Source organism: Weissella sp. MSCH1 (assembly GCF_045799135.1).
In the GTDB taxonomy this organism is placed as follows: domain Bacteria; phylum Bacillota; class Bacilli; order Lactobacillales; family Lactobacillaceae; genus Weissella.
Window position 1 is genome coordinate 57,672 of sequence record NZ_JBJMBA010000042.1, and the last position, 54,159, is coordinate 111,830.

Sequence of the window (54,159 nt, forward strand, 5' to 3'; positions counted from 1 at the left end):
ACTTACGAGCATTCGTACCAACAATAGCTACATAATTCATTGCTCTTCCTCAAAAACTCTCAACTAGTTCTTTGTTTCACATAATTTATCTATGAGTTAATTAAACGACACAACTAACAGTTTGGTCAAAACTTCACAAACTTGTTTTTAGTTAACAAACGCCTTTAAATAAGCTTTTCGGCTTGTATATATCGCAAACGAAAATAATTATAACTTTCGCTTATAATTCTATTTTCATGCTCATTTGTGAACTTTGTCCGTTTTTAAGGTGAAGAATTTAGCAGTCGTCCGGATTACTTCGCCATAGCAAAAAAGCGCAAATCCGTTGCCTGTGTCAGCAATAGATTTGCGCTTTAAAAAATTAGTCGTGCTTATTAAATTAACGCCACCACTCGTCGAATACTGTGACTGGTGATTGACGCTTGTGTTCCGTCGTGGTGAAGAGCTTTTCAATTTGGATGGCATCCTTTTCAGCAACATCCTTACCCTCAAGGTAATCATCGATGGCATCGTAGGTAACACCCAAAGCAACTTCATCAGGCAAAGCTGGACGGTCTTCTTCAAGATCAGCCGTTGGCGTCTTTTGGTACAAATGTTCCGGGGCACCCAAGTAGGCCAAAATTTGGCGACCTTGGCGCTTATTCAAACGGTACAACGGTGTAATATCCGCTGCGCCATCCCCAAACTTTGTGTAGAACCCAGCCAACGCTTCAGCCGCGTGGTCCGTACCGACAACGACACCATGCATCGCACCGGCCACACCATATTGGGCAATCATGCGTTCACGGGCCTTGATGTTCCCTTTGTTGAAGTCGCTGATTGCAATACCTGCTTCAGCCAATTGGTTCGTCATCCCCACAACGGCATCTTCAATGTTGACCCGTACGGTTTGGTCAGCTTGTTGCCAGGCGATTGAATCCAAGGCATCTTGCTCGTCAGCTTGGGCATTATATGGCAAACGCATCGCCACAAACTTGTAGCTGTCATCTCCGGTTTCAGCCCGTAGCTCTTCAGCAGCAGTTTGTGACATCTTACCGGCCAGCGTTGAATCTTGCCCACCTGAAATCCCCAAAACCAGTGTCTTCATGCCCGTCTTCTTAAGGTAGTCCTTCAACAATTCAACTGAACGACGGAATTCCGTTTCCGGATCAATCGTGGCTTGAACGCCTAATGTATCAATAATGTGCTTTTGTAACTCACGCATGCGATTTACTGCTCCTTAATCTTTATCGTACTCTTTTGCAACTTCAGAAACGTACTCACGCATTTCCTTAATCAAGTTCATCTTGTGGTCCCAAGCCGCTTGTGACAAATCAACAGGATACTCCTGTGGGTTCAAATCACGACGGTACTCTGACCACAATGACTCAATGTGTTCAGCCGTATAGTTGCGAATGTCATCTAAGGCTGGTAATTCATACACTAATTCACCATCAACAATGATGTCATGTAAAATTGGCCGCGCCGTATAATCCACAACTGTTTTATTCAAATAAGGATAGCTTGGGTGGAACATGTACAAACCTTCAGGCAAATCACGGGGATTCTCATCCCACAACGCGATGTAATCACCTTGTGACTTACCATCTGAATTCCGTGTAATACGCCAAACTTGCTTCTTACCTGGGTTTGAAATCTTCTCAGCAGTGCCCGAAATCTTGATAGTATCGACCATCTCACCGGCTTCGTTTTCAATCGACACAACCTTATAAACACCACCCAATGCTGGCTGATCATAGGCCGTAATCAGCTTGGTTCCAATGCCCCAAGTATCAATCTTGGCGCCTTGCAGTTTCAAGCTCGTAATCGTCTCTTCATCCAAATCATTTGATGCAACAATCTTAGCATCTGGGAAACCTGCTTCATCCAGCATTTTGCGGACGCCCTTTGAGACATAAGCCAAGTCCCCTGAATCGATACGCACGCCGATGAAGTTAATCTTATCGCCCATTTCCTTGGCCACACGAATAGCTGAGGGCACCCCTGAACGTAACGTGTCATAAGTATCAACCAAAAAGACCACATCCTTGTGGGTTTCAGCGTAAGCCTTAAACGCTTCATAGTCATTTCGGTAAACCTGTACCAAACTGTGCGCGTGCGTTCCTGAAATTGGAATACCAAACAGCTTACCAGCCCGCACATTTGATGTGGCATTAAAGCCACCAATGTAAGCTGCACGTGTCCCCCACAAAGCAGCGTCCATTTCCTGTGCACGGCGCGTACCGAATTCCAATAGTGGTTGATCACCGACTACTGACCGAATGCGTGACGCCTTGGTTGCAATTAACGTTTGGTAATTAACAATGTTAAGTAGCGGTGTCTCAACGAGTTGCGCATCAAACACGCTACCTTCAACTTGAATAATTGGTTCATTATTGAAAACGACTTCACCTTCATGAGGCGCGCGCACTGTGGCCTTAAATTGCCAAGTTGCTAGGTAATCCATGAAGTCTTCATCAAACTCACCCGTTGAACGCAGATAAGCAATATCACTTTCTGAAAAATGCAAGCCTCGCAAATAGTCAACGATTCGCTCCAAACCGGCAAAAACCGCGTAACCATTTTTAAATGGCATATTGCGGAAAAACATCTCATAAACAGCCTTACGCTCGTGAATGCCCTTCTTGAAGTAAGTTTGCATCATTGATAATTGGTATGCATCAGTATGGAGGGCCATACTATCATCTGGAAATTCCAGTGTCATGACGTTCTGTCTCCTAATTTTCATTCATTAACTGCTATTCTACCACAACCAGTTGTTAACATTGGACGCCTAAAAAAACACCTTTCTTTGCGTAAGTGTTAAACTATCAGTTGGAATTATTTTATCATTTATATAAGTAGAAAGCAGGTAAAAGTACTAATGGCAGAACAAAAATTCGCATATAAGGAGTCATTGCGTGTGGGGATGTTACTGGCCGGAACCGCTGGGTACATCGACTCCTACACCTTTGCCTTTCACGACAATCGATTCGCTAGCTTCCAAAGTGGTAACTTGTTGCAATTTGGGATTAACGTTGCATCGGGTCGCTGGCACCAAGCGAGCCTCTTTTTCTGGCCTGTCATCGCCTTCCTATTTGGGGCGATGCTTAACCAATTAATCAAGAAGTATTCCTTCCGCACACAGATGCAATGGGAAGCCCGCTCCGTCCTTATTGAAATGTTTGGTGTGCTCTTGGTGGCCATCTTGGCGATGACCCACGTACCGACAGAACTCGTCCTCAGTATCTTGGCCATCTTTATGGCAATGCAGGCCGATACTTTTGGTAAATTGCGGGGGATGCCCTACGCCACCGTCTTGAGTACTGGTAATTTGAAGACCTTTGGGGCTACGTTAGGCAGTGGTCTGCTCAATCACGATAAGGCCCAATTTGTGAAGACACGGAATGTTGGCTTAGTCATCGCCGCCTTTCTAATCGCCGCCATTGTTGCACATTACCTGGGCTTGATCATTGGAGCTTGGACCATGTTTGGTGCCCCAATCATGCTGCTGTTCGTTTGGTTATTCGTGCGCCAGGATGACTCAGGCACAAAGTAACCCTAAAAGTGTTGACATGATTATGAGAATCGTTTAATATACAAATCAAGCATTTCAAGTTAACAAACAAGTTGAGCAGGAAAGTAAATTACTTAAAGCATCTAAGAGAGACAACGTTCGGTGGAAGTTGTTATGTGGCGAGTAATTGAAAATGGCCTGTGATTGGCGTTGGTGAGCAGCAAGTCTGTAAGCGAACGACGGGTTGGTCTACGTTACAAGACACACGAATCGGCAAAGCATCATATCGCTCACTGCCCGCTCGTTGTTAAGGTTCAGAAGAGTAATTTTCTGGATAAATGTAGAATGGTAACACGAAGACTCGTTTCTATCTGGCTGTCAATTGGACGGCCTGACGGAAACGGGTCTTTTTTGTTTCCTAGCCACCGAACGCTATGTTATAACTTGAAGCAATTAACAAATAATACTAAAAGTTTTTATCGGGAGACATGACTTATGAAGAAGTTCTTTACTTATGGGGTAGCCGTTGCTGCTACTGCCTTGACAGCCTCAGTTATTTTGCCAGCCGCAGCCGTCAGTGCTGATTCAAAAACTGTAACGGTTGGTATCGTTGGTACTTCAGATGCTGACCTCTGGAAGGAAGTCGCAAAGACTGCCAAGAAGAAGTATGGCATCACATTGAAGACCAAGGTCTTTACGGACTACAACCAGCCTAACAAGGCCGTCGCCGATGGCACATTGGACTTAAATGCCTTCCAACACTACTACTTCCTGGAAAACTGGAACAAGTCAAACAAGAACGGCGTTAAGGCGATTGGTAAGACGTTTATCACTCCTATTCGTTTGTACTCTGAGAAGTACAAGTCTGTGAAGAAGTTTAAGAAGGGTGACGCTATTGCCGTTCCGAACGATGCGACAAATGAAGCGCGTGCCTTGGTTTTGCTACAATCAGCTGGTTTGATTACCTTGAAGAAGGATGTTGATATGCCAACGGTTAAGGACATTAAGTCAAACAAGTTGAAGTTGGATATCAAGGAAGTCGCAGCCGATCAAGCACCTTCATCATTGAAGTCTGTTGAAGGCGCTGTTATTAACACGAATTACGCCCAACAAGCTAAGTTGAAGTTGAGCTCAGCAATCTACGTTGAGCCGGTTAACAAGTATTCAAAGAAGTGGATCAACATCATTGCTGCTTCTAAGAAGCATGCTAACAAGAAGATTTACAAGGAAGTTGTAAAGGCTTACCAAACAAAGGCTACGAAGCAATACTTGAAGAAGACTTGGGGTCAAGCTGAATTGCCAGCTTGGGACATTACGTTGAAGTAATCATCACCCACATAGACAATATAACTGCCAGGCTATTTTAGTCTGGCAGTTATACATAACGGAGATATAAGGAGAAGATTCATGGCAGTTATTTCATTAACAGACATTAACGTCACTTTTAAGCAAAAAAATCGCGAAATCGTGGCCGTACAAAACGAATCAATCACAATTGAAAAAGGCGATATTTACGGTATTGTTGGTTACTCTGGAGCTGGTAAGTCAACACTTGTCCGCACCATCAACCTTTTGCAACGACCAACATCTGGTAGCGTCCTTGTTAACGGCACTGAGATGACCGCACTTAAGCCAGCGCAACTACGTGAGGAGCGTAAGAAGATTGGCATGATCTTCCAACACTTTAACTTGATGAGTGAGTTGACCGTCTTTGGGAACGTTGCACAACCATTGAAGCACGCCAAGATGAGCAAGGCTGACAAGGCAAAGAAGGTTAATGACCTTCTTGAATTGGTTGGCTTGTCAGACCGCGCTGGTAACTACCCTGCCCAATTGTCTGGTGGACAAAAGCAACGTGTTGCCATCGCCCGCGCCTTGGCAAACGACCCTGAAATTTTAATTTCTGACGAAGCGACATCTGCTTTGGACCCTAAGACAACGAACCAAATCCTAGCGCTATTGAAGAAACTAAACCAAGAACTTGGTTTAACAATCGTTTTGATTACGCACGAGATGCAAGCCGTTAAGGAAGCGGCCAACAAGGTGGCAGTCATGGAAAATGGTGTCATCATCGAACGTGGCTCATTGTTGGAAATCTTCACGAACCCACAAAAGCAATTGACTAAGGACTTCATCAACACGGCCACGAACCGTGATGAAGCCCTTGAAAAGGTGACTGAGCTACTCGAAGAACAACCTTTGGCTGATGATGAAGAATTGTTGCAAATTAACTATGTTGGTGCCGATACAGCCCAACCACTGTTGTCAACGATTTACGCCGATTACGGTGTCACAACCAACCTGTTGTACTCAAACATGGAAATTCTAACCAAGACACCGGTTGGTTTGGCAATTGCTATCTTCAAGGGAACTGAGTCACAACGTGCAACGGCAAAGGCAAGCTTTGCTGATCACGGTGTTCAAATTCAAGAATTACACGTAGGAGGACAACACTAATGGCTGATTGGATACAACAAAACTTACCTAACGTTTACTCACTTGGTTGGGGTGGTGATTTCGGTTGGGGAATCGCTATCTGGCAAACCATTTTCATGACGGTCGGATCTGCCATCATTGGTGGTTTGATCGGTCTACTCTTCGGAACTGGTTTGGTGCTAACGGCGGATGATGGTATTACGCCAAACCGACCACTCTTTCAAATTTTGGATAAGGTTGTCTCAGTTGGACGTGCCATTCCATTTATCATCATGGTGGTCGCCTTCTCACCTTTGACCCAGTTGATTGTCGGAACAACAATCGGAACAACAGCAGCCTTGGTGCCATTGTCATTGGGTGTTTTCCCCTTCTACGCACGTCAAGTCCAAGTCGCCTTGCTTGGTGTTGATGCTGGTAAAGTTGAAGCTGCGCGCTCATTTGGGGCGACAAACTGGGACATCATTACCGATGTCTACCTACGTGAAGGCCGTTCTGAATTGATCCGTGTATCAACGGTCACATTGATTAGTCTGGTCGGTTTGACAGCCATGGCCGGTGCCATCGGTGCTGGTGGTTTGGGAACAACCGCAATCGTGACTGGATACCAACGTTTCCAAAACGACGTGATGTGGCTAGCAACGATCTTGATTCTACTTTTGATCGTCTTGATTCAATTCATTGGTGATTTCTTCGCCAAGCGTGCACACCACGGTTAATTAACCAACAACAAAAAGACCTTCGCAGTTAAAAATTGCTGCGAAGGTCTTTTTTATTGTTATTCGGTTAGTCTGATAGCGGCTTAACAGGCTGATTCACTTTATTAGTGCCTAACAACGCACCAGCGACCTTTAAATCACCAAGTGCGTCAATGGCCGTATTAGGCACGATAACCGTGTTAGCGGGGCTCTTAGCCACATCACGGAAAGCATCAATATTTTGGGCAGCCAAATAATTGCCATCAACCTGACTCAAAATCTCATTGGCCTTCTGAATACGATAGGCCTCAGCATCCGCAGCCAAGCGAACCGCCTTCGCGTCGGCTTCAGCGGTTGCAACTAGCGCATCATTCTTAGCTTTCGTCGTAAGTTCAATTGAACGTGCTTCACCTTGTGCTCGTGCAATGGCAGCCTCACGTTCACGGGTTGCGTTAATTTGCTTATTCATCGACTCTTGGATTTCTGGTGTTGGTTGAATTGTATCAATGTTAATACGATCCACGTTTACGCCATAGGCATCCGTAATCGACCCCAATTCGCGACTCAACGCGGCGTTAATCCGTTCCGTCCCGTTTAACACATCATTCAAATCCATCGTACCAATAATTCCACGTAGATGTGCACGTGATTGCTGAATCATTGACTTCACGGAGTCCGCATTCTCAAATGTAAACTTGTATGGATTTGTGACGTGGTAATTCAACGATAGTGAAATAATGACTTCAGCATTATCCTGCGAAATAACACTTTGTTCACTTAGTCGAATTGGTACCTGGGCAAGATCAACACGATCAACATGCGTAATAACGGGCACAACGAGATGCAACCCTGGTTCAATTTTTTTTTGATATTTACCAAGCACAGAAACCATACCAACCATATTTTGGGGAATAATCCGGACTCCGGTAAATAAAATCACCCCAATAATTAATACAACGATAATTGCTAAAATACTAAATACTATCATCACCCATGTCTCCTTTTTGTACGATTAATTGGTTACCAACAATGCCTGCCACATAGACCACATCACCAATAGATAATGGTCCATCACTCTGAAGTTGATAATATATACCATTCACTCGCAACATACCGACATCATAATTATCATGGTCTAACACAAACGTTTGATGAAGCAACCGCTGATCGAAATTATAACTCACTATCAGTCCCCCGCGATGGTACTTTTTCCAGAATCAACGTCTCGCCAACAACCCGAACGACGCGAACTGTATCCCCCATCTGAACCCCATCCAAGCAACGGTATTGATAACTTTGCCCATTGATTGTAATTTTGTTATTTGTAAAACTACCTGGCGTTAAATGAATCGTCATTTGAAAAATAATATCATCTAATTGTAATGCCATAATATGGTACCCCCATCTCATTTATTACACTCAGTATAGACTTTTTATAACGAAAAATAAATAAGGATGCCTTGGTACTGAATAGTGTCTCATTATCAAGCAACAGAGATCACAAAAAGCCCTGTTCAATTTAAGAACAGGGCTTTTTCGAAAATTTCTTTAGACACAAAAAAACCTCACACATTACCGGTGCGACATCACTGCCATTCAACCTAGACTTGGCTACTGCCATCATCGTAACGGTTTATACCATGTAACATGAGAGATTTCATTGTTTTGTATTAATTAACCAATGAAATTAGTCAACCAATTCCAAGATAACCATTGGTGCAGCGTCTCCACGACGTTGTACCGTCTTCAAGATGCGAGTGTAACCACCTGCACGGCCCTCAAAGCGAGGTGCAACATCGTTGAACAAGTGTTGCAAAGCCGTTTCTACCTTGACCTTGTTATCTTCAGTCGTTTGTACGTCAGCAACGACGTTACGTACGAAAGCAGCGGCCTTACGGCGTGAAGCCAAGTCACCACGCTTACCCAACGTAATCATCTTTTCTGCAGTACGGCGAACTTCCTTAGCTCGAGCTTCTGTCGTTTGAATGCGACCGTTGATCAACAAAGCAGTCGTCAAATCACGCAACATAGCCTTACGTTGTGAGCTAGTACGTCCCAACTTGCGGTATCCCATGAGTATGTCCTCCTTTACTTGGAATTCTATCGTTTAATCTAATCTTCCTTGCGGAACCCTAAACCGAGCACTGCCAGCTTTTCCTGGATTTCGTCAAGTGATTTCCGACCGAGGTTTCGTACAGACATCATTTGAGTTTCTGTACGCTCCGTCAACTCTTGTACAGAGTTGATCCCGGCCCTTTTGAGACAATTATAAGAACGAACTGACAAGTCCAACTCTTCAATAGGAGTGTCGGCATGCTTGCTAGTTGGTGCTTCTTCCTTGTCTACCATCACTTGTGTGTTAACCGCACGTTCTGACAACTCAACGAATGAGTTCAAGTGGTCTGACATGATGCGAGCTGCCAATGAAATAGCTTCAGTAGCAGTCAATGATCCATCAGTCCAGATGTCCAAAGTCAACTTGTCAAAGTCATCACGGTTACCCACACGCGTGTTCTCAACTTGATAGTTTACGCGTTCGATTGGGGTAAAGATTGAATCAATTGCTAGAACGCCAATTGGCATTTCATCATGCAATTCCTTATTCTGGTCCGCAGACACATAACCACGTCCGCGTTCAGCAGACAAAGTCATGTGCAACGTAGCCCCAGCCGCAACAGTGGCAATGTGAAGGTCCTTGTTCAAAATCTCCACATCACTGTCACCAGCGATGTCGCCGGCCGTCACAGTAGCGGGACCGGTTACGTTAACTTCGAGCGTCTTCTCTTCATCACTGTCGATGCGCATTGAAACCTTCTTGAGGTTCAAAATGATTTGCGTAACGTCTTCAACGACACCTTCGACCGTTGAAAACTCGTGCAAAACGCCATCAATTTGTACTGAATTGATTGCCGCACCAGGCAATGAAGACAACAATACACGGCGTAGGGAGTTACCCAAAGTAGTTCCGTAACCACGTTCAAGCGGCTCAACCACAAACTTACCGTAATTGCTATCCTCTTCAACCAGCGTAATCTTTGGGTTTTCGAATTCAAGCATACTGTTTGTTACCCCTTTCAAAGCATTGTGTGAACTAGTTGCAACTGGCAATTAGACACGACGACGCTTTGGTGGACGTGAACCGTTGTGTGGTACTGGAGTAACGTCCTTAATAGACGTAACTTCCAAACCAGCAGCGGCCAACGCACGGATAGCGGCTTCGCGACCTGAACCAGGTCCCTTAACAGTGACCTCAACAGTCTTCATGCCGTTTTCCATAGCACCCTTGGCAGCAGCCTCAGCAGCCATTTGCGCAGCAAATGGCGTTGACTTACGGCTACCCTTAAATCCAAGAGAACCAGCTGATGACCAAGCAACGGCGTTACCTTGAACGTCGGTGATCATCACGATCGTGTTGTTGAACGTTGCGTGGATGTGTGCAACACCTGACTCAATATTCTTCTTTACACGACGCTTACGATTAGTACGACCTGCCATAATCAAGTAATCTCCTTTCCTTAAAAATTAATTACTTCTTCTTACCTGCAATTGCAACAGCTGGGCCCTTACGCGTACGGGCATTGTTCTTCGTGTTTTGACCACGAACAGGCAAGCCCTTACGGTGACGGATACCACGGTATGATGCAATTTCTTGCAATGCCTTAATGTTCAATGAGACTTCACGACGCAAGTCACCTTCCACCTTAATACCGTCTACGACGGCACGGATGGCGTCCTCTTGGTCGGGAGTCAAATCACGAACACGAACGTCTTCAGAAACCTTAGCTTCTTCCAACACCTTCTTGGCAGTTGCGTTACCGATTCCATATACATATGTCAATGCGATCACGACACGCTTGTCGCGAGGCAAATCAACACCAGCAATACGAGCCATTACGATTACCTCCTATACAAAGATTTAATAAGTTTTACGACCAAAATGCAAATTATGCACCTTGACGTTGCTTGTGCTTAGGGTTTGCAGAGCAAATCACCATCACACGACCGTTACGCTTGATAACCTTGCAGTTATCGCACATAGGCTTAACAGATGGACGAACCTTCATGGTATTTACCTCCCTTGGATATTTTTATGGTTGACTACTTAAAGCGGTACGTAATACGTCCCTTAGTCAAATCATATGGCGACATTTCAACCGTCACACGATCACCAGGCAAAATGCGAATAAAGTTCTTACGAATCTTCCCTGACACGTGAGCTAGAATGGCGGCGCCGTTTTCCAATTCAACGGTAAACATGGCATTTGGCAAAGTTTCCTTTACCACACCAGAAATTTCAATAACATCGTTGGCCACGTTGCTGCCTCCTTAGTTGTGACAATGGAGAACGTAACAAGTTATTATAACATGCTTACTTGTAATTAAACAATAAAAGCTTCGTTAAATAATTAAGCGTTCTTCAAATTATCAAGTAACGTCTTTACATCAGCGAACACTACATCAAGCTCGCGAGCACCATCGATCTTGTTCAAGATACCCTTTTCGGCATAGAACTCAGCGATTGGCTCAGTAAGCTTTCCGTTAACGTCCAAGCGATTCTTAATCACTTCAGGCGTATCGTCTGCACGGCCACGGGCCATCATACGATCAACCAAAACATCAGTATCAGCAGTGAAGTAAAGAACACCGTCCAATGAACGACCGTCCTTTGCCAACATCTCATCCAATGCCTTTGCTTGGTCCAAGTTACGAGGGAATCCATCAAGGATGAATCCAACCTTCGTATCCTCTTCTGCCAAACGTTCAGCAACGATACCATTCGTAACTTCGTCAGGGACCAAGTTACCGGCATCCATGAATGACTTTGCCTTCAACCCAAGTTCAGTTTCGTTAGCCATAGCCGCACGGAACATGTCACCCGTACTGATGTGCGGCAAGTTGTACTCTTCCACAATCTTGGCAGCTTGGGTACCCTTACCAACACCTGGCAAGCCCAATAGCATGATATTTAAACTCATTTTGCTTCGACTCCTTCTTGAATAAATCCAACATATTGCCGCTTCATCATCAATCCTTCAAGTTGGCGAATCAGATCAATTGCCACACCAATGACAATCAATACTGATGTTCCTGACATTCCAAGGTTACTATCCAACCCGAAGATGTGTGTTGCTAGGATAGGTGCCAAAGCAACAAATCCTAGGAACAAAGCGCCGACTACTGACAAACGCATCAGCAGACCTGATAACCACTTTTCAGTGGCGCGACCAGGCCAGACGCCCACGATGTAACTACCTTGCTTTTGTAGGTTCTCCGCAACCTTTTCAGGATTAACCTGAACAAAGGCATAGAAGAACGTAAACAAGATAATCAACAACGTGTATACAATACCACCCTGCATTGTCTGCATTGATAGGTATTGCATCAAAGTGTTGTACCAACCTGCATCCGCAAACTTAGTTGCAAAAGCTTGCAAAATCGTTTGTGGCGTTACCAGCAATGATGAAGCGAAGATAACAGGGATAACACCCGCAACATTAATCTTCAACGGCAAGTAAGATGAGTTACCTGAACCCGTTGAACGACGTGTATATTGCATTGGAATCTTGCGAATTGCTTGGTTAAACCACGTAACAAACGCGATAACCAAGATAAAGATCAACAAGATACCAGCCAAGAATGCCCACCCACGCGCTGGGTCGTCACCTTGGAGAACGTGTTCCTTGAACAGTTGGTATACACCTGCTGGCACACGCGCAATGATACCAGCAAAAATCAACATTGAGACACCTTGACCGAGTCCGCGCTCAGTAATCATCTCACCCAACCAAACGGCAAACATTGTTCCCGCAGTTAAGATGAAACCGATCAACAAGTACGTTTCCAAATTTGGCGTCTCTACCAATTTAACTTGACTCAGTTGATTGAATCCAGCGGTGATTCCAATAGATTGGACAAACGCTAGAACAATGGTCAAATAGCGGGTCACTTGGTTCAACTTACGTCGACCAACTTCACCTTGTTTCGACCATTCAACAAATCGTGGCACAATATCCATTTGTAGGAGCTGTACCACGATTTGTGCAGTAACGTATGGTGAAACCCCCATTGCGAACAATGAGTAGTTTGTAAGACCACCACCGCTAAACATATTCAAAATGCTGCCGAGCCCAGAATTTGCTACCTCAGTAAGTGCGGCCGTGTTAATACCCGGCACAGTAATGTAAGCACCCAATCGGTAAACAATCAGAATCCACAAAGTAAAGAACAACTTCTTGCGAATGTCCTTTTCCTTCAGTGAATTGAGCACGGTTTTCAGCATTAGATCACCTCAGTCTTACCACCGGCAGCTTCAATAGCCGTAACAGCAGCGGCTGAGAACTTGTTAGCCTTAACAGTCAATGACTTTTCCAATTGACCGTTTGCCAAGATCTTAATGCCACTCAATTCGTTCTTAACGATACCAGCTTCGACCAACAATACTGGTGAAACTTCAGTTCCGTTATCGAATTGGTTCAATACGTCAAGGTTTACAACAGCGTATTCCTTGCGGTTGATGTTCGTGAAACCACGCTTTGGCTTACGACGGAACAAAGGCATTTGTCCACCTTCAAAGCCCAAACGTACCTTACCACGAGCCTTTTGACCCTTTTGACCACGTCCAGCAGTCTTACCGTTACCTGATGACTCACCACGTCCAACACGGTTGCGGACGTTGCGTGAACCTTCAGCAACTTGGAGTTCATTAAGCTTCATTAGGTTGTACCTCCTTCAAAGCAATCTATTTATATGCTTACTTAACTACTTCAACAGTAACCAAGTGAGCAATCTTAAACACTGCACCACGCGTTGCTGCGTTGTCAGGCAACACGACTGATGATGACACCTTGTTCAAACCAAGGGCCTTAACAATCGCACGTTGCTTTGGCAAACGGTGGGCAGCACTCTTAACAAGAGTAATCTTAACTTGTTCAGCCATTTTCTGCCTCCTTAATCTGCCAAGTGCTCAAGTGAGACCTGACGCAATTCAGCAACTTCTTCAGCGTTCTTCAATGAGTTGATTGCATCGAAAGTTGCGCGCACAACGTTAATTGGAGTTGATGATCCCAATGACTTTGCAGTCACGTCGGCAACACCAGCCAATTCCAAAACGGCACGAGCAGCACCACCGGCTGCCACTCCAGATCCTTCAACGGCTGGCTTAAGCAAGATGCGACCACCGCCAAAGACACCATTTGCAGAGTGAGGAAGGGTCGTACCAACAGTTGGAACTGCAACAATGTTGCGCTTTGCAGCTTCAACGGCCTTGCGAATAGCTTCAGGCACTTCTTGTGCCTTACCAGTACCAAAACCAACGTGTCCGTTACGGTCACCAACAACTACCAAAGCAGCGAAACGCAAGCGGCGTCCACCCTTAACAACCTTGGTAACACGGTTGATGGCAACAACGTTTTCTTCAAGCTCGCCGAGCTTGTTTGCATCGATAAAAGCCATGTTAAATTTCCTCCTTCCCTTAGAACTTCAAACCAGCTTCACGCGCAGCTTCAGCCAAAGCTTGCACACGACCGTGGTACAAGTAACCACCACGGTCAAATACAACAACTTCGATGTTAGCAGCCTTGGCGCGTTCTGCGATCAAAGCTCCAACCTTTGCTGCTTGTTCAGTCTTTGGAGCAGTCTCAACTGACTTGTCCAAAGTTGAGGCACTAGCAAGCGTCACACCCGCTACGTCATCAATTAATTGCGCGTAGATGTTCTTATTAGAACGGTAAACGTTCAAGCGTGGGCGCTCAGCAGTACCAGAAATCTTTCCACGAACGCGCGTGTGTCGGCGTTGACGCACCTTGTTCTTGTCTGACTTCGTAATCATGTTCGTAACCTCTTTTATATATATTCGAAAGATATACTAACAAGTAAATCCCGAGACGTTGCGCCCGGGCCTTAAGCTATAAGCTTAAGATTACTTACCAGTCTTACCTTCCTTACGTGCAACGTATTCGTTCTCGTAACGGATACCCTTACCCTTATATGGCTCAGGTGCGCGTACGGCACGGATTTCAGCGGCCAAGTCACCAACAAATTGCTTGTTGATTCCTTCAACCGTGATCGTAGTTGAATCAGGAACTTCAACGGTCAAACCTTCACGGGCCTCAAACTCAACAGGGTGTGAGTAACCAACGTTCAAGACAAGCTTGTCGCCTTGCTTAGCAGCACGGTATCCGACACCGACCAACTTCAAAGTCTTCTTGAAGCCATCAGTTACACCTTCAACCATGTTTGCAACGTTAGCGCGAGTAGTTCCGTGAAGTGCCTTGATACGTCCTTCATCTGAAGGACGAGTGAACGTTACTTCCGTACCGTCCACAGTGAACTCGATTTGTGAAGCGACTTCGCGTGAAAGTTCACCCTTAGGTCCCTTAACAGTAACGACGTTACCTTCGCGTGACAATTCAACGCCAGCAGGCAAAGTCAAAACCTTGTTACCAATACGACTCATCGGTAGACACCTCCTTATTAGATTTTATTTATTACCAGACGTAAGCCAATACCTCGCCACCAATCTTCTTGGCGCGAGCTTCCTTATCGGTGATGACACCTTCAGAAGTTGAGATGATAGCGATACCCAAGCCGTTCAAAACCTTAGGTACAGCATCTGCCTTGACGTATGAACGCAATCCTGGCTTTGAAATACGCTTCAAACCAGTGATAACGCGAGTCTTGTCAGTACCGTACTTAAGGAAGACACGGATGACACCTTGCTTGTCATCTTCAATGTATTCAACGTCGCGAACAAAGCCTTCGTTCTTCAAGATCTCGGCGATGTCCTTCTTGATCTTTGATGCAGGAACTTCAACTGAATCGTGGCGAACCATGTTCGCGTTACGAATGCGAGTCAAAAAATCTGCAATTGGGTCAGTCATTGACATTGATGTTTGCCTCCTATTATTAATTACTGTAAATCAGTGAATGATTACTTTGCGAAAGGCATACCCAATTGAGTAAGCAATTCACGACCTTCTTCGTCAGTGTTGGCAGTCGTAACAACGACAATATCCAAACCACGGACACGGTTAACTTGATCGTAATCAATTTCTGGGAAAATAAGTTGTTCACGAATTCCCAACGTGTAGTTTCCACGACCATCAAAGGCCTTTGGTGAAACTCCACGGAAGTCACGAACACGTGGCAATGAAACGTTGATCAACTTATCCAAGAAGTCGTACATACGCTCACCACGCAAAGTAACCTTAGTACCGATTGCCATACCCTCACGCAAACGGAAGCCAGCGATTGACTTCTTAGCGCGAGTGATAACTGGCTTTTGACCAGCAATCAATTCCAATTCAGCAACAGCTTCATCCAAGTTCTTTGAGTTTGATACAGCGTCACCAACACCCATGTTAAGCACGATCTTTTCGATCTTAGGTGCTTGCATGATTGATGAGTACTCAAACTTTTCGATCAATGAAGGCGTTACTTCATTGACGTACTTTTCCTTCAAGCGATTTGCCATGATAATGATTTCCTCCTTTCACCTAGAAATTATGCCAAAGTCGTTCCAGACTTCTTAGCAAAACGTACCTTCTTACCATCTTCAACCTTGTAACCAACCTTAGTTGGTTCGTTAGTAGAAGGGTCAAGCAATTGTACGTTTGAAACGTGGATTGGAGCTTCAAGCTCAACAATTCCACCTTGTGGGTATTGGTTGTTTGGCTTTTGGTGCTTCTTTACAATGTTCACACCTTCGACAACAACACGGTCCTTGGCGGCCAAAGTCTTTACGACTACACCTTCCTTGCCCTTGTCCTTGCCGGCGATAACCTTAACCTTGTCACCAGTCTTCACAAACATGCGAGGCTTCCTCCTTGATTTAATGATGGTAATTACAATACTTCAGGTGCCAATGACACAATACGCATGTAATCATTGTCACGCAATTCACGCGCAACAGGTCCGAAGATACGAGTACCTACAGGGCTCTTGTCATCCTTTACGATGACTGCAGCGTTCTCATCGAACTTGATGTATGAACCATCAGCACGGTGAACTCCTGAAACAGTACGAACGATAACAGCCTTAACGACGTCACCCTTCTTTACAGTACCACCAGGAATAGCTTGCTTAACAGTTGCGACGATCATGTCACCGATACCGGCGAACTTACGACCTGATCCACCCAAAACCTTGATAGTCAAGATCTCACGTGCACCAGAATTGTCAGCAACCTTCAAACGACTCTCTTGTTGAATCACGATTTTGTCCTCCTTCCGTTATTGGTAAGATTCGAGATTAAACGATTAGATAATAACGGCCTTCTCGACGATTTCTACCAAACGGAAGCGCTTTGTAGCTGACGTTGGACGCGTCTCCATGATGCGTACAATGTCACCTTGCTTAGCTTCGTTGTTTTCATCGTGAGCCTTAAACTTCTTCGTGTACTTAACACGCTTACCATAAACTGGGTGGTTCTTATAAGTTTCGATGGCAACAGTGATTGTCTTGTCCATCTTATCTGAAACCACGCGGCCTTGGTAAACCTTACGTGCGTTACGAGCTTCAGTCATATCGGTCTCCTCTCTTAGTCTACTTGTTCAATTCTTGTTGACGAATGACCGTCTTGATACGTGCGATTTGCTTACGTACTTCTGACAATCGAGCCGTGTTCTCAAGTTGACCAGTAGCTAATTGGAAACGCAAGTTGAACAATTCTTCCTTGTAGCTCTTTTCCTTGGCAACCAACTCAGCTTGGCTGAGACCCTTGATTTCGTTTTGTAGATCCTTGATCTTCATTATTCACCCTCCACTTGGCGAGTCAAGATCTTAGTCTTGACTGGCAACTTGTTAGATGCAAGACGCAAGGCTTCGCGGGCAACCTCTTCAGGAACACCGGCAACTTCAAACATTACCTTGCCGCGCTTGACAGGTGCAACCCATCCGTCTGGAGTACCCTTACCGTTACCCATACGAACACCAACACCCTTAGAAGTGTATGACAAGTGTGGGAAAATCTTGATCCAAACTTGACCACCACGCTTCATGTGACGCGTCATAGCAATACGAGCAGCCTCGATTTGACGGTTTGAGATCCAGTGTGATTCAGTGGCTTGCAAACCAAACTCACCAAATGTAACTGTCTTACCACCCTTGGCCTCACCGCGCATCTTTCCACGGTGTGGACGGCGGTACTTTACACGCTTTGGTACTAGCATGTTACTCGCCTCCTTGCTTCTTTACAGACTTCTTCTCTGGCAAAATGTCACCACGGTAAATCCAAGTCTTAACACCCAATTGACCGTAAGTAGTTGTTGCCTCATCCCATGAGTAGTCGATGTCAGCACGCAATGTGTGCAAAGGCACCGTACCCTCAGTGTATTGCTCTACTCGAGCAATGTCAGCTCCGTTGATACGTCCAGAAACTTGCGTCTTGATACCCTTGGCACCAGCACGCATAGCACGTTGGATAGCACCACGCATTGCACGACGGAATGCCACACGGCGCTCCAAGTCAGATGCAATTTGTGAACCTACCAAGTGGGCGTCCAAATCAGGCTTCTTAATCTCAATGATGTTGATGTGGACACGCTCGCCCTTAGCAACCAACTTTGAAAGTTCGTTACGCAATGCATCAACTTCAGAACCACCCTTACCAATAACCATACCTGGCTTAGCAGTGTGGATTGAGATGTTCACGCGGTTAGCAGTACGCTCAATTTCGATACGTGAAACTGATGCGTCAGCCAACTTAGTCTCGATGTACTTACGCAACTTCAAATCTTCGTGCAAAGCCGTTGCGTAGTCCTTCTTGTTTGCGTACCACTTAGCATCCCAGTCGCGGATGATGCCGACACGCATACCAGTTGGGTTAATCTTTTGACCCATGACTCAATCCTCCTTACTTTTCTTTTACCACAATCGTGATGTGGCTTGTACGCTTGTTGATTGGTGAAGCTGAACCCTTGGCACGTGGACGGAAACGCTTTAGCGTTGGTCCTTCGTTAGCAAAGGCTTCTGCAACTACCAAATCTTCGCGATCTAGTGAGAAGTTGTTCTCAGCGTTAGCAACTGCTGAGTTCAACACCTTGTATACATCTTCTGAGCTGTGGTTTGGCAAGAATTGCAAAATTGCAAATGCCTCAGCCACAGACTTACCACGAACTTGGTCAAGCACTAGGCGGACCTTACGTGGAGCGACACGAACGATCTTCGCTGTGGCGCGTGCTGACGTGATTTGTTCAGCCATTGTATTGTCCTCCTATATTACTTGCGCTTAGTCTTCTTATCGTCTGCTGCGTGTCCGCGGAACGTACGCGTAGGGACGAACTCACCAAGCTTGTGACCGACCATGTCTTCTTGTACCAAAACCGGCACGTGCTTACGTCCATCGTAAACAGCAAAAGTCAATCCAATAAAGCTAGGGAAAATCGTTGAACGACGTGACCATGTCTTGATGACAGCTTGCTTTTCTGAAGCGTTGGCTTCTTCAACCTTCTTCAACAAGTGAGCGTCAGCAAATGGTCCCTTCTTCAGGCTACGACCCATTTTAAGGTCCTCCTCTCGTTTGCTAAAAACTTATTAATTACGGAGTGTAAGTGATTACTTGCCCTTACGACCGCGAACAATGAACTTCGTTGAACGAGCCTTCTTGTTACGCGTCTTCTTACCGGCAGTCTTCTTACCCCATGGTGACATTGGTGATGGACGTCCAACTGGCGCCTTTCCTTCACCACCACCGTGTGGGTGATCGTTAGGGTTCATAACTGATCCACGAACGTGTGGACGTTGACCCTTCCAACGACGACGACCAGCCTTACCCCAGTTGATCAATGAGTGTTGTTCGTTACCAACAACTCCAACTGTGGCACGGTTAACGGCCAAGATCATACGTACTTCACCTGATTGCAAGCGAACAAGTACGTACTTTCCTTCCTTACCCAACAATTGTGCTGATGCACCGGCAGAACGGGCCAATTGACCACCCTTACCAGGCTTCAACTCGATGTTGTGGATTTGTGTTCCGTCAGGGATGTTTGCCAATGGCAAAGCGTTTCCGACCTTGATGTCGGCTTCAGGCCCTGATTGAACAGTCATTCCAACTTCCAAGCCCTTAGGCGCCAAGATATATGCCTTAGTACCGTCAGTGTATTGCAACAAAGCGATGTTAGCAGTACGGTTTGGATCGTATTCGATCGCTACAACCTTAGCTGGAACATCATCCTTTGTACGCTTGAAGTCGATAATACGGTATTGGCGCTTGTGTCCACCACCACGGTGGCGCACAGTCATGTGACCGTATGAGTTACGAGCACCAGTGTTTGACTTTGATTCCAACAAGCTCTTTTCAGGCGTCGTCTTAGTGATTTCAGCAAAATCTGAAGACGTCATGTTACGACGACCGTTAGAGGTTGGCTTGTACTTCTTGATAGCCACGCTAATTTCCTCCTAATTAGTTTTCGTTGAACAATTGAATGTCCTTAGAAGCGGCAGTCAACTTAACAGTTGCCTTCTTACGCTTCTTAGTGTAACCAGCGAAACGTCCTTGACGCTTCAACTTACCACGTACGTTCGCCGTGTTGATCTTTTCAACCTTAACATCGAAAATCTCTTCAATAGCGCGCTTAATTTGTGGCTTAGTGGCGCGAACATCAACTTCAAACGTGTAACGCTTTTCATCCAAAACGCTCATCGTTTGTTCAGTGATGACCGGGCGCAAAATGATATCGCGTGCGTCCATTATGCCAAAACCTCCTCAACTTGTGCCAAAGCTGATTGAACTACAACCAACTTATCGTTGTTGATTACGTCAAGCACGTTAACACCCTTTGCAGTCATAACAGTAACGTTTTCCAAGTTACGTGCTGCCAATGCTGCGTTAGCGTTATCATCGTCCAAGACAACCAACGTCTTTTCGTTTACGTTCAAGTTGTTCAAAACTGCCTTGAATTCCTTAGTCTTAGGAGCGTCGAATGACAATGCATCGACAACAACCAAAGCTGAGTCCAAAACCTTTTGTGACAACACTGACTTCAATGCCAAACGGTAAACCTTCTTTGGCAACTTGTAGGCGTATGAACGTGGAGTAGGTCCGAAGACAATACCACCACCACGCCATTGTGGAGAACGGATTGAACCTTGACGGGCACGTCCAGTTCCCTTTTGACGCCAAGGCTTCTTACCACCACCTGAAACCGCTGAACGGTTCTTAACGGCGTGAGTACCTTGACGCATTGATGCGCGTTGCATCAAAACAGCGTCGGTAACAACGTTGTTGTTTGGCTCGATTCCGAAGATTGAGTCGTTCAACTCGATCTCACCGGCGTTTGAGCCGTCTTGCTTAAACAAAGCAACCTTAGTCATGTTAGTTTCCTCCCTTCGTCCTTATTACTTAGCCTTAACAGAGTACTTAACAGTAACAAGTGACTTGTTGGCACCAGGAACATTACCCTTAACCAAGATCACGTTGTTTTCTACATCAACGCGAACTACTTGCAAGTTTTGTACAGTGCGCTTGTGGTTACCCATGCGTCCAGGCAACTTCTTACCCTTGAAGACGCGGTTGATGATGGCACCCAATGAACCAGGACGACGGTGGTAACGAGAACCGTGCGCCATAGGACCACGTGATTGGCCATCCTTCTTGATGTTACCTTGGTAACCATGACCCTTTGTGATTCCAGTTACGTCAACAGCTTCGCCAGCAGCGAAGATATCAACCTTAACTTCATCCCCAACATTGAATTCTCCCTCAGCGTCGCGGATTTCACGAATGTAGCGCTTAGGGGCCGTGTTTGCCTTGGCAACGTGACCTTGCTCAGGCTTGTTGCTCAAAACGGCACGCTTGTCTTGGTAACCCAATTGAACTGCGTTGTAACCGTCGTTTTCCAAAGTCTTAACTTGGAGAACTACGTTTGGCGTAGCTTCAATTACCGTTACGGGGATAAGCTCACCGTTCTCAGTGAATACCTGAGTCATGCCGACTTTGCGGCCTAAGATACCCTTAGTAGTCATGACTATCTCCTTTGAATAGTAAATCTAAATTTTTGATCAGTTAAATGCTTAATCAGGCAAGTTGTTGTTTGTTGTTGCGTTGTAAAAATTACAACTTGATTTCGATGTCAACACCGCTTGGCAATTCAAGCTTTGACAAAGCATCAACCGTCTTAGCAGTTGGGTTCACGATATCGATCAAACGCTTGTGAGTGCGCATTTCGAATTGCTCACGTGAATCCTTGTGCTTGTGTGGTGAACGCAAAACCGTGTACAACGTACGCTCAGTAGGCAATGGAATAGGACCTGAAATTTCAGCACCTGTACGCTTTGCCGTCTCAACAATCTTTTCTGCTGAAGCATCCAAGATCTTGTGCTCGTACGCCTTCAAACGGATACGAATCTTCTTACTTGCCATGATATAAATTCTCCCTTCGTCCATATTGGAATATGAAACTAACTCCGTGGAAACTACCGACGCACCCCAAAGAGCTCCATGGCAATGGGCCCCGTGGCAATGCTGCCGGGTGTGTCGCAACCTCCCACATCATCGCTTGTCGATGGCACGTTAATATACCCGGGTGAATAACCCACCCGTATTTAACGTACTAGAATATAATACAGCATACTAAATGCATTAGCAAGCTTTTTCGCCAACTTTGTTGTGACAAATGTATCACCTTTTTTCACGCCGGCTTCATAATTAATTCCGAAAACTATAATAACTAATTTCCTAACTAATTACCACCCTTTAGGCTCACGAATTTCTTTTCAATTCTTGTGCGTTGAAATTATCGTGTTTATTCATGATGATTCCTATATAATAGTACTTAGTTTACACATACAGTTATGTTGATTAAGGGTATTCGCCATTTTGGCTACCCTATTTCAACTATACATATAGTAGTAATTAAGGAGTTTCCCGATCTTATGACGCATTCACAAACAACATTACATCCAATATGGGATGAGTTCCCTGCTATTCGTAAGGAGCTGCAAGGGGTATTAGATCGTATCGAAGCTAACTTAGACGCCAATGACGCCGACGTCGAAGCCGCCCTTATAGATATGTTCTCGCACGGTGGCAAATTGCTACGCCCTGCATTCACAATTTTGATTGGTCGTTTCTTTCCAGCGGAGCGTGAACCATTATTAAACTTGGCTGCAACGGTAGAAATGTTGCATACAGCCTCACTTGTCCATGACGACATCATCGACGACTCGCCCAAGCGACGTCACGCCGAATCTGTTCAGTCACGATTCGGTAAGGATGTTGCTGCGTATACGGGAGATTACCTCTTCGCCGTAACATTCCGTACGTTGGCTGATAACACAAACGACATTAACGTTGTTCGGATGGCCACACGTTACCTAGAACGTATCCTATCTGGTGAGCTAACCCAACGGACAAATCACTATAAGCGTGATATGACCATCGCAAATTATGAAGATCAAATCGCTGGTAAGACAGCTGCCCTCTTTGTATTAGCAGCCAACTTAGGAATTGCTGCCAGTCGTGCCCCAAAAGATTTTGCGGACCTCGCAACTGACTTTGCCTACAACGTTGGTATGGCCTTCCAAATTCTTGATGACTTACTCGATTACAGTGCTGATAGCACAACTTTAGGTAAGCCAACCTTGAATGACGTCCGTGAAGGAGTCTACTCAGCGCCTTTAATCATTGCCATGCAAGATAACGAGGAGATTCAAGCGCTACTCGCCAAAGGTGCTACGATTACCGATGATGAAGCCGTTCACCTAGGCGAGTTGGTCCGAGCCTCTGGCGCACTAGCCGTTGCCGAAGACATGGCGGTCGCCTATACTAACACAGCCCTAGAACGACTGGCTGACATGCCTGAACACGAATCAAAGCGTATCTTACTCAGTATCAGTCAAACGTTGCTCACCCGTAACGATTAATTCTGCATTATTATATAGAAGAAAAGCACGTAACAGCTGAAAAAAGTTGTTACGTGCTTTTTTTATTAGTCTTCTTCTAAATAATCGAATTCAAGGGCTGGATTAGCATTTAATGACCAATCACCACGCTTACCATGCCGATATGCAATATCCCCAGCTGCACCAATCATCGCTGCGTTATCGCCAGCCAACTTAATTGGCACAGGAATAAACGTTGTCTCTGGAAATTCAGCCATCATTGCCGTTAGTCCATCACGCAGACCACGATTGGCAGCAACTCCGCCAGCTACAATAAATGATTTCACAGGATAGTTTTGCAGTGCCCGTCGTGTCTTAGTGACTAAGACCTCAACCACAGCTGCTTGGAAGGAAGCCGCTAAGTTAATATGGTCAACCGTTTCGCCACGTTGATCCGCATTATGCATTAAGTTAATCACCGCGCTCTTCAAGCCTGAAAATGAAAAATCATAGCGATCATCGTTCATGAGTGCGCGTGGCAAATCATATGTGGGTTCACCTTGGTGCGCCATTTCATCAATTGTCTTACCTGATGGATATTGGAGCCCCATCGTTCGACCAACCTTATCGTAACTTTCACCAGCAGCATCATCACGCGTATCACCGATCACAAGGTAATCGTATTCCTCACGCATCAAAACTAATTCCGTGTGCCCACCTGAAACCATCAAAGCCAAGGCCGGGTATTGGATGGGCGCCACGAAGTTCGCCGCACTGATGTGACCTGCCAAGTGAATAACTGGCACTAACGGCAATTGATGCGCCCAGGCAATTGTCTTAGCTGCCGTCACCCCAATCAACAGGGCCCCAACCAAGCCAGGTCCTTGAGTAACTGCGATTGCCGTCAAATCTTGGTATGTTAATCCGGCATCCTGTAAAGCGGCATCAGCTAATACCGTTACCTGTTCAATGTGGTGCCGACTAGCAACTTCCGGCACAATGCCACCAAAACGTTGATGACTTTTAATCTGAGTAGCTGTCTCCAAGCTCACGATTTCAATGCCATCTTTAACAATGGCCACACTGGTTTCGTCGGCACTCGATTCAAATGCCATTATGTATCGCGCCATCTTGTCCTCCTATTCCGTTGCTAATGGTAACGTGACATCCATTAGATATGCATCTTCTTTCGGATCACGATAATAATCCTCGCGAATGTTATAAATAATAAAACCTAGTCGCTCATATAATTTGATTGCTCGTTTATTACCTTGGCGCACTTCAAGTAAAATACGTGTACCTGCATCGAAGCCGATTAACCATTGACGCAACAGGCGCTCACCTAGGTGTTGCCCCTGAACGCCCGGCATGATGGCAACGTTAGTGATTTCAAGTTCTTCACCTAAATGTGTCCCACCAACAAACCCAATCGGTTCGCCATCAGCTTCAATAATCATGTAACGGGCAAATTTGTTTTTCAAATCATTTGCAAAGGTTTGTTTTGACCAAGGTGATCCTTTATACGCTGCTTTGGCAATTGCATAAAGTTCCTCAGTTGTAGTTTCATTTCTGAACGTAAAATCCATCTGTTTTTCTCCCGAGAATCTGCGCCATGTCCAGCGCATCTTCCCCGTTGTCTTCATAATAATGTGCTTTGCGTCGCACTACCTGGAACCCTAAGCGTTCATAGAGCCGTTGAGCACTTGTATTAGACACGCGTACTTCCAGTGACATCCGATTAAAGCGAATTTGCTTAGCAACCGTCATCATATACATCAATAAGAAGGTCCCAATACCGCGTCCCTGCCAGTGCGGTGCAACGGTCACATTGGTAATATGCACCTCGTGGATGCCTGGGCGGAAAGCCGCGCCGATATAGGCTACCATCGCGCCAGTCTCAGGTTCGCGAACGATGACATACAACCGTTCGCGTGAACGATGTAACTCGTTATGGAAAATATCAGCAGACCACGGTTCTTCCCCGTGGTAAGCTTCTCGTTCCAATTCCACCATTTCATCAACATCTTGATACTGTGCCGGCACCAATTCAAAATCGAACCCTTTGACGCTGATCGTCTGCTTAAATTCTCGTAAGCTCTGTGGTAGCGGATGCATTTGCCAGTGTAACCAGTTTTTAAACCTTTTCCACATAAATGCCATCACCTGCGTCAGGGTGTGCCTTTGCCCAATCTGCCTCAGCTTGTGAAAGTCGGTAATAATTTGGCACAAATTGATGAATATCAGTTATCTCCGTTAGTACCGGTGTGTCCGCTGTTAGCATCATCATATTAGCTGCATGTGGCAAATTATCTTCAGCAAATATCACCTCTGGCAGTGCCGCTTGAAAATCATCTGCAAAGCGCGCCCATTCACCAACTAACACAACTGGCCGTTGCTCTTCACGAAGCGTTGCAATCAACTTTGGCACATTGGTATGCCGGTCTGGTGCAACCTGGACCAGGCGATCATTGTCGCGGACATACCCCCCTGCATACAAATTGTCATTCCGGGCATCCATAATCGGTACAATCACCGCATCAGACCGCACCACATTCGTTGCTAAGACTGCCAAGCTTGAGACCCCTTGCAACGCAATCTGCAATGTAAAGGCCAATGTTTTTGCTGTCGTCACCGCAATCCGCAAGCCCGTATACGATCCGGGCCCTTGGCTCACAATTACTCGGTCTAGGTCTGATGGTTGCCAACCAGCTTCACGCACTAGTTCGTCAATAAAAGGCAACAATTGTACTGAGTGATTTTTGGCAACATTTGTCTCCCGTTGCCCAATTAGTTTGTCATCTTCAAACAATGCCACACTAAGTGGTTGATTGCTTGTATCAAAGGCAATAGTCTTCATGATTACCTTTCTCCCATCATTTTTTACACGTAAATGTCTAACTGCTATTTTACCGCATTTTTTCTGGATTAACACAAAAACCCCAGAGTGGTAAACTCCAGGGTTTATTAATTGATTATTAACGGTCTTCGTAACCGTGTGGGTGTTGTTGGTGCCAAGTCCATGCCGTCTTGATAATTTCTTTAACGTCATCGTACTTTGGCGCCCATCCCAACACTTCGCGGGCCTTAGCTGAAGAAGCCACCAATGAGTCTGGGTCTCCGGCACGACGTGGACCAACTTCGGCAGGGATTTCCTTACCCGTTGCTTCGCGTGCTGCTTCAACCATTTGCTTTACTGAGAAGCCGTTGGCTGAACCCAAGTTAAATTGATTTGACTCGTTACCCTTTGCCAAGTAGTCCAAAGCCAAAACGTGCGCGTTGGCCAAATCCATAACGTGTACATAGTCACGCACATTGAAGCCGTCTGGCGTGTTGTAGTCATCCCCAAACATCATAATCTTCTCACGTTGACCCAAAGCCGTTTGCAAGATAATTGGCACCAAGTGCGTCTCGACTGGGTGATCTTCACCAATTGAACCATCAGCCTTAGCACCCGCAACGTTGAAGTAACGCAAGGCAACCCACTTCAAACCGTAAGCTTCATCAGCCCACTTCATGATGTGTTCCATTTGAAGCTTTGACTCACCATATGGGTTGATTGGGTTTTGTGGCGTCGTTTCCTTAATTGGGTTTTCTTCAGGAATACCGTAAGTTGCAGCCGTTGATGAGAAGACAATTTGCTTCACGTCAAACTCCAACATTACTTCCAACAAAGCAATCATTCCAGCCGTGTTGTTATCGAAGTACTTTAGTGGATCAGCCATTGATTCTGGGACAATTGAAGAAGCAGCAAAGTGCACAACTTGTTCAATATTTTCCTTTTCAAAAACCTCACGCAAAGCTGCCTTATCACGAATATCTACTTCGTAAAAAGGAACTCCTGCAGGAACCGCAGCACGGTGACCTGTCAACAAGTTGTCGACAACCACCACGTCACGTCCATCTGACAACAACGTATCAACCATGTGTGAACCGATGTATCCGGCTCCACCAAGTACCAAAATGGCCATGTTTGTATCTCCTAAATGATTTATTACTTCTTAGTTTAGCTTAATTTTCAGCGTCCGTCCATTCGATTGCCGCCTCGGCTGACAAGGTATCACCCGACCAAATGCGGTGAATTGTGGCATCTTCCAATGTTTGAGCCTCTGACTTAATTGTGTCGCCCAACAAAACTTCGTGCTCGTACTTAATATTCAAGCGCTTTGGTTCATGGGTCTTCACGAAATCGTGATCCAACACGTCTTGAATCCAGTCAAAGTACTTTGAATTATTCACGTGTTGGTTTGAATCGATATCCAAATAGCGCACCACATATTCTTGCGTCACATCCACCGGAATATCAGCGATCATATGTTGTGGCTCTGGTTGACGTGGAATCTTCTTCACCCGTTCTGGTTCATACGCATCCACCATCTCTTGTGGAATGCGCGCCATGCGACGACGTTCCATATCAATCATGGCGTACAACGCATCGATTTCAACAAGCACATTCCCGGCTTCATCAAGAATCCGGTACATGCGCTTGGCAAAGAAGGGATTAAACTCCTTAGCCAGCGTTTGCAACGTTAAATTCTCACCGATTTTTGGTCGGCGATTAATTTCAACCATGTGCTGTAAAATAATCCAACCAATCCCTTGTGCGTGGACAAAATCTGGTCCCACCTCAAGATCAACACTTTGTTGGGTCGAGCTCAGGACAGCTAGATTAAAAATCATTGGTAAGCTCAACTTACCTGTTACGTCTGCTTCGTAGTACAGCACTTGGTGTTGCATACTGTAAATTTCTGCCATTGTTCTAATTTTCTCCTTGGTATTCCAAGTACAAGGCTTGTCGGTCCAAGTCACGGGCCTTCGCAATTTGCTTCACAGCCGCCGTGGCTTTCATGCCTGACTCAACCAGAGCACGGACCGCTTGCACTGGTGTCATATCGGCGAGTGGGTCATCATCCGCTTCGGTAACCGGGTTATCATTTCCTGCCACCATCATCACAAATTCCCCTCGCACTTCATTTTCGTTCGCCCAATCTGCCAACTCTTGCGCTGTCCCACGCAAGAACTCCTCGTAGCGCTTCGTTAGCTCACGTGCTAAGACTACCTGACGTTCGGGGCCAAATGCCTTCACAATTGTTTGTAGCGTTTTGGCTAAACGGTGTGGTGCCTCATAAAAAATCATCGTTTCCGTGTGGCTGTTTAGGTTCTGTAATTCCGCAAGTTGTTCTTTTGGCTTGCGAGCTAGGAAGCCATAAAACATGAACGGTTGCGGTGCAAGGCCTGAGGCAATCAACGCCGTAATACCTGCACTCGCCCCTGGCAACGGTACAACCGGAATGTTTTGGGCTACCGCCGCCTTAACTAGTTCGTGCCCCGGATCAGAAATAGATGGCATTCCGGCATCAGAAACTTGCGCAACATCCTCACCAGCAGCTAAGCGAGCCACCAATTCTGGAATACGCGTCTCCTTATTATGCTCATGGAACGACACTTGTTTGGTTTGAATATCAAATTGATTCAACAATTGTTGCGTATGACGGGTATCTTCGGCCGCAATCACCGCGACCGCCTTCAACGTGTCAATTGAACGCACGGTCATGTCACCCAGATTTCCAATGGGCGTTGGTACTAGATACAGCGTACCCGTGGTGTGTGTGGCAAAACTCTTTTGTTGATTCATGATAAACCTGCTAACTTAAATTGACTTTCCAAAACCGTTGATTCAACCGTCGTTTGGAAATTAATGTTCTTTTGTAATCGTTGTGGCGCCGCTAAGACGATATCCAGGACAGCTAACAACGTCGCCGTCGTATAACGTTGTCCGTCACGTTGCCAGGTACCACCAGCTGAAAAGCGCACTGGTACGTCGCCCGTTCGGCTCAGTAAGATGTCACGCCAAGCTTGTGCCATCATCGCAAGTAAGGCGCGCGCCCGATCTGGTTCACCAGCTAATGGCACCAAATTCGTTTGCACCATTGTAAAGGCGGTATCGTCTTTCTTGAGTGTTGCTGTCACCAGGTTGCCAACGGCCTGCTCAGCTTGTTGAAACCAATCATCAACCAACCACTCAGCCGCCACCTCGCTGCTGTCAGTGAGTGTCCGAACTAAATCAGCTTGGGCTGCATTGAAACCAACCGCCATTAATGATGACTGCATCTGTTCGGGCCCTAATGCTGGAAAATCAACCACCTGGGTGCGTGACACCACTGTTGGCAAAATTTGTGCCCGGTTTTCAGCAATCAAAATCGCCGTTTGTTGCCCCACCGGTTCCTCGATAAACTTCAGTAGCCCGTTTGCCGCACTACTCGTCATCGTATCAGCACCAGCAACGATAAAGACTTTTTGGTTACCTTCAACCGCCGTCTTGGTAAACTCATCCCGCAAGAAGCGGACTTGATCGACTTTGATACTATTGCCATCAGGTGCTAATTGAATCACGTCTGGGTGTTCATTAGACGCAATACGTTGGCACTGATCACACATCCCATCCGGTTGGCCATCCGCCGTCACGTTACGACACATCAGGCGCATTGCTAGCCAATCCGCTACTAGCCCTTGGCCACGGCCACGTGGTCCAGTAAACAAAAAGGCGTGGGCAAGTTGGTCACTTGCCACCGCCTGTTTGAATTGCGCAATTACTTGCGGTTGTTGCGCATTTGCCTGTGCAATTAATTCTTTGGCGTCCATCTGCACTCCTTAGAAGCGGTGGAATTGTTCAATATCTTGAACAAACACCGTAGCCCCACCAACTTGAACTTCCATCGGCGTTGTGGCTGTTGACTCCATTGAAACGTCCAAGCTAACCGCTGGCGTCATAAATTGCTTACGCGTGTGTGACGTCTCTTTGATAATCTCTAACACTTCAGCCACACGATCATCTTCAATTCCGACCATAAACGTTGTGTTTCCTGAACGGAGGAAGCCACCTGAAGTTGCCAAACGCGTGGCACGCACATTGGCCTTAACAAATTCTAATCCTAACTTGTTTGCATCTTTATCTTGCACAATCGCGATAACCATCTTCATAAGCCGAACCTCCTAGTCCTTTAAACCGAGTACCGGTGCCAATGCTGCCCATGTGTCAGCAATCACCGCATCTAGATTTTGTTCTGCATCAATTATCAAAAAGCGTTCTGGATCCGCCACTGCTAGCGCATGGTAAGCATCAGAAACCCGTCGGTGGAATGATAAGGCCTCTACGTCCAAACGATTCACTTCGTCTTGACGCGTCGTTTGAATGCGATTGAGACCGACTTCCGGCCGGATATCTAAGTATACCGTTGCCGCTGGCATCATCCCTTCGATTGCAAAGTCGTTAATCGCCGTGACTGCATCGGTACCAATTTCGCGACCGCCACCTTGATAGGCAATTGAACTGTCGACATAGCGATCCGTAATCACAACTTTATCAGCCGCAAGCGCTGGTAAAATTGTCTGAACCAAGTGTTGCCGACGTGACGCTGCGTATAACAACGCCTCCGTCTTCTTATCCATCTCGGTATTTGCCGGGTCTAGCACCAAATCACGGATAGCCTCTGCAATTTTGTTTCCCGTTCCACCAGGTTCACGCGTTAACAACAGCCGCTCTCCCAATACCGGTTGTAGCCGAGCGACGATTGCACGCAGTACAGACGTCTTACCAGCTCCATCGGGTCCCTCAAACGAAATAAATGTTCCAGCCATCGTTGTCACCACTCTCACTTTTTGTTTTGTACTATATTATAGCAAAAAAAAGAGCAGTTTAGGTATTCAACCTAAACCGCTCAACCAATTCAACTAGATTGACCAATCAATATTCTCTGGCTTTACGAACGCCAATTCAAATAAATAATTCGCAATACGCTTCTCAGACCACTTGCTACCGTGGTCTGGCAATAGCCGTGAATTATCAATTAAACGTTCCTTCACCCACTTTGCGTTGGCGTCTGACCATTGCGTATTCTTCGCAATAATCGCACCAAATTCAGCGTTTGAATAAGTCTTATCGCTCATAACTCTTCTCCTCTTCCCAATCCTAACTACAATTCAGGGTGGACAAAGGCTGTTGACCAATGCCCCTTCATATCACGCTGCCGTGCTGCCCGTAGGAGGAAGAAATACTTTTGTCGCGCTTTATCTGTTTCAGCTTTAATCAATCGTGGATCAACATCGCTTTCAAACATGGCAACTTCTGACATTTTCGCCTTTTCATAGTCAAACTTAGCACGATCGATAGCTTGCGATAGCTGTTCATCATATGCTTTCGTATCCACCTTAGGGCGCTTAAACAAGTTAAACATTAAAGCTTCGTCCTTCCTTCCACGGCCTTGATCAAGGTAATCTCATCCGCATAGTCAATGTCACTACCAACTGATAGTCCGGTTGCCAACCGTGACACCGTCAACCCAGCCGGCTTCAACAAACGTGACAAGTACATTGCTGTCGCTTCACCTTCAGCGTTGGCATTCGTTGCCACAATAACTTCTTGAATGTCTTCGTCTTTTTGTAGGCGCGTAACCAATGACTCAATATTAATGTCATCAGGTCCCTTACCAGACAAGGGCGACAAGACACCGTGCAGTACGTGGTACAAACCGCGATACTCACCCGTATTTTCAATGGCCATTAAGTCACGGACTTCTTCAACCACCAACACTTGGCTTTGATCACGCGTTGGATCAGAGCAAATGGCACATGGTTGCGTTTCCGTTAAATTCCCACAGATTGAGCAAAAGCTTAAATCACGCTTTGCTGAAATCAACGATTGGGCAAAGCCTGTCACGTCTTCTTCCTGCATATCAATCGTGTGGAAAGCCAAGCGAGTTGCGGTCTTGATACCAATCCCGGGCAACTTAGTGTAACTATCAATTAGTTTAGCAATTGGTTCTGGATATTGCACGTTACACGCCTTCTTTCTCTATAAGTGCGTTGTCTCTTAGAACATTCCCTTTGGGGCGTATTGCCCCAAACGCTTTTGTTGGTCAGCCTCGATTTGTTGCAAGGCATCGTTAACAGCTACCAAAATCATGTCTGACATACCATCGACATCGTCAGCATCGACAATTTCTGGCTTGATTTGCAAGTCCTTCAATTCGCGGTTACCGTTGAACGTTGCCAACACAACATCTGAAGGTGCGTGACCCGTATAGTCCGTTGCTGCAATTGCTTCTTGCTCATTTTGCATTTGCTCTTGCATCTTCTTCACTTGCTTCATCATTGATTGCATATTTTGTCCACCAAACATATCTGGTCCCTCTTTTCTAACTTAATTAATCATCTATTTCTTCAACAATATCACTGCCAAACAGACGTTCAGCTTCCGCAACCACTGGTGCCGGTCCGGTTTCAGCTTCCGAGGCGACGTCCATCGCCGTTAAGCTAGCTAAATCATCCGCCACAGCGGTGGCTGTTTGTGTCTCAACCTGCTGTTGGGTAGCTGTCGTTTGGGCAGTACCCTTACGTTGTGCCACAAAGGCTGCCCGCATCTTAGGCCACTCTTCGGCATTAACAAAGACCAATTGGCGTTCATGTTGTGCCTGGGTCAAAATTTGAATTTGTGTCACCATCGTGTTCAATAGCTCCGCATTGCGCATCGCATTTGACTTGATGACATCAAAATCAAAACCGACAACCAATCCTTCTGGCGACGCCGCAATTGGGCGAGCCACATTCAACATCGCCTGTTGCGGTACTGGCAACATATTCACCATGTCTGCCCAGACGGCAACAACCCGATCTAAGTCACCGCGCGTCGCGGCACTCAAAACGCTAAACACTGCTGCTTGGTCATCGCTAACACGTGGTGCTACGCGACTTGGTACCGGCGTCGGCTGAACTGCTGGCGTCTCATTAACTTCCGGTGCCGTGCTTGCTGGTTCACCTGTCGGCTCTGAAACTGGTGCCTCACTAACCGGTGCTGTCGGTGTTGACTGAGCTGGCGCCACGGCTTGTGGTCGTTGTGGTTGTGGCTCAGCCACAACCTTGGTTGCTGATACACGTTCAACGGTCACTGGTGCCGTCGTAGGCAACGGTTGACTCAACTTAACCGTCAACACTTCCAAGTAGATACTTGGCCGATTTGTATAGCGTAGTTGTTGCTGTGTATCATTCAGCGTATCAATCATGCGGTACCAAACCGTTGCGGGTGTATCACTCGCTAACGCTTTAAAAATATCATCCGGTACAATACTAATTAATTCGGGTGCTTCAGTGTGCAACAACAAATCACGTGCATAGCTAATCAAATCTTCAACGAAACGACTGGCATCTTTACCAGCTGACAATACTTCAGATAACTTCGCTAATGCCGCCTTGGTGTCTTGTTGCACAACAGCTTGTACATACTCTCCCAATAACGTTTGAGTAACTGAGCCTGTCACCAACAACGCGTTTTCTAGCGTAACATGACCATCCCCAAACGAGAGCGCCTGATCTAGAATACTCAACGCGTCACGCATCCCACCATCAGCAGCGTTAGCAATCACGCGAATGGCCGCTTCGTCATAGGTATCACCTCGTTGATCCAAGATGTACGTCATACGATCATACGCTGCCTTCGCATCAATTCGCTTAAAATCAAAGCGTTGCGTACGTGAAATGATTGTGGCTGGGATTTTTTGTGGTTCCGTCGTCGCTAAAATGAAAATGACGTTAGCTGGTGGTTCTTCCAAAGTCTTCAGCAACGCATTAAACGCCCCTGTCGACAACATGTGGACCTCATCAATGATGTAGACCTTATACTTCGCTTGCGTTGGTGCGTAATTCACATCCTCACGAATCTCACGAATTTCGTCAACACCGTTATTTGATGCGGCGTCCAATTCAATAACATCCCCCAACGTACCATTATCCGCCGCCTGGCACATGGCACAAACACCATCGGGTTCACCATTAATTGGATTCAAGCAATTAATGGCTTTGGCAAAAATCTTGGCCGCTGATGTCTTTCCCGTTCCACGTGGGCCGTTAAACAAGTACGCGTGCGTTGTTTGGCCCGTCATGATGGCGTTTTTCAACGTCTTGGTCACGACTTCTTGACCGATCATATCGCTAAATTTTTGCGGACGCCATGTCCGGTACAACGCCTGATACGCCATTGTGTGTGACCCCTTTCAACACTGTCAATTTAGACAGTCAACTAAGAATATTTCCTATTCTTATATTACCAGAAAAAAGTAAAAAAAACGCCAACCGATTAACATCGGTTAGCGATTAAAGTTCATAAGAAGTGAAGCACAATGCACGGTCTCCTTAGTGCTGCTGCCTTCCGACCCTGACACGGTTCGAAGTGCACACTTGCCCCACAAACAATATTATAGCAGGTGCATTACTTTTCTGCAAATGCATTAGGGGTTTCTTGTGCGGCTAACTCAGCTGCGCGGCGTGCTTTCTTTTCCGCCTTCTTTTGCTTACGAATCTCGCGAAAGAAATTACGCAACATATCCCCAGATTCCTGTTCACGAATACCTTGGTGCACATGTACTTGGTGATTCAAACGTTCATCTTCTAAGATGTGATACATCGAGTGGACAGCGCCAGCCTTCGGATCTTCGGCACCGTAGTAGACATCACTAATCCGCGACTGTTGAATAATGCCGGCACACATAATGCATGGTTCTAATGTGACAAACAGTTGGGCATCAGGCAGACGCCATGACTTCACCAAGCGGTTTGCTTCCGTGATAGCTTGTAACTCCGCGTGTTGACTAGCATCTTCTAATCGTTCACGCAAATTAAAGCCACGTCCAATAATCTCACCGTGTTGCACAACGACCGCACCAATCGGCACCTCACCTAATGCGCCGGCCTTCTTGGCTTCCTTGATGGCCTCACCCATGAAATAATCAACTTGTTCAGGCGTCAGCTCGCTCATGGTATACGCTCTCCAAAATATAGTAACCCTTGTTCTTCGCGATAGTTGCAGCATTACCAAACGTTTCCGTCATCAATGCCTTCGCTGATGGCGCGCCTTGTTTCTTCTGCAAGACCACGGTCAGTGTCCCACCATCAACCAAATAATCTTTCGCACCAGCAATCATATCTGACACAATTTCTTTACCCGCTCGAACCGGTGGATTCGTCAAAATCGCGGCAAATTTACCATCAACCCCAGAATAACGGTCAGATAACACCACTTCGATGCGATCTGACACACCGTTCTTTTGGGCATTACGCTTTACCAGCTCAGCGGCACGCTCATTAATTTCAGCCGCAACAAATTCACGTTCAGGCATCACCGTTGCCAACGCAATTGATACTGGGCCATAACCAGCACCCAAATCCAAAATTTTACCAGCAGGAATGTCTTGATCAAACGCTTCTAGCATTGTTCGCGTCCCAAAATCTACGGTAGACTTAGAAAAGACACCTGCGTCAGTCGTAAACGTTAAGGAATGTTCAAAAAGCGGGAATGTCCAAGTGTGCTCGTCGTGCGCAACACTTGGGTTCGCCGTGTAATAATGTTCAGCCATGTGAACCTCTTTCTATCTTCAGGTGTCAGACATCCTGATAATCTTCAAAGTTTTAGTCTATTAACTATTGTAAGATAAAGGCACTAATTATAAAAGCAAAGTACTTGGGGGAGTATGATATGACAACACATACAGTTGGCGTTTTTATGGGCGCCCAATACGGCCATTTAGAAGAATTCCACGAAGCCGCTGCAGCCATGGGGCGCGGTATCGCCGAACATGACTGGTCGTTAGTCTATGGTGGTTCTAAAAGTGGTTTAATGGGTGAAGTCGCTGTTAATGCGATTAACGCTGGGGCCGATGTGACCGGTATTCGACCTAACAGTTTTCTGCCAGAAGAAGCCGGTCATGAGTTACAAATGACCCACATCGACGTTCCTGACATGGATACTCGTAAGCGGATGATGTTTGATCAAGCGGATGCATTCGTCTTTTTGCCCGGCGGCATGGGTACCTTAGAAGAACTAGGCCAAGTGATGTCTTGGACTAAGCTGGGGTATTATGAAAAGCCGATTATTCTGGTTAATATTGCTGGTTTCTGGGACGATATGGTGGCCTGGTTTGAAACGGCCATCGATGCAGAATTTGTTACTCGTGAAGGATTATCGCATTTGGCTTTGATGCCAAGCGTCTCTGAAACGTTCACGTACCTTGAAGGTGAATTTGAAGAATAGAAAAAGAGCTGCGCATGATTTATTGTCATACGCAGCTCTTTTACTTAAGCAATAATATCTGTTTTTTCAACCATCCAGGCAGCCAATGCCATCAAAACAATTAACACCATTAACACAATCAGTTGAATCGTCCAACTATGCCATAACCCAAAACCGTAACCGAATAACGTTGGTCCAAAGGCGGCCAATAGGTATCCCCCTGATTGGGCCATTCCTGACAATTCCGCCGTCCGGGTTGGGGTCGTTGTCTTAACTGAGAACATCGTTAGCAAGTATGGGAACAGCGCCCCACCAGAGAAGCCCATCAATAAGTTAACAACCAACCAAAACAGGAACCCATGGCCATTAAAGAGCATCATGCCCACACCAATAAAAGCTAATGCTGAAAAGCCGACCATCACCCAACGACGGGTTTGATTGCCCCAACGAGTAAACGCGGTTGGCAGCACAAACGTCAGTGGTAATGTAATCAGCGTAAAGATTCCTGATAAGTAACCGGCTGCTTCAGCCGACAAGCCCGTTTGTTGCGCCATTGTTGGCAACCAAGCCATGGCGGTGTAGTAATACAGTGATTGCAAACCACCGTAGGCCAACAAATACCAAGCACGTTTATTGCGCCAAATTGAAGTATGTGCCCCATCTTTTGGGCGTGCCTCCAAGACGTGGTTGTGCTTAACGTTTGGTAACCAAACCACAAACGCAATCACAATAATCACTGACAAAATCACAATCAGTGTTTGCCAATTCGTTGCCTTAACAATTGGCACCGCTAGTGATGACGCCAAGATAGTGGCAATTGTCATTGCTAACGAATACGTTGACGTATAGCGTCCAATTTTGGTTGGAAAGTTGGCAACAACTGCACTAGGCAATAACACGTTCAACGTCGCAATGCCGACCCCGATTAACACCGTACCCAAAAACAGCAATGGCATTGATGCAATTCGCATCAATGAACCAATTGCCATCAACAAAACGAAAATGGCAAACGACTTTTCAATCCCCCATTTTTGACCAAACTTCGGCGCAAACGGTGAAACAATCGCAAAACTCAATAAAGGAATTGTTGTTAAAATGCCAAGCGAGCTCACTGATACGCCAAGTCCCTTGGCAACATCACTAATCACTGGCGGAATTGACGTAAAGGGAATTCGTAAAATCATCCCCATCATCACAATTCCAGGCACCAATAGTGGTGACTTTTGATTTTCATCCATTAAAAATATCTCCTCACACAATACACCGCTCTCTAAAACGGCATTTTCCAGTGTAACGTAACAAAAAGCGCTACACAACAACGTGTAGCGCTTCACTTACATGGTTTTACTTATCATACTTAGCTAGGAAATCAGCAACCTTTTGCTCATACTTCGCTGGATTAGTCGCATATGATTGGACGTGCTTAGCACCTGGTACCAAGTACTTCTCCTTTGGCCCATTTGATGCTTTGTACACTTGGTTCAAATACTTAGTTGGCACAAACGTATCATTACCACCGTGAATAAACAACATTGGTCGCGTATTCTTGGCGAGTAACTTAACTGAGCTAGCTTCAAAGTAATCATAACCGGCCATTACCTTTGAGTAGGTTGATACAATTGGCACTAGCCCCTTGGCCAGCCAGTTTGGCATACCGTACATATCACCAGCTTGGTAATAAATTTCATCTGCAACAGACGTGTAACCTGCATCTTCAATGTATGCTGACACTTGCTTAGGTGGGTTCATACCAGATAGCATCATGGTCGTAGCCGCCCCCATTGAAGCACCCATGACCGTGATATCGCTATCTTGACCGTTCTTACTGATCACTTGGTTAATCCATTGCTTGTAGTCCTTAGCATCAAGGTAACCAAAACCAATGTACTTTCCACCGGACTTTCCGGCCGCACGATCATCTGGCATCAATACGTTGTACCCCATGCGGTGGAACATTTCACCGTATGGCGCCATTGCCTTGTGATCAACACCAAAACCGTGAATCACAATTGCAGTTTTATTCGTCTTCTTCACAGCAGGCACATAGTTACCGACTAACTTCGTGCCATCCTTAGCAGTCAAATGCCACGTCTGAGCATCCAAATCAAACCAGGCTTCTTGTTGTTTGTATAATGGATCCTTCTTCGTTAAGACGCCACTACCGACGAAGTCCTTCTTCGCACGGACTTCAGCAACGTGGAAGAAGTAGCCACCAGCTGCTACAACGAGCACAACCAAAACCACAACGATACTAACTAGCCATGTGATTACCTTGCGTGACGTTGACCAGCGCTTCTTTTGCTTTGCCATTTCGCAAATCTCCCTATATTTAATTTATTAAACAAATAATTGCAACCTGTCCATTATAGGGAAGATAAATGAAAAATAAAAGGTATACCCCGTTAATCATAATAAAAAGGCATAATCATTCGATCATACCTCGCCAAGGATTTACTTCAAATATTGCAATGTGAACCAACCAATCATGCCAATCAGTGCAAATAGCAACCAATAGTACCGGGCCAAAAATTCCCAACCATTTGTGATTGGACTATATTGCCACTGACGCCACCTGTGATTTTGATGCCAATCTTTATCGGCCTCATCCTGCTGCATATACTCACTTACTTTATCGCGAAATGACGTTTTATCCGGTTCACCCTGGGTACCAAATAACAATTCTTGGACTGGTACATCCAAAATGTCTGCAATTTCCTGCATCCGATTCAAATCTGGTGAAGACTCCCCAGTCTCCCACTTCGAAACCGCCTGTCGTGTCATGTAGAGGTTATCGGCCAGCTGTTGCTGCGATAAGCCCTTCTGTTTGCGCAGGTTCGTCAACTGTTGTGCAAATACAATCTCCATCATCTTGCCCCCTTAACTTTTGGTAACTAAATTATGACAAATCATCATTGATGCACCTAGCAATTCAATGTTATTTTTGCGCAAATTTAAGTTGCATCCTTGTTATGACGGCGTTTCTCAGGTGTTAATTTTTTACCCCGTATCTATCAAGCAGTAGACATCCTGCAACGGTACTGTATATAATCGACCCAAATTTATCGTCATATCTATTAAGACCGTTAGTCTAAGCCCGCTAAGTTCCAAACCAGCACTAGTTAAGGAGTGTTTCCGATGCAAGTTTCTATTATGTTAACAACCCACTCAACCGAATTGGACACTATTCGATCACATTACGACTCTCTGGCTGATTTTGTTCCAGCTCATCTATCACTAGTATTCCCCCAACCATTGCCTCAGTTGCAAACAAGTATGCTGACGGATATTCAAGCAATCGTTCAAACATTGCCTGAAACCACTTTTTTCACAACACATTTATTACCTGATTATGACTATCACAACCTATTGCTCGTCTTGGCTGATCCAGAAAACAGCCTAAAGAAATTGCATCAAGCCTTATATTCATTGTCGTATTTTGAGCCATTTCAAAGACGCGATATTCCTTTCACGCCTCATATTACGATTGCACGCAATCAAACGAAGTCACAGTTAGACCAGCTGGCCCATGAGCTTATGTCTAAAACAATTGGCTTGTCAGTGACATTTGACACACTGGTATTTGAACAGATTGCCGACAATGATCAATCAATTCCTTTGCTCAAATGCCATTTAACTTGAGCTTAAATTACTGTACGCTACTTCTGACTAAACCAAGCATCCCCCATGCGATCGCTATATGCTTGCTCACGCTCCCAAATCGATTGGGTTTGCCAATTCTCCGTCGAGCGCGTTGGTCGCTGTACGTTTTGCGTTGCAATCGATACAGTCGCCCCCAACACCCATACTGCTACCAATAAAATACCAAACACACGCATACTCTTTCGCATCACATCGTCCCCCACTGGTATCTACAAGCCACTTAACTACTTGTTTTTAGTAACTTCAGTTTACGCGCAAATTGTCATTATTCTGTCTGTGTTTCACTTAGGTTTTGTAAAGGTTTGATAGCGCAACAACGCCCACTTAAAGCACTTGCCACTCTTGCAAAATTGTATCAGCAAAATCGAATTCATTATTTTGGATGAATTTCTTAGCCTTCAGTACCAATGGCGACGAATTTTCTGGTGTTATATCTGCGAGTTTTAAAAACCGTGCCCCCTTTGAATCTTGACCCGGAAATTCTCGAACTTTTTCAGCAACGTTGCCATGCACCTGCTGAACCAGATTGAACACGGCGATATGATTATTCATCGTAAATGTTTCAAAGGGCCACGGATATCGAAAACTGGTGACACCAAGTTGCTGATAGTTTATCAACTGCATACCGGTTTCTTCTAAGAATTCACGGCGCAGCGTGTCATCAAGTCCCTCGCCCTCTGCCATACTGCCACCAGGTAAATCTAACCGATTCACATACGGCCCGCTTGTTTTCGAAATAACTAATAATCCCCGTTCCTGCCGATAGTAGATACCATACACACCAAACGCGCGATGATAGATTTCATCCTTCATTATTTTCATCCCCCACTTTGATAGCTTTCCAACAATATTATCATCCACACCCAGGATTGTGTGCTAAACTATTAAAAAACAATGAGAAACACAAGGAGTACCTATGGCCTATTCATTAAACTGGGATCTTGACCCTATTTACCCTGGTGGTATTACATCACCTGAGTTCGCTGCTAAGCTCACGTTGCTTGACGAACAAATTAAACAATTCACTGCTGATGTTACCGCCTATGATTGATTCACAGATACTGATTTCAGTCAGTTTATTGCGTTAGTTGATGGTGCTCAGACAATCCGTTCTGGTTTAGGGACGGTTGCCCTATTCGTGAACGCATTATACTCAGCTGATTACACTAACCCTGTGTATCGTCCATATCAAACTAAGGTGTCACAACTTGACGTCGCTTATCAGGCACCTTTGAATGCTTTCGCCAAGTTGTTGACATCATTTGACGACGACACTTTTGCAAAGGTCCTGACATTGCCAGGTGTTAATGACGTGGCGTTCCATTTGAATGAGTTACGCGACGACGCGTCACGTTTGCTCGACGACCGTGCGGAGGAATTGCTAAATAACTTGCGGTTGGATGGTTTACAAGCCTGGTCTGAACACTATGACACGATTTCAGCCGGTCTAAGCATGACGTACACTGACGAAAACGGGGCGGAACAAGCTTTGTCAGCCGGTCAAGCATTGAATCAGCTGGATGGTTATCCTGATAACAAAGTTCGGGCGAACATTATGGCTAATTATGAAAAGATGTGGGGCACGGCCGAAAACTTGGCCGCCGATACCATTAATCACTTGGCCGGTTCACGTCTAACGGAGCAACATGCCCATGGGTATGCTGATCATTTGGAACAACCACTTGAGTTGAACCGTATGTCACGTGCCACGTTGGATGCCATGTGGCAAATGGTTGATGATAACAAGCACATATTCAAAGCTTACTTCGACCGTAAGAAAGCTTTACTCGGTTTGGATGAAATTGGTTGGCAAGATCAAGTCGCACCGATTACAAACTTGGGGGATTATCAACCAACTACCCTGACGTATGATGAAGCGGCAGCCTTTGTGATTAAAAACTTTGGTAAGTACTCACCAAAGATGGCCGCTTTCGCGCAACATGCCTTTGAAAATCAATGGATCGAAGCCGAAGACCGCCCTGGTAAGACGCCCGGCGCGTGGATGGAAAGTGTGCCTGATATTCACGAGTCACGGATTATCACGACGTTCACCGGTTCAGTTAACGACGCGGCGACCATCGCGCACGAAATTGGGCACGGTTTCCACTCTTCTGTTTTGACCGACTTACCTGTTTGGCGTGACGGTTATGCGATGAACGTTGCTGAGACAGCCTCAACGTTTGCCGAAATGCTGATTGCGGATGCCAATGTTCAAGCTGCCAAGACCGATGCCGAGAAGGTCGTCTTACTCGATGCCAAGATGACTAACCCAATCGCCATGTTCTTGAACATTCACGCTCGGTTCATCTTCGAGGATAACTTCTACAAAGAACGCGCTAACGGTTTCGTGCCAGCTGCCCGTTTGAACGAACTGATGGATAACGCCCAACAAGTCGCCTTTGATGGCATTTTGGATAAGCGTCACCCACACTTCTGGGCATCAAAGTTGCACTTCTTCATTGATGATGTGCCATTCTATAACTTCCCATACACATTCGGTTACTTGTTCAGCCAAAGCATTTACGCTTGGGCACAAACGCAAGCTAATTTTGAAGAAGCGTACATTGCCCTGTTACGCGATACAGCTAACATGTCAACCGAAGAATTAGCCCAAAAGCACCTAGGTGTCGATTTGACAAAGCCGGACTTCTGGCAAGCCGGTGCCGATTTGGTTAAGAAAGACATCGACGAATTCTTGGCGTTGTCTGAACAATTTATCTAGCTATTTCCAAAAAGACTCAGCGCGATTGTGCTGAGTCTTTTTCAGTTACGCACAACTTAGGACGTTTGGCACAAAGACAATGGTGGCCATGATAATCACAATAATCGTTAACTGCCACCAACTTTGCAAAATTTTCAACTGCCACATCAGCCATCCAAACAACCCGATTGCTAGTAGTGACAATATGGTTTCGACACTCGTGACCCTGTCGTGTTGGCGCATCACCAGCAGTAGGACGCTTTCAACACCAAATGGCAGCCACGCAAGTTGATTGCATAATAGGACGCCACTGAACGTCAATTTCCGTTGTGGTCGCACAAGCGTAACTGCACCCCACAAAACAACGCCTAGCAACAGGGTCGTTAACACATACATCAGCAACGCCAACCCGATTAACATGGGTTGATGTTCACGCAAGACGCCATCATCCCCCATTGTCGCCCGCATTTGACTTGTATTTATCCAAAATTGGCCGACCAATAGGGCCAGCAGTGTAAGTCCACCCCACTTGTTGAGTCCGACTTTATTTTCCTGATATGCAAACATTGATCTTCCTCCCCGCGATTTGATTTGAGTATAGCCAAATCGGTGACCCACGATAATATCGCATCGATAGCAAATTGGCGACAAATATCACAGTCGCATATCATTGTTAAGGGTGTACAAATCATCTCCACTACTTAGCATTATGTTTTATGTAACAAAAAACGGAATTACATCATCCCCTGACGTAATTCCGTTTGCTTGCTATTTTTTCAAAATTAACTTAGACGTTGTAATCGCCAAGACAACCGATAGTCCCATTGGCAAAAGCGCTGAGTAATCCATGTGCGTCACTTCGAACATCATAAACAATGCCATCAGTGGCGCTTGTTGCGAGGCTGACAACAAAGCCGTTGCCCCGATAACGGCCGCTTGATCAATCGATGCGCCTGGCATCATCATGACGTAGGCAAAGCCCAAGATGGCACCAAATGATCCACCAATTCCAATCGATGGCGCTAGTGTACCACCATAGGCTCCCGCCTTAAGCGTGAAGACTGTGATGATCGCTTTCAAAATCATACCAATTGCGAGCATCCCAATCAGCTTCGTGCTTTCATTGTTAATCGCTAATTCAGCTAGGCCACGTCCATTTCCCATAATCTGTGGGAAGAAGTAAGCCACGATACCCGTTGCAAGGGCGGCTAATGGTAGTTGCCACAAAACTTGCACTTGCTTAGCTTTCGCCTTGCCGCCTGCCCACTGGAACGCCTTGCGGAAGTAGGCTCCCGCAATTCCCATAATTGGGCCAACCACAATAACGAATGGCAACATCTTCAAATCAAAATGCCGATCAGCTACAAAATAATAGGGGTGGAAGCCCTTGATTGACGCACCAACTAGCATTGCAATCAATGACATACCTAAACTAACTGATACGGAACGCTTCGATACGTTCTTGTGCAGAATCTCCACCGCAAACAGCATTCCCGTAATGGGTGCAATATAGATTCCTGCGAAACCAGCGCCGGCAGCTGCTGCAATCAACAAGCGACGGTCGTCTGCTGTTAACGTATCAAGGTGCCACTTGGCCAATAGCATTTCCCAACGTTGGGCAAGCAAGGCACCCATTTCACGTGGTGCTAGTTCACGTCCAACTGAGCCACCGGTTGCCACGTAGAACACTTGGGTAACAGCGTGAAGGATTGATGCACCAAATGGCATTGTCTCACCTTCAAGCGCTTTATTGATTCCTACCGTTGGCTTCATCTTCGTTTGCACAATGAACCACAAACCAGCCGCAATAATTCCACCAATTGTGACTGACAACAAGCGTTGCGTTCCAGCTGCATGAATGGCAACAGGCACCAACGTATTCTCCTCAAATCCCAAGAAGAAATGTTCAATCACATCTAAAAATAGACTTAGTACGACAGAACTCAGTCCCACAATTACCCCAAGTACTACAGTAGATAACGCCAAGACCCCCATCTTTTGACGCTCAGTATAAGTCTCCGATTGTTCCATCGTTACTACCTCATCTCAACAATAATTACAAAAAGTCATTATAACACGTTAGTTAACCCTGCTCCGGAATTCCGGCAGTCAATCTGACTCATCCCAATAAAAAAAACAGTTATCCAACACCTAATTGGTGTTAGATGACTGTCAATTTCATCACTATTCAACAACGTAGACACGTTCATCAATTAAATCAAATGACGTGTGGTGGGCATTTAATTCTGACACCTCATGTAACGTCGCTTCTTGCCAAAAGACATCCGAATCCGTTGCACCATCTTTTTCGCCGATGACCAATAAATCAAAATCAAAGCGATAGCGATTATCACGGATATACTGTAAGACTTGCCAGTCAGCATCCGTGGTATCAGGTGCCCAACTCATAATTACGGTGGCCACGTTTTCGCCGTAACTATCCAATGCCGCAATCGCATCTAAGTTTTCAACGTCAGTAACTGGCTTGGCAGTCGTTGGATCTGGTTGTGTACGCCAGTCCTCATTGTCAGTCGCAATAATCGTTTGCGCTGGGGCAACTGCGCGAAGTCCAGCCGAAATATAACCATGGCCCGCCATAATTTCTAGGACTGGTAGACCATTTGTGTACGCTGACAGATCTTGAATAAACGCGTTCGACACATACGCATACATACTAAAGTACTCGATTAACGCATCTCGCAAATGGCGGAGCATAAAATCGACGTCTGCCAACGGCTCCGTCAAAGTTTGCCAGAGGGCATTACCCTTCGTAGCGTCGTTCGGATAGGCTTTTAAAACATATTGTTCTAATTCTGCCACCACCGACTCTGGAATTTCCATCGTCGGTAACGTACTTGGTAGGATGCCATTATTTAAATCATTAATCGTCGCCACAGCTTGTTCAATCAAGTGCTTAATGGTGGGGATGTTTTGATAACGGTCCAAATATGGCAACAGCTCACTAAGATAATCTATCTCAGTGAGCTGTCGGCCAGATCCAAACCGAATTGTTTGGTTCGTTGTCATATCGTTTCCTCTAATTGGTTAGAAAAGACTCTCTTGATGGTTACTTCGCACATCGTCATCTGACGTAAACGAAACTGGGTTCAAGTATGAATTAACATACTGGAAAATATCAAACCGTTGCTGGTCAGTCAAAGGCTTACCGTTAAAATCGATTTCCTTACCTGACAGGAACAGCAAAGACAAATCTGTCTTCTCTGACATGGCGCGACCAACCAGAAAATCCATAGATACATTAAAGAAGTCCGCTAACTTGCGTACTTCAATGTACGATGGTGATCGATCACCACGCTCCCAGTTTCCGATTTGCGCGGCTGTATTTGGTTTTTGCCCTGGCTCAAGATGCTTATTCATCTCTTCTGCCAAGGTTTCCAATGTGATATTGCGTCCTTTACGCAACTCACGCAGACGATCTGGAAACATGTGCGTTGTACTCCGTTCTCACTAAAATAATCGTAAGCCGCGTTAAACGCCGTTTACTTCTCTATTTTAACGAACATTCAACTATTTTTCCACACCCAAATTGTGGATAAAGGCTTATTTTATCCACACGCTGTGAATTACTGTTTCACTGTCAAGACAACCACGTTAACTGTCACAGCTGGCAACGGTGTTGCTTCCGCTGCGGCTTGGGCTTCTGGCCGGGCTCCCCAGTGAAGTGGCGTCATGTGTAACAGGTCAACATACAGGTCCGCTGGAATTGGCCATTGATAAGAAATTTCTTTTTGCGTAGCTGTGGGATAGTTCTCCATAAAGCGATCAACTACTTTTTGGTTACTGTACGTGTGATTTGGTGAATCAACTGGATAAAGCATCTCACGCAATTCATGCAGATAACCTGACGCTGGCACAACTTTAACCAATGTCCCCTCGGGTGCAAGGACACGCTTGAATTCTTCATATGCACTTGGTGAAAAGAATTCCACGATGCTATCAAAACTATCGTCATTAAATGGCAAGTTCGCCAAATCTGCAACCGCAAAGAACGCGTCCGTCTCAAGCTGCGTCGCTAGGTTAACCCCTGCCTTTGAAATATCAAACCCAATCCCAGTGTCGATATTGCCGCGCTTCGCAAGTAACCGGGCAAACGGCGTTCCCTCACCCGTGCCGACATCCATAATGCGTTGGGCAGTCGTTGGCAATGCTTCATTGACAGCCTCGACAATACCATCGAATAGTCCAGCCGTTAGCACCCGACGACGCGCTGCCAACATGGCATCATCGTACTCTGTGTTCACCGCGTGATTCAAAAAGTAAAGTGTGCCCTTCTTATTGATATCAAGCCGGTGGTTATGCGCACAAACCAAGCTGTTGCCTTCTACGTGATCATAGGGTTCACCGTCAACGGTACAACGGAACATGTCGAGATGTTCCGTCACAAACTGCGTCCCTTTTTCAATTTTCTTCATGTTTTTAGTTCTCGCTCTCATTTAAATCAATATCATATGCGACTCGATCACCAGCTAATTTACCACGATATGTAAAGCCACGTCGCGCGATGATTGCCTGCATCTTCTTATTCTTGGCATGGGTATCAATGCGCAGATACGTCAGTCCTTTCGCCCGAGCCGTTTCAAATAGGTGCGTAAACAGCACTGTAGACAGATGGTAACCTTGGTGTTGGAAAGATACCGCCATTCGATGAATAATGGCATATGGGCGTCTTTTAGTGGGATATAGCCACCGACCACCCTGAAGGCGTTGGTAGTTCACATCTTTTTCTTGCCACAAGGTTGCGGTTGCGACGACTTCATCGCCAAGCAATAACACATACGCATAACCTTTTGCGATATCTGCTTTGATGATTTCTGGGGATGGGTAACCATTATCCCATTGTGGATTCTGATCAATCGACATCACGGCCTTTGCATCCGCAATAATTTGCCAGATGGCATCGGCATCAGCCATGGTCGCCTGTCGGTAAGTTATTGTTGCCATTGGTAGTCCTCACTTCCGTCGCGTAATACCATTATACGCCGGATTAATCCCATAATTCCCAACAGTTTCGTCACAACTAACGTGCATAATAGCATCAGTCATAATAATGATTCGCGGTGAATCCCATCACCGCGCCTTCTTTCACCACCAGGTACTCCTTGCCTGGTGGTTTTTTACATGCTAAATGCCGTGGAAATCAGCACCCAAAGAATGATTAATACCCCAATTCCTAACAGAAAGAGGCCTAAATAAAACCAAGCTGTAATCAAAAACACCAGTAATGCCCATGGTAATAGTAATATCTTTTTAATTATTTCCCACATAACGAACCTTATCTCCCAATTATAGAAGTCCAGACCACTAATCTATTCATATTTTTACGTCTACTTCTTATCGTAATCAGCTAGTAATTGCATTAAATCGTGATGGCTATGTACAAATTCTTTAATCGTCGTGTCGCTTAGTTCATCACCCTTTAGTCGATCCAGAGATTCTTGCTTTCCACGTTTCAATAAATCGTCATGTTCATCCATCAATTGAATACCTCCTCATTCTAAAAAAATTAAATACAATCTAACATCAATTAAAATCAATGATATATATTACACCCATTCCAAAGACATGATAAGTGCAAAATAAAAATGCTACACGGCTCGTCATTTGACTGCCATGTAGCATTTTTAATAACAATTAATCTTCGAACCCATCTGTCGTCATTGATGCTTGGTACAAAGCCACAACATCATCGACCGTCAAGTTCACGTAACCACCTTCTTGGTCCAAACGACCAATCTTAACAGCTGATTCAGCCATTGCACGGAAGTTCGTGTCGTCATTGATTTCGACACCTTGCAACGTCATTGGAATGTCCAAAGACTTAATCCAGTCATACGTTGCTTGGATCGCCTTTTCAGCAACCACTTGATCGTCATCGTCTTGAATTGACCAAACGTTGCGACCGAAACGGGCAAACTTAGCAACTGTTTCAGCTGACAAAGCACGCTTCATCCAACGTGGCGTCAAAATTCCCAAACCAACTCCGTGAGTGATGTCGTAGTAAGCTGACAATTCGTGCTCGATAGGGTGCACTGTCCAACCATTTACGTTACCTGAACGAACCAAGCCGTTCAAGGCCATTGTTGAAGCCCACATCAAGTTAGCACGTGCTTCATAGTGGTCAGGCGTTGCCAAAGCAACTGGCGCCCACTTGATAACTGCACGCATCATGCCTTCAATCATACCGTCTGAAATATCCGTGTCGTTTGCACGATCGAAGTATTGCTCAGCCAAGTGTGAGAAAATGTCGAATGATCCGGCGGCTGTTTGCCACTTAGAAACTGAGTACGTCAATTGTGGATCCAAGAATGACACAGCGGGTGTGTTTGGTCCGTAAGTACCAACCTTGACCTTTAGCTCTGGGTTTGAGATAACAGAACCAGGGTTCATCTCAGTTCCCGTTGCAGCCAATGTCAAAATGTCGACAACTGGCAATTGATCGATGTTTTGACGTGACTTGACACCGCGGTCAGCCACCAAATCCCAAGCGTCGCCATCATAGAACTTAGCTGATGCGATAACCTTAGATGCGTCAATAACTGATCCACCACCAACGGCCAAGATAACATCGATATCATGTTCCTTAGCCAAGCGTTGTCCTTCGCGAACTGAATCAATCTTTGGGTTTGGGGCGATACCTGTCAATTCGACAACGTTCAACCCTTCCAAAGCCTTCATCACACGCTCATACAAACCTGAACGCTTAATTGACCCACCACCGTAAGCCAACAAAACATTTTGACCATATTGCGCAACAGCGTCGTGCAATTCTTCGTCAATGTGGTTCTTTCCAAAGCGAATATCCGTCTTATTTACAAAGCGAAAATCTTCCATCTTAACATACCTCCGTTATTCGGTAGCTCAACCAATATTGCAAGGTTATACTATACACCTTAAACCATGGTTCAAGTCAAGTCATCACTTTTACACGAACGCCACACATTATTCAAATTTCAACTATATGCTAACACTATTGGAGGTGCCTCATGAGTCGCAAAGCACGTTTGTTACTAACCACACTCTGGGTAGCCGGACTACTCGCCGGTTTCAGCAGTGGCCAGCTCTACCGCATTGCTCATCCCAAACAGATAACTGATGCTTCACAGCTCGTTTTAACAGCTGGCCAAACTGATACTACTATTAAAAGAACACAAAAAAAGAGCACCGGCGCTCCTGATACACAACAATACATCAAGAAGGTCTATGCTCATTTACATATCACTGATTCAGTTGGCATGACCGCCATTGCCTCACCTTCAGCAGACGGGCCTTATGGCGCTCATAGCGTCATTTTATACAACGATGCCAATACGACACCTGCGCGTTATTACGTCTATCCTGATGGCGACGTTCGGGCTGATGTTTAATAATTCAACGCGACCTCGGCTAGATTAAGTGCCAAAGACGCAAAGAATACAATCCCCAGCACTGACCCCGTTGCAATACTCAGCGCCGCTGTCCGGCGACGGAGCTGGGTTAAGGTATTACCGTTAACGGTATCAACAGTCAACGCCATCGTCGCACATCTATTTACCACGAATGCCGCAGCAAAAGCAATAATCAAGGCTGCGAATGGTAATTGGTGGACGGCCCAAATCACATCATTTATAAATTGTTGAAATCCAAAAGTTAAGACATCACGCATCTTAAAATCCCCCTCTTTAACAAATCTCTCTTCTAAGAATAGGTTACCAAAAAGGGGCCGGATAACAAATAGGTGAACCAATTTAAAATTTATTGTTTCATAAAATAATATACAGTGACAGATTTGGTAGCCAACACAAAAAAGCACTTTAACGAGATTCGCATCACGTTAAAGTGCTTTTTGTTTTGAACTACAATCAGCGATTAACCGAAATTAGTCGTTGTGCAAGTTCATTGAATTCTCAATATCAGCGATTGAAGGAATCTTCGTACCCTCTTCAGTTGATACCACAACAGGATCTGCAACGACCTTGTCTTCGATAGCTTGGTATTGCTTCATACCAGTACCGGCTGGGATCAACTTACCGATGATAACGTTCTCCTTCAAACCAACCAATGGATCGTTCTTTCCACGGATAGCAGCGTCAGTCAAGACACGAGTCGTCTCTTGGAATGATGCAGCTGACAAGAATGAGTTCGTCTCCAATGATGCCTTGGTAATACCAAGCAAAACTGGACGTGCTGTGGCTGGCAAGCCACCCTTCAACAACGTCTCTTCGTTAGCATCACGGAATTGCGCGATATCCATCAACGTACCTGGCAACAAGTCCGTCTCACCCGGATCCATGACACGAACCTTACGAAGCATTTGGCGAGCCATAACTTCGATGTGCTTGTCAGAGATCTCAACACCTTGCATACGGTAAACCTTTTGCACTTCACGCACAATGTAGTTTTCAGTAGCCAACGTGTCTCGAACTTGGATGATTTCCTTAGGATCAGCTGAACCTTCGTTCAACGTCTCACCACGGTGGATTTGATCACCTTCAGCCACACGCATGCGTGCAGTCATAGGCAACGTGTAAGTACGCGTATCCGTCTCACCTTGAACAGTAACTTCCTTAGTGCGTTCTGCTGGGTTTTCTTCAATTGAAGTAATCTCACCAGTAACTTCAGTAATCATCGCACGACCCTTAGGGTTACGTGCTTCAAAGATTTCTTGCACACGAGGAAGTCCTTGCGTGATATCGTTTCCGGCAACACCACCAGTGTGGAACGTACGCATAGTCAATTGCGTACCAGGCTCACCGATTGATTGTGCGGCAACAGTACCAACAGCTTCACCAACTTCAACAACGTCACCAGTAGCCATGTTGCGACCGTAGTCGTATACGCAGACACCGTGTTCCGTGTTGCAAGTAAAGGCTGAGCGAATGTTAACAGTCGTAACGCCGGCTTCAACAATGGCCTTAGCCTTGTCTTCGTCGATCATTTCGTTGTGGGCAACGATTACTTCACCAGTCGTTGGGTTAATAACGGCCTTTTGTGCGTAACGTCCCAAAATACGCTCATACAATGACTCGATGACTTCGTTACCGTTCATGATGGCTGAAACATCCAAACCACGATCAGTACCACAGTCAAGCTCACGAATGATAACGTCTTGTGCAACGTCAACCAAACGACGAGTCATGTAACCTGAGTCGGCCGTCTTCAAGGCCGTATCAGTCATACCCTTACGAGCACCGTGAGTTGAGAAGAACATTTCCAAAACTGACAATCCTTCACGGAAGTTGGCAATGATAGGCAACTCCATGATACGTCCGTTAGGCGCAGCCATCAAACCACGCATACCAGCCAATTGCGTAAAGTTAGAAATGTTACCACGAGCTCCTGAATCCGACATCATAAAGATGTTGTTATCAGGTTCGAAGTGCTCAATAAGCTTTGACGTGATGTCATCCTTCGCTTGGTTCCAGATGGCAATGACACGCTCATAACGCTCATCGTCAGTAATCAATCCACGACGGAATTGCTTAGAAACAGTAGCGACTTGCTTGTGAGCTTCTTCGATGATTCCTGGCTTTTCCTTCAAGTCAGTAACGTCGGCCACACCAACCGTCAAACCAGACTTAGTTGACTCATCGTAACCCAAGTCCTTCATGCGGTCCAATAGCAATGACGTTTCCGTAACCTTGTAAATCTTGTAGACTTCGGCAACGATGTCTGACAAGTAACCCTTCTTGAATGGTGGCAAGATTGGCGTCTCGGCAAAGTGTGCCTTGATGTCAGTTCCTGGCTCCATGAAGAAGCGATCGTCAATGGCGTGCAAGTTAGCCTCAGTTGGCTCGTTCAAGTATGGGAAGTCGACTGGCAAGATGTCGTTAAAGAACAACTTACCAACAGTCGTCGTCATGATACGTGAACGTTGCTCGTCAGTGAATGGCTTCTCTGCAGGGAATGAAGACGTTTGGATTCCAATACGCGTGTGCAAGTGCACATACTTGTTTTGGAAGGCCGTACGCGCTTCGTTAATATCCTTGAAGATCATACCTTCACCTTCACGACCAGCTTCTTCAGTCGTCAAGTAGTAGTTACCGATAACCATGTCCTGTGATGGGGCCACGATAGGCTTACCATCCTTAGGTGCCAAGATGTGTCCAGCGGCAAGCATCAACAAACGAGCTTCGGCTTGGGCTTCATCTGACAAAGGAACGTGGATGGCCATTTGGTCACCGTCAAAGTCGGCGTTATAAGCTTCAGTAACCAATGGGTGCAAACGCATCGCCTTACCTGAAACCAAGACAGGCTCAAACGCTTGAATTCCCAAACGGTGAAGCGTTGGTGCACGGTTCAAAAGAACTGGGTGCTCCTTGATAACGTCTTCCAAGACGTCCATAACAACTTCGTCACGACGGTCGATCATACGCTTAGCGGCACGAATGTTACCAGCCAAGTCACGAGCAACCAATTCCTTCATGATGAATGGGCGGAACAATTCCATAGCCATTGGACGTGGCAATCCCATTTGGTTCATCTTCAAGAAAGGACCAACGTCGATAACTGAACGTCCTGAGTAGTCGACACGCTTACCAAGCAAGTTTTGACGGAAACGTCCTTGCTTACCCTTAAGCATGTGTGACAATGACTTCAATGGACGGTTACCAGGTCCCGTTACAGGACGTCCGCGACGACCGTTGTCAACCAACGCGTCGACGGCTTCTTGCAACATACGCTTTTCGTTTTGAACGATAATGCCAGGTGCGTTCAACTCCAACAAACGCTTCAAACGGTTGTTACGGTTGATAACACGACGGTACAAGTCGTTCAAGTCAGACGTTGCAAAACGTCCACCTTCCAATTGCACCATTGGACGCAAGTCAGGTGGGATAACAGGAATAACATCCATAACCATCCACTCTGGCTTGTTACCAGACTTAACGAAAGCTTCGATGATGTCCAAACGACGAACGGCGCGAACACGCTTTTGACCAGTGGCCTCACGCAATTCTGCCTTCAACGTTTCAACTTCAGCTTCAAGATCAGCATTTGCCAACAACGTTTGTACAGCTTCGGCACCCATACCCGCTTCAAAAGCGTTACCGTATTCGGCCTTCAACTCACGGTACTCACGTTCTGACAACAATTGCTTCTCAGTCAAAGGTGTATCACCGGCCTTAGTAACCACGTATGATGCGAAGTAGATAATCTCTTCCAATGAACGTGGTGACATATCCAAGACCAATCCCATACGTGATGGAATTCCCTTGAAATACCAGATGTGTGATACAGGAGCGGCCAACTCAATGTGACCCATACGCTCACGACGGACCTTTGATGACGTTACTTCAAC

The 54,159-nt window shown here is 45.7% G+C and carries 74 protein-coding genes, 1 other RNA gene, 1 pseudogene and 1 other annotated feature (2 of these 77 running past the window's edge); of the genes and pseudogenes, 9 read left to right on the forward strand and 67 right to left on the reverse strand.

What is annotated here, in order from left to right; genetic code table 11:
- The 3 genes from ACJ28U_RS07380 to ACJ28U_RS07390 form a co-directional block, all read right to left on the reverse strand.
- Positions 1-40, reverse strand: the beginning of a protein-coding gene (locus ACJ28U_RS07380) for an NADPH-dependent FMN reductase (protein ID WP_407618863.1). The gene continues 812 nt to the left of window position 1, outside the view; only the first 40 of its 852 coding nucleotides appear in the window; it begins with the start codon at positions 38-40; the stop codon falls past the left edge of the window.
- A 339-nt stretch (positions 41-379) separates the two neighbouring features.
- Positions 380-1,204 (reverse strand): ammonia-dependent NAD(+) synthetase, encoded by an 825-nt coding sequence (gene nadE / locus ACJ28U_RS07385; RefSeq protein WP_099088514.1) that lies wholly within the window; start codon positions 1,202-1,204, stop codon positions 380-382.
- Positions 1,205-1,219: 15 nt separating this feature from the next.
- On the reverse strand, positions 1,220-2,704 hold the full coding sequence (locus ACJ28U_RS07390; RefSeq protein ID WP_010372110.1) for a nicotinate phosphoribosyltransferase: 1,485 nt from the start codon (positions 2,702-2,704) through the stop codon (positions 1,220-1,222).
- 159 nt (positions 2,705-2,863) lie between these two features.
- Between ACJ28U_RS07390 and ACJ28U_RS07395 the strand changes: the two genes are divergently transcribed.
- From ACJ28U_RS07395 to ACJ28U_RS07410, 4 genes are all read left to right on the forward strand, one after another.
- Entirely contained in the window at positions 2,864-3,538 is a 675-nt protein-coding gene (locus tag ACJ28U_RS07395; RefSeq protein WP_407618864.1) for a YoaK family protein, read from the forward strand.
- Positions 3,539-3,600: 62 nt separating this feature from the next.
- Positions 3,601-3,868 (forward strand) — a binding site (T-box leader).
- Between the two features lie 123 nt (positions 3,869-3,991).
- Positions 3,992-4,822, forward strand: a complete 831-nt coding sequence (locus tag ACJ28U_RS07400; protein WP_407618865.1) for a MetQ/NlpA family ABC transporter substrate-binding protein — start codon at positions 3,992-3,994, stop codon at positions 4,820-4,822.
- Between the two features lie 81 nt (positions 4,823-4,903).
- Positions 4,904-5,953 (forward strand): methionine ABC transporter ATP-binding protein, encoded by a 1,050-nt coding sequence (locus ACJ28U_RS07405; protein WP_407618866.1) that lies wholly within the window; start codon positions 4,904-4,906, stop codon positions 5,951-5,953.
- Positions 5,953-6,648: a methionine ABC transporter permease gene (locus ACJ28U_RS07410; RefSeq protein ID WP_010372100.1), complete on the forward strand. Its 696-nt coding sequence runs from the start codon at positions 5,953-5,955 to the stop codon at positions 6,646-6,648. Before ACJ28U_RS07405 ends, ACJ28U_RS07410 begins: the two co-directional genes overlap by 1 nt.
- A 67-nt stretch (positions 6,649-6,715) precedes the next feature.
- On the opposite strand, the gene ACJ28U_RS07415 is transcribed toward ACJ28U_RS07410, so the two are convergent.
- The 31 genes from ACJ28U_RS07415 to rpsJ form a co-directional block, all read right to left on the reverse strand.
- Complete coding sequence (locus ACJ28U_RS07415) at positions 6,716-7,615, reverse strand: SPFH domain-containing protein (RefSeq protein ID WP_407618867.1); 900 nt, start codon at positions 7,613-7,615, stop codon at positions 6,716-6,718.
- Entirely contained in the window at positions 7,602-7,811 is a 210-nt protein-coding gene (locus ACJ28U_RS07420) for an NfeD family protein (protein ID WP_099088519.1), read from the reverse strand. Before ACJ28U_RS07420 ends, ACJ28U_RS07415 begins: the two co-directional genes overlap by 14 nt.
- On the reverse strand, positions 7,801-8,016 hold the full coding sequence (locus ACJ28U_RS07425) for an NfeD family protein (RefSeq protein ID WP_099088520.1): 216 nt from the start codon (positions 8,014-8,016) through the stop codon (positions 7,801-7,803). The genes ACJ28U_RS07420 and ACJ28U_RS07425 overlap by 11 nt, the downstream gene beginning before the upstream one ends.
- Before the next feature lie 298 nt (positions 8,017-8,314).
- Positions 8,315-8,701, reverse strand: coding sequence for a 50S ribosomal protein L17 (gene rplQ / locus ACJ28U_RS07430; protein ID WP_004560241.1), 387 nt, complete (start codon positions 8,699-8,701; stop codon positions 8,315-8,317).
- A gap of 38 nt (positions 8,702-8,739) precedes the next feature.
- Positions 8,740-9,684 (reverse strand): DNA-directed RNA polymerase subunit alpha, encoded by a 945-nt coding sequence (locus ACJ28U_RS07435; RefSeq protein ID WP_010369333.1) that lies wholly within the window; start codon positions 9,682-9,684, stop codon positions 8,740-8,742.
- A gap of 51 nt (positions 9,685-9,735) precedes the next feature.
- Positions 9,736-10,122, reverse strand: a complete 387-nt coding sequence (gene rpsK / locus ACJ28U_RS07440; RefSeq protein WP_004560243.1) for a 30S ribosomal protein S11 — start codon at positions 10,120-10,122, stop codon at positions 9,736-9,738.
- A gap of 31 nt (positions 10,123-10,153) precedes the next feature.
- Positions 10,154-10,519, reverse strand: a complete 366-nt coding sequence (rpsM, locus tag ACJ28U_RS07445; protein ID WP_010369336.1) for a 30S ribosomal protein S13 — start codon at positions 10,517-10,519, stop codon at positions 10,154-10,156.
- Between the two features lie 52 nt (positions 10,520-10,571).
- Complete coding sequence (gene rpmJ / locus ACJ28U_RS07450; protein ID WP_004560245.1) at positions 10,572-10,691, reverse strand: 50S ribosomal protein L36; 120 nt, start codon at positions 10,689-10,691, stop codon at positions 10,572-10,574.
- A gap of 34 nt (positions 10,692-10,725) precedes the next feature.
- Positions 10,726-10,941 carry a translation initiation factor IF-1 gene (infA, locus tag ACJ28U_RS07455; RefSeq protein ID WP_004560246.1) on the reverse strand — a complete coding sequence of 72 codons (216 nt, stop codon included), beginning with the start codon at positions 10,939-10,941 and terminating at the stop codon, positions 10,726-10,728.
- Positions 10,942-11,033: 92 nt separating this feature from the next.
- Positions 11,034-11,603, reverse strand: coding sequence for an adenylate kinase (locus ACJ28U_RS07460; RefSeq protein ID WP_010369344.1), 570 nt, complete (start codon positions 11,601-11,603; stop codon positions 11,034-11,036).
- A complete protein-coding gene (secY, locus tag ACJ28U_RS07465; protein WP_099088521.1) occupies positions 11,600-12,907 on the reverse strand; it encodes a preprotein translocase subunit SecY in 1,308 nt (435 codons plus the stop codon). The genes ACJ28U_RS07460 and secY overlap by 4 nt, the downstream gene beginning before the upstream one ends.
- Positions 12,907-13,341 (reverse strand): 50S ribosomal protein L15, encoded by a 435-nt coding sequence (gene rplO / locus ACJ28U_RS07470; protein ID WP_407618868.1) that lies wholly within the window; start codon positions 13,339-13,341, stop codon positions 12,907-12,909. Before rplO ends, secY begins: the two co-directional genes overlap by 1 nt.
- Positions 13,342-13,378: 37 nt before the next feature.
- Entirely contained in the window at positions 13,379-13,564 is a 186-nt protein-coding gene (rpmD, locus tag ACJ28U_RS07475) for a 50S ribosomal protein L30 (protein WP_004560255.1), read from the reverse strand.
- 11 nt (positions 13,565-13,575) lie between these two features.
- Positions 13,576-14,079, reverse strand: coding sequence for a 30S ribosomal protein S5 (gene rpsE, locus ACJ28U_RS07480; protein WP_004560257.1), 504 nt, complete (start codon positions 14,077-14,079; stop codon positions 13,576-13,578).
- A gap of 19 nt (positions 14,080-14,098) precedes the next feature.
- A complete protein-coding gene (gene rplR / locus ACJ28U_RS07485) occupies positions 14,099-14,455 on the reverse strand; it encodes a 50S ribosomal protein L18 (protein WP_010369354.1) in 357 nt (118 codons plus the stop codon).
- A 90-nt stretch (positions 14,456-14,545) separates the two neighbouring features.
- The gene (gene rplF / locus ACJ28U_RS07490; RefSeq protein ID WP_010369360.1) at positions 14,546-15,082 is read right to left on the reverse strand and encodes a 50S ribosomal protein L6; all 537 of its coding nucleotides are present in this window, start codon (positions 15,080-15,082) and stop codon (positions 14,546-14,548) included.
- Between the two features lie 31 nt (positions 15,083-15,113).
- The gene (rpsH, locus tag ACJ28U_RS07495) at positions 15,114-15,512 is read right to left on the reverse strand and encodes a 30S ribosomal protein S8 (protein ID WP_010369363.1); all 399 of its coding nucleotides are present in this window, start codon (positions 15,510-15,512) and stop codon (positions 15,114-15,116) included.
- A gap of 44 nt (positions 15,513-15,556) precedes the next feature.
- Positions 15,557-16,099: a 50S ribosomal protein L5 gene (gene rplE / locus ACJ28U_RS07500; protein ID WP_010369366.1), complete on the reverse strand. Its 543-nt coding sequence runs from the start codon at positions 16,097-16,099 to the stop codon at positions 15,557-15,559.
- A gap of 29 nt (positions 16,100-16,128) precedes the next feature.
- On the reverse strand, positions 16,129-16,437 hold the full coding sequence (rplX, locus tag ACJ28U_RS07505; RefSeq protein ID WP_010369369.1) for a 50S ribosomal protein L24: 309 nt from the start codon (positions 16,435-16,437) through the stop codon (positions 16,129-16,131).
- Positions 16,438-16,469: 32 nt separating this feature from the next.
- Complete coding sequence (gene rplN / locus ACJ28U_RS07510) at positions 16,470-16,838, reverse strand: 50S ribosomal protein L14 (protein ID WP_004560264.1); 369 nt, start codon at positions 16,836-16,838, stop codon at positions 16,470-16,472.
- Between the two features lie 45 nt (positions 16,839-16,883).
- A complete protein-coding gene (gene rpsQ, locus ACJ28U_RS07515) occupies positions 16,884-17,150 on the reverse strand; it encodes a 30S ribosomal protein S17 (RefSeq protein ID WP_004560265.1) in 267 nt (88 codons plus the stop codon).
- Between the two features lie 19 nt (positions 17,151-17,169).
- A complete protein-coding gene (gene rpmC, locus ACJ28U_RS07520) occupies positions 17,170-17,376 on the reverse strand; it encodes a 50S ribosomal protein L29 (protein ID WP_004560266.1) in 207 nt (68 codons plus the stop codon).
- Positions 17,376-17,795 carry a 50S ribosomal protein L16 gene (gene rplP, locus ACJ28U_RS07525; RefSeq protein WP_010369375.1) on the reverse strand — a complete coding sequence of 140 codons (420 nt, stop codon included), beginning with the start codon at positions 17,793-17,795 and terminating at the stop codon, positions 17,376-17,378. The genes rpmC and rplP overlap by 1 nt, the downstream gene beginning before the upstream one ends.
- 1 nt (position 17,796) lies before the next feature.
- Positions 17,797-18,465, reverse strand: coding sequence for a 30S ribosomal protein S3 (gene rpsC / locus ACJ28U_RS07530; RefSeq protein ID WP_010369378.1), 669 nt, complete (start codon positions 18,463-18,465; stop codon positions 17,797-17,799).
- A 13-nt stretch (positions 18,466-18,478) separates the two neighbouring features.
- Positions 18,479-18,826 carry a 50S ribosomal protein L22 gene (gene rplV, locus ACJ28U_RS07535; protein ID WP_002827984.1) on the reverse strand — a complete coding sequence of 116 codons (348 nt, stop codon included), beginning with the start codon at positions 18,824-18,826 and terminating at the stop codon, positions 18,479-18,481.
- 17 nt (positions 18,827-18,843) lie between these two features.
- A complete protein-coding gene (gene rpsS, locus ACJ28U_RS07540) occupies positions 18,844-19,125 on the reverse strand; it encodes a 30S ribosomal protein S19 (RefSeq protein WP_004560269.1) in 282 nt (93 codons plus the stop codon).
- Positions 19,126-19,179: 54 nt separating this feature from the next.
- Complete coding sequence (rplB, locus tag ACJ28U_RS07545; protein WP_010369391.1) at positions 19,180-20,013, reverse strand: 50S ribosomal protein L2; 834 nt, start codon at positions 20,011-20,013, stop codon at positions 19,180-19,182.
- A gap of 16 nt (positions 20,014-20,029) precedes the next feature.
- Entirely contained in the window at positions 20,030-20,317 is a 288-nt protein-coding gene (rplW, locus tag ACJ28U_RS07550; protein WP_099088523.1) for a 50S ribosomal protein L23, read from the reverse strand.
- Positions 20,317-20,940, reverse strand: coding sequence for a 50S ribosomal protein L4 (gene rplD / locus ACJ28U_RS07555; RefSeq protein ID WP_004560272.1), 624 nt, complete (start codon positions 20,938-20,940; stop codon positions 20,317-20,319). Before rplD ends, rplW begins: the two co-directional genes overlap by 1 nt.
- 24 nt (positions 20,941-20,964) lie before the next feature.
- Positions 20,965-21,591 carry a 50S ribosomal protein L3 gene (gene rplC / locus ACJ28U_RS07560; protein WP_004560273.1) on the reverse strand — a complete coding sequence of 209 codons (627 nt, stop codon included), beginning with the start codon at positions 21,589-21,591 and terminating at the stop codon, positions 20,965-20,967.
- Positions 21,592-21,679: 88 nt separating this feature from the next.
- Positions 21,680-21,988 (reverse strand): 30S ribosomal protein S10, encoded by a 309-nt coding sequence (gene rpsJ, locus ACJ28U_RS07565; protein WP_004560274.1) that lies wholly within the window; start codon positions 21,986-21,988, stop codon positions 21,680-21,682.
- A 512-nt stretch (positions 21,989-22,500) separates the two neighbouring features.
- On the opposite strand from rpsJ, the gene ACJ28U_RS07570 reads away from it, so the two are divergent.
- Entirely contained in the window at positions 22,501-23,490 is a 990-nt protein-coding gene (locus ACJ28U_RS07570) for a polyprenyl synthetase family protein (protein WP_407618869.1), read from the forward strand.
- Positions 23,491-23,555: 65 nt separating this feature from the next.
- Here ACJ28U_RS07570 and tsaD read toward each other — a convergent pair whose 3' ends face one another.
- From tsaD to ACJ28U_RS07660, 18 genes are all read right to left on the reverse strand, one after another.
- Entirely contained in the window at positions 23,556-24,578 is a 1,023-nt protein-coding gene (gene tsaD / locus ACJ28U_RS07575; RefSeq protein ID WP_407618870.1) for a tRNA (adenosine(37)-N6)-threonylcarbamoyltransferase complex transferase subunit TsaD, read from the reverse strand.
- Between the two features lie 9 nt (positions 24,579-24,587).
- Entirely contained in the window at positions 24,588-25,034 is a 447-nt protein-coding gene (gene rimI / locus ACJ28U_RS07580) for a ribosomal protein S18-alanine N-acetyltransferase (RefSeq protein ID WP_099088526.1), read from the reverse strand.
- Positions 25,012-25,608: a ribosomal protein S18-alanine N-acetyltransferase gene (rimI, locus tag ACJ28U_RS07585; protein WP_242440079.1), complete on the reverse strand. Its 597-nt coding sequence runs from the start codon at positions 25,606-25,608 to the stop codon at positions 25,012-25,014. Before rimI (ACJ28U_RS07585) ends, rimI (ACJ28U_RS07580) begins: the two co-directional genes overlap by 23 nt.
- Positions 25,583-26,305 (reverse strand): tRNA (adenosine(37)-N6)-threonylcarbamoyltransferase complex dimerization subunit type 1 TsaB, encoded by a 723-nt coding sequence (tsaB, locus tag ACJ28U_RS07590; protein WP_099088528.1) that lies wholly within the window; start codon positions 26,303-26,305, stop codon positions 25,583-25,585. The genes rimI (ACJ28U_RS07585) and tsaB overlap by 26 nt, the downstream gene beginning before the upstream one ends.
- A 118-nt stretch (positions 26,306-26,423) precedes the next feature.
- Positions 26,424-27,416: a UDP-glucose 4-epimerase GalE gene (gene galE, locus ACJ28U_RS07595; protein WP_043712387.1), complete on the reverse strand. Its 993-nt coding sequence runs from the start codon at positions 27,414-27,416 to the stop codon at positions 26,424-26,426.
- 40 nt (positions 27,417-27,456) lie between these two features.
- Positions 27,457-28,200, reverse strand: coding sequence for an acyl-[acyl-carrier-protein] thioesterase (locus ACJ28U_RS07600; RefSeq protein ID WP_010369418.1), 744 nt, complete (start codon positions 28,198-28,200; stop codon positions 27,457-27,459).
- Positions 28,201-28,204: 4 nt separating this feature from the next.
- Positions 28,205-29,080 carry a 16S rRNA (cytidine(1402)-2'-O)-methyltransferase gene (rsmI, locus tag ACJ28U_RS07605; protein ID WP_063083244.1) on the reverse strand — a complete coding sequence of 292 codons (876 nt, stop codon included), beginning with the start codon at positions 29,078-29,080 and terminating at the stop codon, positions 28,205-28,207.
- Positions 29,077-30,087, reverse strand: a complete 1,011-nt coding sequence (holB, locus tag ACJ28U_RS07610; protein ID WP_407618871.1) for a DNA polymerase III subunit delta' — start codon at positions 30,085-30,087, stop codon at positions 29,077-29,079. Before holB ends, rsmI begins: the two co-directional genes overlap by 4 nt.
- Before the next feature lie 9 nt (positions 30,088-30,096).
- A complete protein-coding gene (locus tag ACJ28U_RS07615) occupies positions 30,097-30,426 on the reverse strand; it encodes a cyclic-di-AMP receptor (protein WP_010369426.1) in 330 nt (109 codons plus the stop codon).
- A gap of 12 nt (positions 30,427-30,438) precedes the next feature.
- The gene (gene tmk / locus ACJ28U_RS07620) at positions 30,439-31,083 is read right to left on the reverse strand and encodes a dTMP kinase (protein ID WP_407618872.1); all 645 of its coding nucleotides are present in this window, start codon (positions 31,081-31,083) and stop codon (positions 30,439-30,441) included.
- 93 nt (positions 31,084-31,176) lie between these two features.
- On the reverse strand, positions 31,177-31,392 hold the full coding sequence (locus ACJ28U_RS07625) for a hypothetical protein (RefSeq protein ID WP_010369432.1): 216 nt from the start codon (positions 31,390-31,392) through the stop codon (positions 31,177-31,179).
- Between the two features lie 26 nt (positions 31,393-31,418).
- Positions 31,419-31,679: a YaaL family protein gene (locus ACJ28U_RS07630; RefSeq protein ID WP_099088532.1), complete on the reverse strand. Its 261-nt coding sequence runs from the start codon at positions 31,677-31,679 to the stop codon at positions 31,419-31,421.
- On the reverse strand, positions 31,679-32,278 hold the full coding sequence (gene recR / locus ACJ28U_RS07635) for a recombination mediator RecR (RefSeq protein WP_010369438.1): 600 nt from the start codon (positions 32,276-32,278) through the stop codon (positions 31,679-31,681). The genes ACJ28U_RS07630 and recR overlap by 1 nt, the downstream gene beginning before the upstream one ends.
- A gap of 36 nt (positions 32,279-32,314) precedes the next feature.
- Entirely contained in the window at positions 32,315-32,623 is a 309-nt protein-coding gene (locus tag ACJ28U_RS07640) for a YbaB/EbfC family nucleoid-associated protein (protein ID WP_099088533.1), read from the reverse strand.
- Positions 32,624-32,648: 25 nt separating this feature from the next.
- Entirely contained in the window at positions 32,649-34,475 is a 1,827-nt protein-coding gene (gene dnaX / locus ACJ28U_RS07645) for a DNA polymerase III subunit gamma/tau (protein WP_407618873.1), read from the reverse strand.
- A gap of 117 nt (positions 34,476-34,592) precedes the next feature.
- An RNA gene (gene ffs, locus ACJ28U_RS07650) (signal recognition particle sRNA small type) lies at positions 34,593-34,691 on the reverse strand.
- Positions 34,692-34,705: 14 nt separating this feature from the next.
- The gene (tadA, locus tag ACJ28U_RS07655; protein WP_010369448.1) at positions 34,706-35,251 is read right to left on the reverse strand and encodes a tRNA adenosine(34) deaminase TadA; all 546 of its coding nucleotides are present in this window, start codon (positions 35,249-35,251) and stop codon (positions 34,706-34,708) included.
- Positions 35,232-35,849 (reverse strand): class I SAM-dependent methyltransferase, encoded by a 618-nt coding sequence (locus ACJ28U_RS07660; protein WP_407618874.1) that lies wholly within the window; start codon positions 35,847-35,849, stop codon positions 35,232-35,234. Before ACJ28U_RS07660 ends, tadA begins: the two co-directional genes overlap by 20 nt.
- Positions 35,850-35,968: 119 nt before the next feature.
- On the opposite strand from ACJ28U_RS07660, the gene ACJ28U_RS07665 reads away from it, so the two are divergent.
- Entirely contained in the window at positions 35,969-36,523 is a 555-nt protein-coding gene (locus ACJ28U_RS07665; protein WP_407618875.1) for a TIGR00730 family Rossman fold protein, read from the forward strand.
- A 44-nt stretch (positions 36,524-36,567) separates the two neighbouring features.
- Here the strand turns inward: ACJ28U_RS07665 and ACJ28U_RS07670 are convergent, their stop codons facing one another.
- From ACJ28U_RS07670 to ACJ28U_RS07680, 3 genes are all read right to left on the reverse strand, one after another.
- The gene (locus ACJ28U_RS07670) at positions 36,568-37,740 is read right to left on the reverse strand and encodes a CynX/NimT family MFS transporter (RefSeq protein ID WP_407618876.1); all 1,173 of its coding nucleotides are present in this window, start codon (positions 37,738-37,740) and stop codon (positions 36,568-36,570) included.
- Positions 37,741-37,846: 106 nt separating this feature from the next.
- Positions 37,847-38,812 carry an alpha/beta hydrolase gene (locus ACJ28U_RS07675; protein ID WP_407618877.1) on the reverse strand — a complete coding sequence of 322 codons (966 nt, stop codon included), beginning with the start codon at positions 38,810-38,812 and terminating at the stop codon, positions 37,847-37,849.
- A 141-nt stretch (positions 38,813-38,953) separates the two neighbouring features.
- Positions 38,954-39,370 carry a helix-turn-helix domain-containing protein gene (locus tag ACJ28U_RS07680; RefSeq protein WP_407618878.1) on the reverse strand — a complete coding sequence of 139 codons (417 nt, stop codon included), beginning with the start codon at positions 39,368-39,370 and terminating at the stop codon, positions 38,954-38,956.
- 267 nt (positions 39,371-39,637) lie between these two features.
- Here ACJ28U_RS07680 and ACJ28U_RS07685 point away from each other — a divergent pair, with 267 nt between their 5' ends.
- Positions 39,638-40,141 carry a 2'-5' RNA ligase family protein gene (locus ACJ28U_RS07685; RefSeq protein WP_407618879.1) on the forward strand — a complete coding sequence of 168 codons (504 nt, stop codon included), beginning with the start codon at positions 39,638-39,640 and terminating at the stop codon, positions 40,139-40,141.
- A 17-nt stretch (positions 40,142-40,158) separates the two neighbouring features.
- Here the strand turns inward: ACJ28U_RS07685 and ACJ28U_RS07690 are convergent, their stop codons facing one another.
- Both ACJ28U_RS07690 and ACJ28U_RS07695 read right to left on the reverse strand, forming a co-directional pair.
- Complete coding sequence (locus ACJ28U_RS07690) at positions 40,159-40,350, reverse strand: hypothetical protein (RefSeq protein WP_043707996.1); 192 nt, start codon at positions 40,348-40,350, stop codon at positions 40,159-40,161.
- Positions 40,351-40,486: 136 nt separating this feature from the next.
- Positions 40,487-40,975, reverse strand: a complete 489-nt coding sequence (locus ACJ28U_RS07695; RefSeq protein WP_407618880.1) for an NUDIX hydrolase — start codon at positions 40,973-40,975, stop codon at positions 40,487-40,489.
- Positions 40,976-41,078: 103 nt separating this feature from the next.
- On the opposite strand from ACJ28U_RS07695, the pseudogene ACJ28U_RS07700 reads away from it, so the two are divergent.
- Positions 41,079-42,884 (forward strand): annotated as a pseudogene (locus tag ACJ28U_RS07700) (M3 family oligoendopeptidase).
- Between the two features lie 45 nt (positions 42,885-42,929).
- On the opposite strand, the gene ACJ28U_RS07705 reads toward ACJ28U_RS07700, so the two are convergent.
- The 8 genes from ACJ28U_RS07705 to ACJ28U_RS07740 all read right to left on the reverse strand — a co-directional run bounded on the left by ACJ28U_RS07705 (position 42,930) and on the right by ACJ28U_RS07740 (position 49,715).
- The gene (locus ACJ28U_RS07705; protein WP_099088544.1) at positions 42,930-43,430 is read right to left on the reverse strand and encodes a hypothetical protein; all 501 of its coding nucleotides are present in this window, start codon (positions 43,428-43,430) and stop codon (positions 42,930-42,932) included.
- A gap of 201 nt (positions 43,431-43,631) precedes the next feature.
- Positions 43,632-44,894, reverse strand: a complete 1,263-nt coding sequence (locus ACJ28U_RS07710) for a chloride channel protein (protein ID WP_407618881.1) — start codon at positions 44,892-44,894, stop codon at positions 43,632-43,634.
- A 153-nt stretch (positions 44,895-45,047) separates the two neighbouring features.
- A complete protein-coding gene (locus tag ACJ28U_RS07715) occupies positions 45,048-45,890 on the reverse strand; it encodes an SAM-dependent methyltransferase (protein WP_099088546.1) in 843 nt (280 codons plus the stop codon).
- Positions 45,891-45,908: 18 nt separating this feature from the next.
- The gene (locus ACJ28U_RS07720; RefSeq protein ID WP_010369488.1) at positions 45,909-46,310 is read right to left on the reverse strand and encodes a helix-turn-helix domain-containing protein; all 402 of its coding nucleotides are present in this window, start codon (positions 46,308-46,310) and stop codon (positions 45,909-45,911) included.
- Positions 46,311-46,447: 137 nt separating this feature from the next.
- Entirely contained in the window at positions 46,448-47,296 is an 849-nt protein-coding gene (locus ACJ28U_RS07725) for a methyltransferase domain-containing protein (protein ID WP_407618882.1), read from the reverse strand.
- Between the two features lie 4 nt (positions 47,297-47,300).
- Entirely contained in the window at positions 47,301-47,825 is a 525-nt protein-coding gene (locus ACJ28U_RS07730; protein WP_099088548.1) for a GNAT family N-acetyltransferase, read from the reverse strand.
- Positions 47,826-48,208: 383 nt separating this feature from the next.
- Positions 48,209-48,358, reverse strand: coding sequence for a hypothetical protein (locus ACJ28U_RS07735; protein WP_407618883.1), 150 nt, complete (start codon positions 48,356-48,358; stop codon positions 48,209-48,211).
- A gap of 157 nt (positions 48,359-48,515) precedes the next feature.
- On the reverse strand, positions 48,516-49,715 hold the full coding sequence (locus ACJ28U_RS07740; protein ID WP_099088549.1) for an iron-containing alcohol dehydrogenase: 1,200 nt from the start codon (positions 49,713-49,715) through the stop codon (positions 48,516-48,518).
- Positions 49,716-49,867: 152 nt separating this feature from the next.
- On the opposite strand from ACJ28U_RS07740, the gene ACJ28U_RS07745 reads away from it, so the two are divergent.
- Complete coding sequence (locus tag ACJ28U_RS07745; protein WP_407618884.1) at positions 49,868-50,248, forward strand: hypothetical protein; 381 nt, start codon at positions 49,868-49,870, stop codon at positions 50,246-50,248.
- Here ACJ28U_RS07745 and ACJ28U_RS07750 read toward each other — a convergent pair.
- Together ACJ28U_RS07750 and rpoC are read right to left on the reverse strand one after the other, a co-directional pair.
- Positions 50,245-50,526, reverse strand: coding sequence for a hypothetical protein (locus ACJ28U_RS07750; protein ID WP_407618885.1), 282 nt, complete (start codon positions 50,524-50,526; stop codon positions 50,245-50,247). The two genes, ACJ28U_RS07745 and ACJ28U_RS07750, sit on opposite strands and share 4 nt — an antisense overlap.
- A 213-nt stretch (positions 50,527-50,739) precedes the next feature.
- On the reverse strand, positions 50,740-54,159 hold the 3' portion of the coding sequence (gene rpoC, locus ACJ28U_RS07755) for a DNA-directed RNA polymerase subunit beta' (protein WP_010369515.1). The gene runs 237 nt beyond the window's last position; only the last 3,420 of its 3,657 coding nucleotides appear in the window; its start codon lies off the right edge, out of view; its stop codon occupies positions 50,740-50,742.

Bases quoted from the DNA above. Each gene is read 5' to 3' on its own strand.
- nadE (WP_099088514.1), bottom strand. From the start codon at position 1,204: ATGCGTGAGTTACAAAAGCACATTATTGATACATTAGGCGTTCAAGCC.
- ACJ28U_RS07390 (WP_010372110.1), bottom strand. From the start codon at position 2,704: ATGACACTGGAATTTCCAGATGATAGTATGGCCCTCCATACTGATGCA.
- ACJ28U_RS07395 (WP_407618864.1), top strand. From the start codon at position 2,864: ATGGCAGAACAAAAATTCGCATATAAGGAGTCATTGCGTGTGGGGATG.
- ACJ28U_RS07400 (WP_407618865.1), top strand. From the start codon at position 3,992: ATGAAGAAGTTCTTTACTTATGGGGTAGCCGTTGCTGCTACTGCCTTG.
- ACJ28U_RS07405 (WP_407618866.1), top strand. From the start codon at position 4,904: ATGGCAGTTATTTCATTAACAGACATTAACGTCACTTTTAAGCAAAAA.
- ACJ28U_RS07410 (WP_010372100.1), top strand. From the start codon at position 5,953: ATGGCTGATTGGATACAACAAAACTTACCTAACGTTTACTCACTTGGT.
- ACJ28U_RS07415 (WP_407618867.1), bottom strand. From the start codon at position 7,615: ATGATAGTATTTAGTATTTTAGCAATTATCGTTGTATTAATTATTGGG.
- ACJ28U_RS07425 (WP_099088520.1), bottom strand. From the start codon at position 8,016: ATGGCATTACAATTAGATGATATTATTTTTCAAATGACGATTCATTTA.
- rplQ (WP_004560241.1), bottom strand. From the start codon at position 8,701: ATGGGATACCGCAAGTTGGGACGTACTAGCTCACAACGTAAGGCTATG.
- ACJ28U_RS07435 (WP_010369333.1), bottom strand. From the start codon at position 9,684: ATGCTTGAATTCGAAAACCCAAAGATTACGCTGGTTGAAGAGGATAGC.
- rpsK (WP_004560243.1), bottom strand. From the start codon at position 10,122: ATGGCAGGTCGTACTAATCGTAAGCGTCGTGTAAAGAAGAATATTGAG.
- rpsM (WP_010369336.1), bottom strand. From the start codon at position 10,519: ATGGCTCGTATTGCTGGTGTTGATTTGCCTCGCGACAAGCGTGTCGTG.
- rpmJ (WP_004560245.1), bottom strand. From the start codon at position 10,691: ATGAAGGTTCGTCCATCTGTTAAGCCTATGTGCGATAACTGCAAGGTT.
- ACJ28U_RS07460 (WP_010369344.1), bottom strand. From the start codon at position 11,603: ATGAGTTTAAATATCATGCTATTGGGCTTGCCAGGTGTTGGTAAGGGT.
- secY (WP_099088521.1), bottom strand. From the start codon at position 12,907: ATGCTGAAAACCGTGCTCAATTCACTGAAGGAAAAGGACATTCGCAAG.
- rplO (WP_407618868.1), bottom strand. From the start codon at position 13,341: ATGAAGCTTAATGAACTCCAAGTTGCTGAAGGTTCACGCAACGTCCGC.
- rpmD (WP_004560255.1), bottom strand. From the start codon at position 13,564: ATGGCTGAACAAGTTAAGATTACTCTTGTTAAGAGTGCTGCCCACCGT.
- rpsE (WP_004560257.1), bottom strand. From the start codon at position 14,079: ATGGCTTTTATCGATGCAAACAAGCTCGGCGAGCTTGAAGAAAACGTT.
- rplR (WP_010369354.1), bottom strand. From the start codon at position 14,455: ATGATTACGAAGTCAGACAAGAACAAGGTGCGTCAACGCCGACACACG.
- rplF (WP_010369360.1), bottom strand. From the start codon at position 15,082: ATGAGTCGTATTGGTAACAAGGTTTTGACTTTGCCTGCTGGCGTTGAA.
- rpsH (WP_010369363.1), bottom strand. From the start codon at position 15,512: ATGTCAATGACTGACCCAATTGCAGATTTTTTGACTCGCATTCGTAAC.
- rplE (WP_010369366.1), bottom strand. From the start codon at position 16,099: ATGGCAAATCGCTTGAAGGAAAAGTACGTCAATGAAGTAACGCCTTCA.
- rplX (WP_010369369.1), bottom strand. From the start codon at position 16,437: ATGTTTGTGAAGACTGGTGACAAGGTTAAGGTTATCGCCGGCAAGGAC.
- rpsQ (WP_004560265.1), bottom strand. From the start codon at position 17,150: ATGACTGAAGCTCGTAACGCACGTAAGGTTTACCAAGGCCGCGTGGTT.
- rpmC (WP_004560266.1), bottom strand. From the start codon at position 17,376: ATGAAGATCAAGGATCTACAAAACGAAATCAAGGGTCTCAGCCAAGCT.
- rplP (WP_010369375.1), bottom strand. From the start codon at position 17,795: ATGCTAGTACCAAAGCGTGTAAAGTACCGCCGTCCACACCGTGGAAAG.
- rpsC (WP_010369378.1), bottom strand. From the start codon at position 18,465: ATGGGTCAAAAGATTAACCCAACTGGTATGCGTGTCGGCATCATCCGC.
- rplV (WP_002827984.1), bottom strand. From the start codon at position 18,826: ATGGCTGAACAAATCACGTCAGCACGCGCCACAGCGAAGATCGTTCGT.
- rpsS (WP_004560269.1), bottom strand. From the start codon at position 19,125: ATGGGTCGTAGCCTGAAGAAGGGACCATTTGCTGACGCTCACTTGTTG.
- rplW (WP_099088523.1), bottom strand. From the start codon at position 20,317: ATGGACGCACGCGATATCATTTTGCGCCCGGTCATCACTGAACAAACG.
- rplD (WP_004560272.1), bottom strand. From the start codon at position 20,940: ATGACTAAGGTTGCTTTGTTTAAGCAAGACGGCTCAAACGCCGGTGAG.
- rplC (WP_004560273.1), bottom strand. From the start codon at position 21,591: ATGACTACTAAGGGTATCTTAGGCCGCAAAGTCGGCATGACTCAGGTA.
- rpsJ (WP_004560274.1), bottom strand. From the start codon at position 21,988: ATGGCAAGTAAGAAGATTCGTATCCGTTTGAAGGCGTACGAGCACAAG.
- ACJ28U_RS07570 (WP_407618869.1), top strand. From the start codon at position 22,501: ATGACGCATTCACAAACAACATTACATCCAATATGGGATGAGTTCCCT.
- tsaD (WP_407618870.1), bottom strand. From the start codon at position 24,578: ATGGCGCGATACATAATGGCATTTGAATCGAGTGCCGACGAAACCAGT.
- rimI (WP_099088526.1), bottom strand. From the start codon at position 25,034: ATGGATTTTACGTTCAGAAATGAAACTACAACTGAGGAACTTTATGCA.
- rimI (WP_242440079.1), bottom strand. From the start codon at position 25,608: ATGGCATTTATGTGGAAAAGGTTTAAAAACTGGTTACACTGGCAAATG.
- tsaB (WP_099088528.1), bottom strand. From the start codon at position 26,305: ATGAAGACTATTGCCTTTGATACAAGCAATCAACCACTTAGTGTGGCA.
- galE (WP_043712387.1), bottom strand. From the start codon at position 27,416: ATGGCCATTTTGGTACTTGGTGGAGCCGGATACATCGGTTCACACATG.
- ACJ28U_RS07600 (WP_010369418.1), bottom strand. From the start codon at position 28,200: ATGGCAGAAATTTACAGTATGCAACACCAAGTGCTGTACTACGAAGCA.
- rsmI (WP_063083244.1), bottom strand. From the start codon at position 29,080: ATGAATCAACAAAAGAGTTTTGCCACACACACCACGGGTACGCTGTAT.
- holB (WP_407618871.1), bottom strand. From the start codon at position 30,087: ATGGACGCCAAAGAATTAATTGCACAGGCAAATGCGCAACAACCGCAA.
- ACJ28U_RS07615 (WP_010369426.1), bottom strand. From the start codon at position 30,426: ATGAAGATGGTTATCGCGATTGTGCAAGATAAAGATGCAAACAAGTTA.
- tmk (WP_407618872.1), bottom strand. From the start codon at position 31,083: ATGGCTGGAACATTTATTTCGTTTGAGGGACCCGATGGAGCTGGTAAG.
- ACJ28U_RS07625 (WP_010369432.1), bottom strand. From the start codon at position 31,392: ATGAGCGATAAGACTTATTCAAACGCTGAATTTGGTGCGATTATTGCG.
- ACJ28U_RS07630 (WP_099088532.1), bottom strand. From the start codon at position 31,679: ATGTTTAACTTGTTTAAGCGCCCTAAGGTGGATACGAAAGCATATGAT.
- ACJ28U_RS07640 (WP_099088533.1), bottom strand. From the start codon at position 32,623: ATGTTTGGTGGACAAAATATGCAATCAATGATGAAGCAAGTGAAGAAG.
- dnaX (WP_407618873.1), bottom strand. From the start codon at position 34,475: ATGGCGTATCAGGCGTTGTACCGGACATGGCGTCCGCAAAAATTTAGC.
- tadA (WP_010369448.1), bottom strand. From the start codon at position 35,251: ATGAGCGAGCTGACGCCTGAACAAGTTGATTATTTCATGGGTGAGGCC.
- ACJ28U_RS07660 (WP_407618874.1), bottom strand. From the start codon at position 35,849: ATGGCTGAACATTATTACACGGCGAACCCAAGTGTTGCGCACGACGAG.
- ACJ28U_RS07665 (WP_407618875.1), top strand. From the start codon at position 35,969: ATGACAACACATACAGTTGGCGTTTTTATGGGCGCCCAATACGGCCAT.
- ACJ28U_RS07670 (WP_407618876.1), bottom strand. From the start codon at position 37,740: ATGGATGAAAATCAAAAGTCACCACTATTGGTGCCTGGAATTGTGATG.
- ACJ28U_RS07675 (WP_407618877.1), bottom strand. From the start codon at position 38,812: ATGGCAAAGCAAAAGAAGCGCTGGTCAACGTCACGCAAGGTAATCACA.
- ACJ28U_RS07680 (WP_407618878.1), bottom strand. From the start codon at position 39,370: ATGATGGAGATTGTATTTGCACAACAGTTGACGAACCTGCGCAAACAG.
- ACJ28U_RS07685 (WP_407618879.1), top strand. From the start codon at position 39,638: ATGCAAGTTTCTATTATGTTAACAACCCACTCAACCGAATTGGACACT.
- ACJ28U_RS07690 (WP_043707996.1), bottom strand. From the start codon at position 40,350: ATGCGAAAGAGTATGCGTGTGTTTGGTATTTTATTGGTAGCAGTATGG.
- ACJ28U_RS07695 (WP_407618880.1), bottom strand. From the start codon at position 40,975: ATGAAGGATGAAATCTATCATCGCGCGTTTGGTGTGTATGGTATCTAC.
- ACJ28U_RS07705 (WP_099088544.1), bottom strand. From the start codon at position 43,430: ATGTTTGCATATCAGGAAAATAAAGTCGGACTCAACAAGTGGGGTGGA.
- ACJ28U_RS07710 (WP_407618881.1), bottom strand. From the start codon at position 44,894: ATGGAACAATCGGAGACTTATACTGAGCGTCAAAAGATGGGGGTCTTG.
- ACJ28U_RS07715 (WP_099088546.1), bottom strand. From the start codon at position 45,890: ATGACAACGAACCAAACAATTCGGTTTGGATCTGGCCGACAGCTCACT.
- ACJ28U_RS07720 (WP_010369488.1), bottom strand. From the start codon at position 46,310: ATGTTTCCAGATCGTCTGCGTGAGTTGCGTAAAGGACGCAATATCACA.
- ACJ28U_RS07725 (WP_407618882.1), bottom strand. From the start codon at position 47,296: ATGAAGAAAATTGAAAAAGGGACGCAGTTTGTGACGGAACATCTCGAC.
- ACJ28U_RS07730 (WP_099088548.1), bottom strand. From the start codon at position 47,825: ATGGCAACAATAACTTACCGACAGGCGACCATGGCTGATGCCGATGCC.
- ACJ28U_RS07735 (WP_407618883.1), bottom strand. From the start codon at position 48,358: ATGGATGAACATGACGATTTATTGAAACGTGGAAAGCAAGAATCTCTG.
- ACJ28U_RS07740 (WP_099088549.1), bottom strand. From the start codon at position 49,715: ATGGAAGATTTTCGCTTTGTAAATAAGACGGATATTCGCTTTGGAAAG.
- ACJ28U_RS07745 (WP_407618884.1), top strand. From the start codon at position 49,868: ATGAGTCGCAAAGCACGTTTGTTACTAACCACACTCTGGGTAGCCGGA.
- ACJ28U_RS07750 (WP_407618885.1), bottom strand. From the start codon at position 50,526: ATGCGTGATGTCTTAACTTTTGGATTTCAACAATTTATAAATGATGTG.